At 35.3% G+C, this 57,671-nt stretch carries 54 protein-coding genes and 2 tRNA genes (1 of these 56 running past the window's edge); 32 read left to right on the top strand and 24 right to left on the bottom strand.

The window, feature by feature from the left end:
* From LBD46_06545 to LBD46_06520, 6 genes are all read left to right on the top strand, one after another.
* Nucleotides 1-472 carry the 3' portion of a hypothetical protein gene (locus tag LBD46_06545; GenBank protein ID MDR2426815.1) on the top strand. Its footprint begins 344 nt before the window's first position, so only the last 472 of its 816 coding nucleotides appear in the window; the start codon falls outside the window, past its left edge; the stop codon is at nt 470-472.
* 35 nt (nt 473-507) lie between these two features.
* Entirely contained in the window at nt 508-801 is a 294-nt protein-coding gene (locus tag LBD46_06540; protein MDR2426814.1) for a hypothetical protein, read from the top strand.
* Between the two features lie 8 nt (nt 802-809).
* Nucleotides 810-1,727 carry a hypothetical protein gene (locus LBD46_06535; protein ID MDR2426813.1) on the top strand — a complete coding sequence of 306 codons (918 nt, stop codon included), beginning with the start codon at nt 810-812 and terminating at the stop codon, nt 1,725-1,727.
* Nucleotides 1,728-2,034: 307 nt separating this feature from the next.
* A complete protein-coding gene (locus LBD46_06530) occupies nt 2,035-2,280 on the top strand; it encodes a hypothetical protein (GenBank protein MDR2426812.1) in 246 nt (81 codons plus the stop codon).
* Nucleotides 2,277-2,537 carry a hypothetical protein gene (locus LBD46_06525; GenBank protein ID MDR2426811.1) on the top strand — a complete coding sequence of 87 codons (261 nt, stop codon included), beginning with the start codon at nt 2,277-2,279 and terminating at the stop codon, nt 2,535-2,537. The genes LBD46_06530 and LBD46_06525 overlap by 4 nt, the downstream gene beginning before the upstream one ends.
* Nucleotides 2,530-2,898 (top strand): hypothetical protein, encoded by a 369-nt coding sequence (locus LBD46_06520; protein MDR2426810.1) that lies wholly within the window; start codon nt 2,530-2,532, stop codon nt 2,896-2,898. The genes LBD46_06525 and LBD46_06520 overlap by 8 nt, the downstream gene beginning before the upstream one ends.
* Before the next feature lie 74 nt (nt 2,899-2,972).
* Here LBD46_06520 and LBD46_06515 read toward each other — a convergent pair whose 3' ends face one another.
* Together LBD46_06515 and LBD46_06510 are read right to left on the bottom strand one after the other, a co-directional pair.
* Entirely contained in the window at nt 2,973-3,494 is a 522-nt protein-coding gene (locus LBD46_06515; protein MDR2426809.1) for a PIN domain-containing protein, read from the bottom strand.
* Nucleotides 3,484-3,648, bottom strand: coding sequence for a hypothetical protein (locus LBD46_06510; protein MDR2426808.1), 165 nt, complete (start codon nt 3,646-3,648; stop codon nt 3,484-3,486). The genes LBD46_06515 and LBD46_06510 overlap by 11 nt, the downstream gene beginning before the upstream one ends.
* A 121-nt stretch (nt 3,649-3,769) precedes the next feature.
* Between LBD46_06510 and LBD46_06505 the strand changes: the two genes are divergently transcribed.
* The gene (locus LBD46_06505) at nt 3,770-4,315 is read left to right on the top strand and encodes a glucosaminidase domain-containing protein (GenBank protein MDR2426807.1); all 546 of its coding nucleotides are present in this window, start codon (nt 3,770-3,772) and stop codon (nt 4,313-4,315) included.
* Between the two features lie 59 nt (nt 4,316-4,374).
* The gene (locus LBD46_06500; GenBank protein ID MDR2426806.1) at nt 4,375-4,743 is read left to right on the top strand and encodes a hypothetical protein; all 369 of its coding nucleotides are present in this window, start codon (nt 4,375-4,377) and stop codon (nt 4,741-4,743) included.
* A 63-nt stretch (nt 4,744-4,806) separates the two neighbouring features.
* On the opposite strand, the gene LBD46_06495 is transcribed toward LBD46_06500, so the two are convergent.
* The 11 genes from LBD46_06495 to LBD46_06445 form a co-directional block, all read right to left on the bottom strand.
* Nucleotides 4,807-4,893 (bottom strand) — tRNA-Ser (locus LBD46_06495).
* A 157-nt stretch (nt 4,894-5,050) separates the two neighbouring features.
* Nucleotides 5,051-5,527 carry a hypothetical protein gene (locus LBD46_06490; protein ID MDR2426805.1) on the bottom strand — a complete coding sequence of 159 codons (477 nt, stop codon included), beginning with the start codon at nt 5,525-5,527 and terminating at the stop codon, nt 5,051-5,053.
* Nucleotides 5,528-5,622: 95 nt separating this feature from the next.
* A complete protein-coding gene (locus tag LBD46_06485) occupies nt 5,623-7,638 on the bottom strand; it encodes a TonB-dependent receptor (GenBank protein MDR2426804.1) in 2,016 nt (671 codons plus the stop codon).
* 198 nt (nt 7,639-7,836) lie between these two features.
* Entirely contained in the window at nt 7,837-9,519 is a 1,683-nt protein-coding gene (locus LBD46_06480) for an ABC transporter ATP-binding protein/permease (GenBank protein MDR2426803.1), read from the bottom strand.
* Nucleotides 9,516-10,322, bottom strand: a complete 807-nt coding sequence (locus LBD46_06475; protein MDR2426802.1) for a ChaN family lipoprotein — start codon at nt 10,320-10,322, stop codon at nt 9,516-9,518. The genes LBD46_06480 and LBD46_06475 overlap by 4 nt, the downstream gene beginning before the upstream one ends.
* Before the next feature lie 18 nt (nt 10,323-10,340).
* Nucleotides 10,341-10,955 carry an energy transducer TonB gene (locus tag LBD46_06470; GenBank protein ID MDR2426801.1) on the bottom strand — a complete coding sequence of 205 codons (615 nt, stop codon included), beginning with the start codon at nt 10,953-10,955 and terminating at the stop codon, nt 10,341-10,343.
* A 1-nt stretch (nt 10,956) separates the two neighbouring features.
* Nucleotides 10,957-11,361, bottom strand: a complete 405-nt coding sequence (locus LBD46_06465) for a biopolymer transporter ExbD (GenBank protein MDR2426800.1) — start codon at nt 11,359-11,361, stop codon at nt 10,957-10,959.
* Nucleotides 11,351-12,016 carry a MotA/TolQ/ExbB proton channel family protein gene (locus tag LBD46_06460; protein ID MDR2426799.1) on the bottom strand — a complete coding sequence of 222 codons (666 nt, stop codon included), beginning with the start codon at nt 12,014-12,016 and terminating at the stop codon, nt 11,351-11,353. The genes LBD46_06465 and LBD46_06460 overlap by 11 nt, the downstream gene beginning before the upstream one ends.
* 3 nt (nt 12,017-12,019) lie before the next feature.
* A complete protein-coding gene (locus LBD46_06455; protein ID MDR2426798.1) occupies nt 12,020-12,526 on the bottom strand; it encodes a flavodoxin family protein in 507 nt (168 codons plus the stop codon).
* Nucleotide 12,527: 1 nt separating this feature from the next.
* The gene (hutW, locus tag LBD46_06450; GenBank protein ID MDR2426797.1) at nt 12,528-13,844 is read right to left on the bottom strand and encodes a heme anaerobic degradation radical SAM methyltransferase ChuW/HutW; all 1,317 of its coding nucleotides are present in this window, start codon (nt 13,842-13,844) and stop codon (nt 12,528-12,530) included.
* 427 nt (nt 13,845-14,271) lie between these two features.
* Nucleotides 14,272-15,723: a transglycosylase SLT domain-containing protein gene (locus LBD46_06445; protein ID MDR2426796.1), complete on the bottom strand. Its 1,452-nt coding sequence runs from the start codon at nt 15,721-15,723 to the stop codon at nt 14,272-14,274.
* A gap of 132 nt (nt 15,724-15,855) precedes the next feature.
* Here LBD46_06445 and gatC point away from each other — a divergent pair, with 132 nt between their 5' ends.
* The 6 genes from gatC (at nt 15,856) to LBD46_06415 (ending at nt 22,945) form a co-directional block, all read left to right on the top strand.
* Nucleotides 15,856-16,149, top strand: a complete 294-nt coding sequence (gene gatC / locus LBD46_06440; protein ID MDR2426795.1) for an Asp-tRNA(Asn)/Glu-tRNA(Gln) amidotransferase subunit GatC — start codon at nt 15,856-15,858, stop codon at nt 16,147-16,149.
* Between the two features lie 4 nt (nt 16,150-16,153).
* Nucleotides 16,154-17,146, top strand: coding sequence for a magnesium transporter CorA family protein (locus LBD46_06435; GenBank protein MDR2426794.1), 993 nt, complete (start codon nt 16,154-16,156; stop codon nt 17,144-17,146).
* A gap of 10 nt (nt 17,147-17,156) precedes the next feature.
* The gene (gene gatA, locus LBD46_06430; GenBank protein MDR2426793.1) at nt 17,157-18,614 is read left to right on the top strand and encodes an Asp-tRNA(Asn)/Glu-tRNA(Gln) amidotransferase subunit GatA; all 1,458 of its coding nucleotides are present in this window, start codon (nt 17,157-17,159) and stop codon (nt 18,612-18,614) included.
* 40 nt (nt 18,615-18,654) lie between these two features.
* Nucleotides 18,655-20,109, top strand: coding sequence for an Asp-tRNA(Asn)/Glu-tRNA(Gln) amidotransferase subunit GatB (gatB, locus tag LBD46_06425; protein ID MDR2426792.1), 1,455 nt, complete (start codon nt 18,655-18,657; stop codon nt 20,107-20,109).
* 401 nt (nt 20,110-20,510) lie between these two features.
* Complete coding sequence (gene proB / locus LBD46_06420) at nt 20,511-21,599, top strand: glutamate 5-kinase (protein ID MDR2426791.1); 1,089 nt, start codon at nt 20,511-20,513, stop codon at nt 21,597-21,599.
* Nucleotides 21,596-22,945: a toxin-antitoxin system YwqK family antitoxin gene (locus LBD46_06415; protein ID MDR2426790.1), complete on the top strand. Its 1,350-nt coding sequence runs from the start codon at nt 21,596-21,598 to the stop codon at nt 22,943-22,945. Before proB ends, LBD46_06415 begins: the two co-directional genes overlap by 4 nt.
* A 136-nt stretch (nt 22,946-23,081) precedes the next feature.
* Here the strand turns inward: LBD46_06415 and LBD46_06410 are convergent, their stop codons facing one another.
* Complete coding sequence (locus LBD46_06410; GenBank protein ID MDR2426789.1) at nt 23,082-24,401, bottom strand: hypothetical protein; 1,320 nt, start codon at nt 24,399-24,401, stop codon at nt 23,082-23,084.
* Nucleotides 24,391-25,071, bottom strand: coding sequence for a hypothetical protein (locus tag LBD46_06405; GenBank protein MDR2426788.1), 681 nt, complete (start codon nt 25,069-25,071; stop codon nt 24,391-24,393). The genes LBD46_06410 and LBD46_06405 overlap by 11 nt, the downstream gene beginning before the upstream one ends.
* Before the next feature lie 114 nt (nt 25,072-25,185).
* Between LBD46_06405 and LBD46_06400 the strand changes: the two genes are divergently transcribed.
* Nucleotides 25,186-25,461 (top strand): superinfection exclusion B family protein, encoded by a 276-nt coding sequence (locus LBD46_06400; GenBank protein MDR2426787.1) that lies wholly within the window; start codon nt 25,186-25,188, stop codon nt 25,459-25,461.
* On the opposite strand, the gene LBD46_06395 is transcribed toward LBD46_06400, so the two are convergent.
* Nucleotides 25,453-27,735, bottom strand: a complete 2,283-nt coding sequence (locus LBD46_06395; protein ID MDR2426786.1) for a UvrD-helicase domain-containing protein — start codon at nt 27,733-27,735, stop codon at nt 25,453-25,455. The two genes, LBD46_06400 and LBD46_06395, sit on opposite strands and share 9 nt — an antisense overlap.
* Nucleotides 27,736-27,925: 190 nt before the next feature.
* Here LBD46_06395 and LBD46_06390 point away from each other — a divergent pair, with 190 nt between their 5' ends.
* The 5 genes from LBD46_06390 to LBD46_06370 all read left to right on the top strand — a co-directional run bounded on the left by LBD46_06390 (nt 27,926) and on the right by LBD46_06370 (nt 32,687).
* Nucleotides 27,926-28,924 carry a phage tail protein gene (locus LBD46_06390; protein ID MDR2426785.1) on the top strand — a complete coding sequence of 333 codons (999 nt, stop codon included), beginning with the start codon at nt 27,926-27,928 and terminating at the stop codon, nt 28,922-28,924.
* Nucleotides 28,925-29,014: 90 nt separating this feature from the next.
* The gene (locus tag LBD46_06385; GenBank protein MDR2426784.1) at nt 29,015-30,235 is read left to right on the top strand and encodes a hypothetical protein; all 1,221 of its coding nucleotides are present in this window, start codon (nt 29,015-29,017) and stop codon (nt 30,233-30,235) included.
* A 6-nt stretch (nt 30,236-30,241) separates the two neighbouring features.
* Nucleotides 30,242-31,450 (top strand): glycosyltransferase family 61 protein, encoded by a 1,209-nt coding sequence (locus LBD46_06380; GenBank protein MDR2426783.1) that lies wholly within the window; start codon nt 30,242-30,244, stop codon nt 31,448-31,450.
* Nucleotides 31,451-31,467: 17 nt separating this feature from the next.
* Nucleotides 31,468-32,430 carry a hypothetical protein gene (locus LBD46_06375; protein ID MDR2426782.1) on the top strand — a complete coding sequence of 321 codons (963 nt, stop codon included), beginning with the start codon at nt 31,468-31,470 and terminating at the stop codon, nt 32,428-32,430.
* Entirely contained in the window at nt 32,409-32,687 is a 279-nt protein-coding gene (locus LBD46_06370) for a hypothetical protein (GenBank protein MDR2426781.1), read from the top strand. Before LBD46_06375 ends, LBD46_06370 begins: the two co-directional genes overlap by 22 nt.
* Nucleotides 32,688-32,717: 30 nt before the next feature.
* Here the strand turns inward: LBD46_06370 and LBD46_06365 are convergent, their stop codons facing one another.
* Both LBD46_06365 and LBD46_06360 read right to left on the bottom strand, forming a co-directional pair.
* A complete protein-coding gene (locus LBD46_06365) occupies nt 32,718-33,368 on the bottom strand; it encodes a hypothetical protein (protein ID MDR2426780.1) in 651 nt (216 codons plus the stop codon).
* Nucleotides 33,369-33,684: 316 nt separating this feature from the next.
* Entirely contained in the window at nt 33,685-33,852 is a 168-nt protein-coding gene (locus LBD46_06360) for a hypothetical protein (GenBank protein ID MDR2426779.1), read from the bottom strand.
* 102 nt (nt 33,853-33,954) lie between these two features.
* Here LBD46_06360 and LBD46_06355 point away from each other — a divergent pair.
* From LBD46_06355 to LBD46_06325, 7 genes are all read left to right on the top strand, one after another.
* A tRNA-Thr gene (locus LBD46_06355) sits at nt 33,955-34,027 on the top strand.
* A 203-nt stretch (nt 34,028-34,230) separates the two neighbouring features.
* Nucleotides 34,231-35,811, top strand: a complete 1,581-nt coding sequence (locus LBD46_06350; GenBank protein MDR2426778.1) for a HAMP domain-containing protein — start codon at nt 34,231-34,233, stop codon at nt 35,809-35,811.
* A 3-nt stretch (nt 35,812-35,814) separates the two neighbouring features.
* Nucleotides 35,815-36,858, top strand: a complete 1,044-nt coding sequence (locus tag LBD46_06345) for a response regulator (GenBank protein MDR2426777.1) — start codon at nt 35,815-35,817, stop codon at nt 36,856-36,858.
* 10 nt (nt 36,859-36,868) lie between these two features.
* Nucleotides 36,869-37,870, top strand: a complete 1,002-nt coding sequence (locus LBD46_06340; GenBank protein ID MDR2426776.1) for a HAMP domain-containing histidine kinase — start codon at nt 36,869-36,871, stop codon at nt 37,868-37,870.
* A gap of 2 nt (nt 37,871-37,872) precedes the next feature.
* The gene (smpB, locus tag LBD46_06335; protein ID MDR2426775.1) at nt 37,873-38,331 is read left to right on the top strand and encodes an SsrA-binding protein SmpB; all 459 of its coding nucleotides are present in this window, start codon (nt 37,873-37,875) and stop codon (nt 38,329-38,331) included.
* A gap of 69 nt (nt 38,332-38,400) precedes the next feature.
* A complete protein-coding gene (locus LBD46_06330) occupies nt 38,401-41,469 on the top strand; it encodes a UvrD-helicase domain-containing protein (GenBank protein ID MDR2426774.1) in 3,069 nt (1,022 codons plus the stop codon).
* Nucleotides 41,466-44,282, top strand: coding sequence for a PD-(D/E)XK nuclease family protein (locus tag LBD46_06325; GenBank protein ID MDR2426773.1), 2,817 nt, complete (start codon nt 41,466-41,468; stop codon nt 44,280-44,282). Before LBD46_06330 ends, LBD46_06325 begins: the two co-directional genes overlap by 4 nt.
* A 120-nt stretch (nt 44,283-44,402) precedes the next feature.
* On the opposite strand, the gene LBD46_06320 is transcribed toward LBD46_06325, so the two are convergent.
* Genes LBD46_06320 through LBD46_06300 form a run of 5 tightly spaced genes read right to left on the bottom strand, consistent with a single transcriptional unit; the run spans nt 44,403 to nt 47,377 of the window.
* Entirely contained in the window at nt 44,403-44,813 is a 411-nt protein-coding gene (locus LBD46_06320) for a hypothetical protein (GenBank protein MDR2426772.1), read from the bottom strand.
* Nucleotides 44,810-45,988 (bottom strand): HD domain-containing protein, encoded by a 1,179-nt coding sequence (locus LBD46_06315; protein ID MDR2426771.1) that lies wholly within the window; start codon nt 45,986-45,988, stop codon nt 44,810-44,812. The genes LBD46_06320 and LBD46_06315 overlap by 4 nt, the downstream gene beginning before the upstream one ends.
* A gap of 45 nt (nt 45,989-46,033) precedes the next feature.
* Nucleotides 46,034-46,390 (bottom strand): phage holin family protein, encoded by a 357-nt coding sequence (locus LBD46_06310; protein MDR2426770.1) that lies wholly within the window; start codon nt 46,388-46,390, stop codon nt 46,034-46,036.
* Nucleotides 46,381-46,665, bottom strand: coding sequence for a Smr/MutS family protein (locus tag LBD46_06305; protein ID MDR2426769.1), 285 nt, complete (start codon nt 46,663-46,665; stop codon nt 46,381-46,383). Before LBD46_06305 ends, LBD46_06310 begins: the two co-directional genes overlap by 10 nt.
* A 1-nt stretch (nt 46,666) precedes the next feature.
* On the bottom strand, nt 46,667-47,377 hold the full coding sequence (locus tag LBD46_06300; protein ID MDR2426768.1) for a DNA alkylation repair protein: 711 nt from the start codon (nt 47,375-47,377) through the stop codon (nt 46,667-46,669).
* Between the two features lie 349 nt (nt 47,378-47,726).
* Here LBD46_06300 and LBD46_06295 point away from each other — a divergent pair, with 349 nt between their 5' ends.
* The 5 genes from LBD46_06295 (at nt 47,727) to LBD46_06275 (ending at nt 55,846) form a co-directional block, all read left to right on the top strand.
* Entirely contained in the window at nt 47,727-49,061 is a 1,335-nt protein-coding gene (locus LBD46_06295; GenBank protein MDR2426767.1) for a hypothetical protein, read from the top strand.
* Between the two features lie 160 nt (nt 49,062-49,221).
* Nucleotides 49,222-49,860: a porin family protein gene (locus LBD46_06290; protein MDR2426766.1), complete on the top strand. Its 639-nt coding sequence runs from the start codon at nt 49,222-49,224 to the stop codon at nt 49,858-49,860.
* 783 nt (nt 49,861-50,643) lie between these two features.
* A complete protein-coding gene (locus LBD46_06285; GenBank protein ID MDR2426765.1) occupies nt 50,644-51,882 on the top strand; it encodes an ammonium transporter in 1,239 nt (412 codons plus the stop codon).
* A 25-nt stretch (nt 51,883-51,907) separates the two neighbouring features.
* Complete coding sequence (locus LBD46_06280) at nt 51,908-52,252, top strand: P-II family nitrogen regulator (protein ID MDR2426764.1); 345 nt, start codon at nt 51,908-51,910, stop codon at nt 52,250-52,252.
* A 369-nt stretch (nt 52,253-52,621) separates the two neighbouring features.
* A complete protein-coding gene (locus LBD46_06275; protein ID MDR2426763.1) occupies nt 52,622-55,846 on the top strand; it encodes an efflux RND transporter permease subunit in 3,225 nt (1,074 codons plus the stop codon).
* Between the two features lie 157 nt (nt 55,847-56,003).
* On the opposite strand, the gene LBD46_06270 is transcribed toward LBD46_06275, so the two are convergent.
* Nucleotides 56,004-57,671 (bottom strand): OmpA family protein (locus LBD46_06270; protein MDR2426762.1); only part of this gene is annotated, 1,668 nt, incomplete at its 5' end.

The following is a 57,671-nucleotide window of genomic DNA, read 5'->3' as shown; positions in this document are numbered from 1 at the left end:
TACGTTATCTGGAAACCAAAGAGAATGCTCTTGTATAGTTATTAACGGAAGCCGTACTCTTTCTATTCGTTCAGATACAGACCTAGTATTAGAATTTTACTACAGCAGTAATAAGTGGATGAACCGTGGCACCCCATTTGGCACATTTTCTCCGAACATAAACGTAACATTAAGTACGACTGAAGATTCAACTCTTTTTCCCACTCTTCCGGAAGACCATGCTTATTATTTTTTAAATTTAAGGTTATCTTACAACAACTCTAATTCTACAAATTGTACATACATATTTATGTCCGGTGGTTTTATATATACTTATTCTTTGCGTTCTGATGGCAGTTCTAGTGGAACGATATACGATTCACTGCAACTTATGTGTGGTGGTGGGTATGTTGATGTAATATTAAACTCTGGACAACGAAAAGCAGTCAATATTGTAGGTTATGATTCATTGTATTTTCGAAAACAACAGTAAGAGCGTGTAAAAAATAAATTTCAAGGAGCAAAAGAATGATTTTAAAAATCAAACAAGGATTGTTGGTGAGGGATTTTGGGGTGTTAAATCAGGTAGAGGGCGAGCAGGAAAAAGTATTGACAATAACAAACTTGACGTCTGGCAATATAACAATCAGAGCGTCTGATGGCGGTGGGTATTGGGAAGTATGCAAATTTGAAGACGGCAGCGATATGGTTTTTACGTCTGAAAGTGGGAGTTTTATTGCTCGTCTGCCTGTAATAAATTATCTAATCAAAGCCGAAGGTTCTGAAGACGTAAATCCAGACGTAGTAATAACATTATCATAGGGGATTATATGGCAATAAAAGCGTTAAAAGGGATAAAAGAAAATGGCAGTGGTGGGCTTTCGAAGAAATATCTTGAAGAGAATTATTTGACAATGCAGGAGACATATAATTCTTTTGCCTCGACCTATTATGAAGCTATTGGAGCGCCGTCTGAGGAAATTACAAATATTAAAGATTTAGCTGTAGGTGAAAATTTGACAGGCGCAATTATTGATGTAAGTCAATATGTAATCGGGAGTGTATTTCAGGGTACAAGAATAGAGCCTGATTTATTATATAACAAAATTATCGTGGGAACTCCAAATGCCGATGGTCATTATCTCCAGTTAAAATTGAGAGGATATAACAGCGCTAATACTTCGAATAGTACTATTTTTACAATATCTCTGGATTTAGAACATATGTCGCCTACTAATGAAATTATTAATTCGATTGAATTGCTTAATTGTATCTTTGGAGTTAGTTGGAATAGTTCCAGCTATGTAATATTTACTACCTCTGTGATTAATCAAAAGAAAAATACACAGATTATGAAGCTGGACAATATAGATTTTGGGATAATAACACAAATTATATTGACGAACCCTGGCTATCTCAGTGTTGCATTTGACGGTACTAATTTCTATTTATCGCCGACTGTGCCTGAAGAGCTTGTTAATTTACCTTATCTGCGCTCAAAAATCGGCTATGAAGTGGCAGCGGAAATAACGTTGGGAGAAGCTGGAGATTATACTAGTGATGAGTTGTGGCTGCGGGCTGATGCAGTTGTGCGTAATATTGAAGGCGTTATTGACAATGGAACTATTGTCAAACCGATTGCTGCTGCAGATTTGTCTTTTAATCCGTCAACAAAAATTATCACAGTCCATACTGATGAGGATTTAACAGGATACAGTGCAAGAGTAAGAGTTATTTATGACGTGTAATATTGGAGGTTTAGAAGTTTGACAGAGGCAGAGGCAACGACAAAGATAACGGCAACGGCAAAGACGAAATACCCCGTCAGAGAGCTTTGCTCTCAGCCACCCCTTTTTCTAAAAGGGGAATTAGCGGCGGCTACAAGCGGAAGCCTAGCAAGAAGGCAAGTTAGAAAAGGGGAATTGCCTTAGCAGCCGGCAGATTAGAACGACTACTACAACTACGACGGCTGCGGCAACTACGGCTACTACAACAGCTACAACGACTACGGCAGCTCAGCGGCAGAGATAACGCTGAATAAGAGAGGAAATAGCTATGACCGATGAAGAAATGAAAGAATGTTTGCTTGAGATTAAGGGAGATGTAAAGTATATCAAAGAAAAAATAGAAGACCATGATAATACGCTTTATGGGAATGGCAAAGAGGGGCTAAAGACAAGAACAGAGAGGCTTGAATCAAGAGTAAGCGCATTTATGTGGATAGGCACAATTGTAGGTGGAGCGGTTATTTTGGCGGCAGTTGATTTTTTTATAGGACTTTTTAGAGGAGTGAAAATATGAAAATCTTAGAGATGTTTGAATGCGATGACACAAATGACAAGCGAATAAGTTTTGGAAGGGTATGGACGGCAATAATGTTGTTAATAGCGTCAGGGTTGGCTTTTTATAGTGTTGAAAGGTTTGACAATGAGCATGCTAACTATCAAATATTTATAGCGTTGGCAATAATTGCTTTTATAGCGATTATACCGTATTTAATAACAAAATGGACGATGGTAAAAGAGATAATTGCGGTTGCAAGGGGAAAGAATGAATGATTTCAAAACTTTTCTGCTTATTTTTTTCATTGGCATTATTTTCGGCGCCGCTATGTGCGGAGGAGCTATCTACACTTTTTCAAATGCAGGCGGACAAATTGAACGAGATACGCAACGACTTGAAGTTCGTACACAACAGCAACTTGGAATTGTGCAGCGAGAACTCGACGCTCAAAGAATCGCTGAATCAGCAGACATTAGAGCGAGAGAAAGCACACAGCGAATTTCAGAACTTACAGATGCTATTTACGCAGGAGCAGACAGCGCATTCCGCCACATTGACGAGCTGGAAGAAATCAACCACAAAATACAAGACTGCGTTATGCGTAGCTCTGGGAGTAATAGCGGTAATGGCGATTGAAAGAAATTTGTAAATCTATCGGTATTGATAGATATTGATAGAAGCAATGGTGGCAGTAACCAATTAATCGGCAATTAACAATAAATTTCAGTTTTAATTTTTAATAATTTTGAAATTTCTGTAAGCCTGTTATCACAGCTAAGAATAGAAACATTATCGTTGCCATGTATAAGTTGAAGTTCTAAAGCCATTGCAATTATTAATATATCAAAAGTTGAGAGCTTCCCCTTTTTAGGCATACTGTGCGGCGTAGTGTGTTCTACAGGAAAGACTTTATCGCAGTTTAAATTATGGTAACGATGTAAATCGTAAGGATATATAACAAGTCTATCATGTATAAGAAATTTAAATATGCTACAAAGTTCTTTATATTTTTTTTCATTTATACGTTTCTCTGCATAATGCCATTTTGCAAAAGTATTAAAAACTTCAGCAATACAAAATTGAGGCATATAATAAAAATAACTTTCAAATACAGCTCTTTGAATTATATTATGAGATATACGAGCATTTGCGCTTATATACTCAATAAAGCGACAAAAAGCGGAAGCGTCTAAAAGGTAATAGTGTTTAGAAGCAACAGATTTATTTTCCATATTTTGCTTTTAGGTATTCTTTTGATGGAGAGAATCCGGCTTCCTTAAATATTTCCCTAGCTCTATCAACAGCCTTGGCAGCCTTTATATATTTTTTTGGCACTTTTACACCAAGCTCTTTGGCTTTTGATTTTAAGGCTTCTAGTTCGGTCATTTTAGTTTCCTTTTACTTGGGATACTTGATTTGTTTTGCAAAAGTATTATAACCAAGTTTAAAGCAAAATTCAATCAAAAAGTAGTAAAAATGAAGATTAATGATATAAACAGGGGGGCAAATGAACGAAAAAAGAATGAAGGAATATCTTGAGGCGGCCAAGTCGATATCCGAAACAACAGGCTTTGACTGGCTTATTCTTTTGACGCATGCATACCATGAGAGCGGCGGGTTTGATAGAGTTATCGGTTTAAATAACTTTTGGGGAATAAAAACACCTACGAAAAGCAATTGGACAGGATTATCAAAAACGGTATTAACGACAGAATATGAACAAGTAATTGAAGGAGAAAGCCTTAATGCAGCAGTAGAGCGGACCCAAAAGAAATATGGTCGGCTTGTTGAAAAAGTTGACAGGTCTTTGACTTATAAGGATAAGTGGAAAATATCGATTAAGCAGAATTTTAGAGACTGGGAGACAAGTGAAGAAGCGGTGAAGTGGTATGTTGATTTTATCAAAAATAATTATCCAGAGGCTTTTAGCTTTCGAACGGACTATCAAAATTATTTTAAAAGGCTTGTTGACGGTAAGCTGAAGTATGCCACTGACCCGATTTATGCAAAGAAGTGTGAGGATTTGTACATTGCTTTAAAACGGCGGGTTTAAAAGATTGAAAAATCAAGCAAAATGAGTGATCGCCTATCACTTTAACGGCAGGTATCCGAATGACGCCAAAGCAGCAATACAAAATCTTTTGGAATAAGTTTATTTATTTTTTTAACTTTTTTAATCTGGCACGGTGGGAACTGAGGGACAAAGGAATTTGCGCTAAAGCCGATGATAAAAAGTGTGCCGAAAATGGCGGCGCTTTAGTTTTATGTGATATTGAGCAGAGAACCTGCACGGTTAGCTTTTTTCCGCTGAAAAATATCAAAAATAAAAAGGAAAAGACTGAAGAGCTGGAAGCTCTGGCATTTCATGAAGCGTTACATGTTTTGCTTATGCCGCTAGGCCGCAACATAGCGTTTCAGCACGAAATTATAAATGTACTTGTCGCTTACCATAGAATATATTGTAAAAAAAACAGTGTCTAAGAGACTATTAAGAGAAATAAGTTTCAATTCTCAAAATCTCCGACGCTGATTGAAAATGAAGCACGGAAGGAGAGGGATTTGAACCCCCGATAGAGTTTCCCCTATACTAGTTTTCAAGACTAGCGCCTTAAACCGCTCGGCCATCCTTCCTTTGTTAAGAGTTAATTATCTCATAATATGCCGCTAAAAATTATGCAGCCTATAAAGTATATAATTATTTTTAATTGTATTCAATAACGGTTCTGTTGTGGACCGCAGTTGAGGATTTTTGTTTGTCGTTAATATTGGTTGGGCGACGGCAAAAGGTTTAAAAATTAAACCATTTTTCGAAAACTGATAATTGGTCTTTTAAAATTTCTTTATTTTCGTCTCTTTTTAGATATACTTTAAAAACAGGTTCTCCGTTTTCTCCGAGAAATACCCAGCTGCACGAACGCCTGCCGAACAAATTTTCCGATATTACGCCAATATTTGTTATTTTATCGGTATTTAAATGTCCTGAAAGAGCCGCACGTCCTAGATTATAGTATCCGTGAGATTCACATACGGGCAGAAAAATTGACGTGATTTCAAAAATTGAACCGCCGTGCTCTATGAGAATCAATAATTCTCCGAGTGAAGGAAGTTCTTCAATCAGCTTTTTTACAAACTCTTTTCCCAGCAGTCGCACATATTTGCCAGTCTCTAAAACTTTTATTACGTCAAGTTCAGATACGTTATGCTCTTTACTTATGGCTCTTATTGTTTTTTTATTTTCGCAAAAATCTGTTAAATATTCATGCATTTTGTTTCTCCGTTTAAAATCCATAAAATGTCGGTTCGTTTGCGAGAAAAATATGCCGCAAACGAACCGTACGTTTTTAAACTTATTGTTCTGGTTTAAAAATTAAATCCGCAGCTTAACACGACGTGAAGTCCGGGTTCGTAAAAGTCTGGCGACGAATCGGCTTTTATATATTTTTTATCCGCGATATTATTTATGTCCACAGTGACAAAATAAGCATTTTTCTGCAATCCTAACTGTAAATTGTAAATATTCCAGCCATCATCTTTTGTAATATCGCCCGTGGTAGATTCGGTTTCCGCTTCCGCAGCCCAGACCGTTTTTATATCAGAAAATAAGACAAAACCAGCAATGGTATATTGCCAGCGCACTCCGAGTGAACCGTGAAAAGGAGACGAGCCGGTCTTGTTAGTTTTAGATATCGCGCTTCCCGGAGCGTTCCAATATGTGCGATTTAAATATCCGGCGCTTACATAAGGAGTGAACGAACATATATCGTATCCCGCGTACAATTCCAAGCCGTAAGTTTCGGCTTCGTTTATGTTTTGCGGCTGCATTGTCATAGGTCCCGTTTGTTTCCACGCTATATAATTTTTAGCTTTTGTATAAAAAACTGAAGCGTCCAAATTTAATTTTCCAAGAGTTATAATCGTTCCTATGTCAAAATTATTTGATTCTTCTGGCTCTAAATCTGGATTTATAATAAGCGCAGTCGAACCCATCATCGTCTCATATATGGAAGGAGTTTTGAAACCTTGTGAAAACTGTGAACGCAGGCTTATCTCTTCATTTAAAGCGTAAACCGCACCTATACTTCCGATGAGTCTGTCAAGATTTTTGCTTTTTGAGCCGGAGCTGGAATGATACCAAGACTGTCTTAAGCCTAAAGTAACGACCAAAGGTTCGATTATATTCCATTCGTCCTGCAAGTATAAAGACGCGTCCCAGAGTCCTGCGTCTGTTTTAACTTTGGTCGAAAGCTGCGTGTTTTCGAAATCGTCATCGTTATATTGTCCTCCGACGATTACATAATGATTTCCAAACACCCAATCTGTCTGAGGAGTAATCGTTATGCCTTCAGTTTTTCTATGAAAGCTTGACGTATATCTTCTTATATCCTGCTGAGCGCCGCTTAAAGTCAATTTTGCAAAGTTATCGGTAATGTTCTTTAGCACGAAATTAACATCGTAGGACTGTCTTTTGAAATCCATCTGAACTACAGAAGGAGGATTTCCCATGCCGCTGCGTGATTTTATGTCATTGTCATGGCGCTGCACGCCAAATGAAATTTCGCCTTTGTCCCATGCGTATCCTAATTTTCCTGTATAGTTTTCTCTTTTATAGTCCGTGCCTACAAGTTTCCCCTCAGGCGTATCTCGAAGGTCGGATACTACAGAATCAAAACCGCCGTTATAGAAAAAGCCCTGATAACTTCCAGAAAAGCCTAAGAAAAAGTCATAGCGTTTTGACGACGAATCAAAAATTGCGCGTTGTGTAAAGCTTAAAGGCTTGTCAGCGCCTTTTTTTGTTATGATATTTATGACTCCTCCGATGGCGTCTGAGCCGTAAAGCACGGAAGAAGGTCCTTTTATTACTTCTATCCTTTCAATATCCGATGGAGAAATCATTATGGGCAGCGCTCCGGTAGTGGGTGCATGTTCGTTTTGTCTGATACCGTCTATGATTACCAAAGTGCGTTTGCTGGCTTCGCCTCTGATTTTTACTTTTAACACTCCTGCCGCTCCGTTGTCTTCAAGAGTTATGCCAGGAATTCTCGCGATAAGTTCCGCTACTGATGAAACCGGAGTTTTTTTGATGTCTTCCGCCGTTATTATGGTTACAGTCATGGGGATTTCTTTAAGACTGCGTTCGGTTCTTGTAGCAGTAACGACAAGCGCTTTTGTTTTTTTGATTTCGTCGCCTTCCGCATCAGTCTGTGCGGACTGCGAATTAACGCCGGTCAAACTTAAATTTATGTCATTGTCGGTTTTGGCTGGTTCGGCAATAACCTCATCCTGTGATTGCAAACCGTTTTCACTAGGCGTGCCGTCTTGAGCATAAATATTTACATTCATAAAAATTGCAATAAATAAAACAAAAATTTTCTTCATAATCTTCTCCTTTTAATTATTTAATATAGTTGAAAGCTGTCCATTGTGTGCTTTTGCACATTTTCATCTATCCAAAAAAATATTTATCATGAAGCCACCTCTCTTTACGCAAATTTATTTTTTACTTACCTTTATTTATCGGAATTTATTTCGGAATCCGTCATCATTAGACTTCCCTTGCCATTATCCATCTTCTCTTTAGCACTGCACCGCGTCAAGATTTAGTTGGTAATAATTTTTTGCGTATTCGTTGACGGCGTCCGAATGCGAGACTATTACATACGTGGAATCAGGCAGTTCGTTCTGCATCAATTCGATTAAGAATTTTTCCGATTCATAATCTAGCGCGTTTGTGCTTTCATCCATAAATATCCATTCGGGCTTGTTAAAAAGAATTCTTGCAACTACAAGCCTTTGCTGTTCTCCTCCGGAAAGCTGTGACATATCGTATTGCATAAGCCTTTTTTCCACATCTTTGTATGGAAAATTAACTTTTTGCAAAATTTCTTTTATTTCGGGAATTTTATCTTCAGAAAGTTTGTTGGGATAACTTACCGCATGCGCTAGACCTCCAAGCGGAAAGTACGCTTTTTGTGGAAGAAACATTGATTTGTTCTCCGGAACAGTCACTGTTCCAGTATAATTATGATGAAGACCAGCAAAAGTTTTAAACAACGTGGATTTTCCTTTTCCAGAACAACCTTTTACTAATACCGTATCTCCTTTGGAAATATTGGCATCATCTATGGAAAAAAGCAATTTGTTTTCTGGCGAGTATAAAGCTAAACTTTTAACTCCGAGAGCGTTTCTGCGTTTTGAAAGCTGTTTGTAATCGTATTTAAAACTTTCGGCGGCGTTGAGAAAAGAATCAAAACGTACGCTTGAAGCTGCAAGCGATGCCAAATCGCGATAAGAAAATATAAACCACGAAAGGCTTGTTGCGACGTTTTGAAATGCGGAACTCATCTGCATCATTGAACCTAAAGTCACTTTTCCAAACAGATATGCAGGAAGTGCAAGAAAAACCGGAATACGTAAAATTGTCGCCATATAAGGTCTGGTAAAACAGCCTAAAATAAAATCTCTTTTAATCAGCTTTCTCCAGTTTTTGATTATTTTCAAAAACCGTTCGTCCATTATTTCTCTTTCGACTTTTTCTCCGGATTGCAGCGCCACTGCTTCTTTAGATTCTCTAAAACGCGTAAGCGAAAAACGAAAATCGGCTTCGCGCCGTTTTTGTTCCACATTGATTTTTATAAGCGGCACACCTAAAAGATGCGTTACTATTGACGATATTGCGACATAAATTGGAGCAGCCCACACCATATAATGCGGAATCGTTATATGCATACCGAACAGAGTAAAAGAAAGAGCATAAGAAGCGATATTCCATAAAACTACCGTATATGTTACAAGCCCTATGCACCTGTTTAACAATTCCTGTGTAGTACCGGTAAGATGTTCTATAAACGTTTTGCAGTCTTCGGCTATACGCTGGTCGGGATTGTCCAGTTCAGATTTGTCGGACGAGCTTAAATACCAATAGTTTTTATCTTTAAGCCACATGTTAAGCGCTTTTTCAGTGAGAACTTTCCGCCATCTGATCTGCAGAAGTTTTTGAAGATATTGAGAAACAAGATAAATAAGCGAACTTATCGCCACAAGCAACGCAAACAGTTTTACCTGATGAAACGCCGCCTGTGTATCATATTTTTCCAAAGCGTTATAAAAATGTTTGTTCCAGTTTATAAGTTCAAGCGACACTTTGATTCCTACGATATTTAAAGCGAAAACTGCCGCGTAAAATATTATTCCGATTTTACCTTCTGTAGTAGATAAACAAATTTTGATAAGCCTGAAAATACTTCGTACAACTTTCATTTTTTATTTCTCTCTGCAGGTTTTTCGACTTTGTCTATTCTGTAAATTCCATCGGCAATATTTTCGATTTCTTTTAATTCGAACTCTTCTTTTTCCGATGGAAGAAGTATCGCAATGTCGTTTACTGAAAGCGACTTTAACTGGTACGGTGTGCCATACCCGTATTCAAGATGCCCTTTCCCAATAATCCCTATCATAAGATAATCGTCTCCAAACTTATCTAAAGCTTTTTTTATATTGCAGGCAAATGCCCTGTCCCATGTCTGCTGTGCTCTTATAAAACGTTCTTCCACTTCTCTGCCAGTAATTTTTGATAAATATTTTTTGTACTCTTCAAGAGGTGGCGCCGAAGGCGTAAGCCCGTCGCGCTCGTTTTCCGCAATTGCTGTCCAACCTTCTTTTCCGACTCTGGTTACAAGTTCTCTGTAACAGTTAAGAGCAATCATAGGTACGCAGTTCTGTCGGCAGAAATGAAAAAGCGGGAGATATATTTCGGGAGGAAAACCCCACACTTTTTCCCATTCACAAAGTCTAAGAAATTCGTCCGTTTCGAGTTCTCCTGCAACCCAGTTGTCAAGAACGCTTTGAAGTCTTACTGGAAACATTTCAAACCCCATAAGTATTTTCGGCCGAAAAGCGTGTAGATAAATTGCCGTGTGAAGCTGCCAGCGGTGAATCTCAGCAATGTCATGGCGTTCTCCCAAAAGAACAACCTGCTTTTTTGAGATATCTTCCATAAATTTAGCCCTGTCTAACTCGCGACCTTCAAAAGGTTCTATCCATGTATTGCGCTTGTGCTTCATAATTTACGTCTCCTGTTTTTATTTTAGTTCAAAGCTCACTGGTATGATTACGGATTGTTCCCTTCGTGGTTTTAAGATGGGCTGCCAATCTCTTTTGACGCGTTCGACAGTTTTTAATGAGGCTTCGCCCAATATCTTATGATGATTTTTTCCGGATATTGACGCGCTTTTTATTTCTCCGGAAGCGGAAAAGACAACTTTTATTTCAACGATCCCAGAAATTCCGGCTTTTCTGGCATTTTTAGGATAATATAGAGATGATTGTATCAGATGCAAAAAATAATTTAGAAATTCGTCATTTTTAGATAAATCAAAACCTTCTTGTGCAGCGTCATTTGGATTTTCTTGTACGTTTTTTTGTGGAGTTTGCTTGTCAACTGCACTGTTTTCCGTTAGATCTTTGTACGCTTTTTGCGAAATAACTTCTTCTTTAACGTCTTCCTGTTCTTTAGTGGTTTCGCTGTTCAAAGTTAATTCCTGCGCATATTCTATCGACATAGAAACAGTGGTGCCCGTACCGCTTAATACTATGGGTTTTTCTCCCTGCAAAACAACCATTGAAAATAGAAGTAATGCGATTACTGTAAAAACTCCGCCGGTATTTGAAATGGTTTCATATTGTGATAAATGCATTTTATTTTTCCTCAAGCTCGGCATTTATTAAGAATTTGCTGTATCCCAGTAATTTAACTTGGTCCATTAATCCGATAAAAGCGTTGAACGGAGCATTTTTGTCAACATTAAACACTATGGAAGTATCGGACAGTTTTCCAGAAAGTATTATGGGTATTTCTTCTTTATCTATCAGCTGTTTATCGTGATATATGCCACCGTAGGCATCTATGCTAAAAGTTACGCGCTCGACCTGGTTTGAAACCGTTTCTGCACTATTTGCTTTAGCCAGCATTACGTCAATGCTTGGTGACGTAAATGTTGCGGCAAGTATGAAAAAAATCAGCAGCAAAAACATTACGTCTATTAAAGATGTAAGGTCTATTGTTCCGTCGCCAATATCGTCAAAATCAAAATTAAATTTCATTTTTCGCTTCTGCAATTTTTTTACAGGATAAATCCCGTTTTTTATAACGGTATCTGCTCAAACAGTAATGCGAATTTCCCAAAAAGCGATGTCCGTACTCAATTATTTCTAGATTGAACGAACGCATATAAATGGAAAGCACGTGATAAACAATTAATGCGGGAATGGCAAGACTTAGCCCCATGACCGTAGTGTAAATCGCTTCCCATATCCCAGCGGCAAGAACGGTGCTTGTCGCCATAGAGGCAGAAGTTGAAAGCCTGCCGAAAACACCCAAAAGACCCAAAAGCGTTCCGAGAAGTCCAAGCAGAGGCGAAATTGCCGCCACGATTTTAATCAGCGTTATGTCTCTTATCGGACGGCTGAAATAATGATTGAACAAAAAAGCCGCTTCAGATTTGATATCATCGGAATGGTCTGCGTGGGTTTTAATTATATCGTTAAGAATGCAAATTAATGGATTTGCCAGATTTGCTTCAATAATGGCATCTCTATCCTGCGGTTTTGCATTTATTTCATGAATTATTCTGTGTAAATCGCGGCCTACTATGCACAAATAAATTATATTTTTTGCTGCAAGGTAGACACATATTACTCCGATGATAACAAGAGCAATTCCCGCCGCTCCTATTTTAGCGTATATATTTTCTATCATAAACTATACCTTCTTTAAAATATTTTCGGCGAAAAATCCCGCATTTACGCAATCGTCTGCGTTCGGATGTTTTTTTGCTTCTTCTATTCTTGCCGCTCTTTCAGGTGTTATAACGCCATGGGCTTTTGTAGAAAGTTCGAGTATTTTCGGGTCGATTTTTCCCATGCATTTAAAATGTCCCAAAACCGAGTTGTTTGCCGCAAGAATATTTTTTGCTCTTACAAAAATATTTTCTGCATGTTCGCTGTCGGGATATGCGCCCAAAGTAAAAAATAATGCGACCTTTTTATTATGAATTTTTTCCAGATATTGTTTTGTTTTAATGTCAGCGCCGCCTTTGTCTGCCCAAAAGCCTGAAAAAATAAGGTCATAATTGTCCGCCGATGGAGCAGTTTCCACTGGAAAGATGTCGGACTTGTGTTCATTTTTTGATGAAACTTTTCCGTAAATTGATTCGGCAATCATTTTCGTATTGCCCGTAAGAGACGAATAAACGATTAAAATGTGCATTTTATTTTTCCCCAGTAAGAATATCTGTTACAGCACGGGTAAGATTAACGCCCCAAAATTTTCCGGCCGTAGTAAGATTCATATATTTTCCGTCAAATTCCACAAGTTTTGCTTGCAGCCAATTTTCTAAATATGGCGCAAGCTTTGCTTTAAAATCCGCGTTTATCGCAAATATTTCTTCCGTATTCAAATATCCTTTCTCCATCTGCTCGGTAATTTTATTTGAAAGTGCTAAATGTGAGTTTGGCGTGCTGAGACTGTCCGGAGAAAAAATTCCAATATTTATATTTTCAATATATCTTTGCGCTGCTGGCATTCTGTAATAGCTCCATCCATTTATAGAACCTCCTGCGCCTGCACCTATGCCGAGACACCCTGCTTTTCTTTTTACCCATGGATTGTAAATATTTCTTTCTCTGGAAGTTTTGCCGTAATGATTTAAGCTAAGCTGATGCCAATGATTTTTCGTCAGATATTCATAAGCCGATTTATAAAATTCACCCTGATCACTGATTTTTGCAGCATCTGGCATTGAACCAGCCAAAATGGATTTTTTAAGCGGACTATTTTCAAAAACATTTAACTGGTACGTGTCAAGCCCGTCAACTCCGGCAAGTTCTGCAATTTTTAAATCTTCCAGAAACATTTCCACGCTTTGTGCGGGCAATCCGTATATAAGGTCTATAATTATTGCAGCTCTGTTATATGAAGCAAGGTTTGCAAGAATTTCCAGTACTTTTTTACTTTCGGAAACACGTCCCAAACTTTTTCTTATTTTAGTGTTAAAACTCTGTACACCTATGGATAAACGGTTAAAGCCAGCTTGTATAATATCTTTTCCGCGGGTACCTTCAAAATCATGTATACGTCCTTCAATAGTTATTTCACAGTCATTTGCTAAATTTAGATATTTATGAAAACTTTCGATTAGGAGGGACAAATATTGCGGCTCTATTGCCGAAGGCGTCCCGCCTCCAAGATATACCGCCTGCATTGGAGTTTCTTTAACATAAGCGTATTGCGAAACAAGTTCGATTTCTTTAATAAGCGCATTTACATATTTGCTGCCTTCTTCTTTTGTAACTTTTGAACCTGCAAATCCGCAAAAAGAACATCTATATTGACAATAAGGAATATGTATATATGTTACTGCTCCACTTGAAGGATTTTGAAGAAGTTCTTTATATTTTGTAAAAATTTCTTCTTTAGCAACGGCGGATCTTTGCGCCAAAGCCATTCCAATCAATCTGCCTTTGTATGCATATCGCAAAACATCTTTCGATACATCAACTAAATATACGTTTGAAGCAGAAACCATAAAATAACTCCATAAATTACAAATATTATAGAATTTTGAATTTGTTTTTATTGATTTATACTAATCTAATAAAATTTTAAGAATCTATATGTATCATAAATTAAAATTTTTGTCAATCTAAAATATTGAGATTTGAGTAAAATTAAAAAATGCACTTATAGCCATATGTCTGAGCTTATAATATATTTGGCATAGGCATGTAAAAATTGGGAAGCGAGATAAAAAGCATTTAAATGGTGTGTTGAAAACTGAAAAATAGAAAAAAGGCAAAGGATTATTTGTAATTATGCGTTTAGTTATGCAATTTTAATAAGAGCCTTTAAAAAGGATAAATGTTGGAAAGCAATATGTAAAAGATGGAAACAAGGTAATGGGCAAAGCCACAATGGAGCAGTCAACTGTAGCTGCAGTTGCCATAAAAATCAAATCATTTAAAATAATTTCTTCCAGGCCGTATGACTATTATTTGGCCTATCTGTAGATATTTTTTCTTTGAAAGTCCTTGATTGTCTTTGAAGATTTCTTTTGGAGTAGTTTTATATTCTAAAGCTATTTTTTCTATGTATTCACCTTTTTTGACTTTATGTTTTATAAATCCAGGAGATGGATTTAAATCTTTTATTTTAGCTATATTTTCAAGGAATTTAGCTTTTGTTCCATAAGGTATTTTGAGTTCAAAGCCCGGATATCCCTGAGGAGTGCACCATGCATTTAAAGCAGGATTTAGCATTTTTATTTCCTCAAGCGTCGTTTCAGCGCACTGTGCGGCAATTTTTAAATCTATAACGCGGTCTGTTTTTATTTTATCGTATTTTAAAGGTTCATGAAATTTTATGTTGTCAAAACCATATTTTTCAGGGTTATTGGCTAATGTAACTACTGCTATAAACTGCGGAACATATTGTTGCGTTTCTTTGGGAATAGCATTTCTGTCCGTCATTTCAGTAATATTTGAAGCGTTTGAAAATTTCATATCTCTTAAAAGTCCATATTCGCCTCTGTTATAGCTGGCAAGAACAAGATGCCAGTCGTTAAGCATTAAGTATAACTCTTTTAAATATAAGCATGCTGCTCTGGTAGCTTTTTCTGGATCTCTCCTTTCATCTATCCAATAATTTATTTTAAGATTTAAACCTCTTCCTCTGTGAGCCATAATCTGCCAAATTCCTACTGCACCCGCTTTGGACACCACTCTATTATTATATAGACTTTCGACAACCGGCAGATATATGAGTTCTTGCGGCAGATTGAAATCCTGAAGAGCTTTCAATACTATTTCCCTATAAGCGCCGCTTCTTTCAATAGCAGCTTTTATCCTTTCTTTAGGTTTGTCGGTAGAATAAAGCCCTATGTATTTTTCGACTAGAGAGTTATCTTTGCATTCCATCGGTATGGAATATTTTTCGGATTCAAGCACGGGAGACGGCATATCTATAGTATAAATTCTTTTGAGTTTTGTGATAATGTTGTCAAAATCATCAAACAAGAAAAAATAAATGCCAGGATCTATCTGCGCTGTTTCCAATTTCTTCATAAACAAACTGAAATATTTCTTTACATCTTCGGATTTTCCGTTTTTAAAAGCGGCTACAGCTCTTCTGTAGAGAGCTTCAGTTTCTAAAACTGCGCCTTTGGTTTCATTGCTTTCCGCCGCGGAGGAAATTGCACTCACAACAAGATTGATTACGGGATCGCTTTCCTCTTCCTGCATTAAAGGAATAGTAAACTCAATCGGGTAATTGATTTCTTTTTCGGTTATGTCACTTTTATTGGCTTTCTCAGGGAGAATGGGGATATTGGTTTTTCCCGCAGAATAAGAAAGTTGTACTGTAAAAAAGATAAAAATTGACAAAAACAATATCTTTTTGTTATATTTCATGATTTTATATTATACATAAATAAAAAAATTTTTGTAAAATCAAAAAGTTGTAGTTGCAAGCGTTCTAACGTTTTTTGTATAATTTCGCATTATTATTTTTATATGCTTTAATATGTTTTAAGAGGTATTTTTATGTTGAAAGAAGAACTTGAAACAACGGCTTTTTTGGCAAGAATCGAAGTAAAAGAAGAAGAGAAAGAAAAGTATCTTAAAGATTTGAATAAGATGCTGGAATTCGTTGAAATTCTTCAACAGCCCGATATTTCGGATTTAAAACCTACCACTCATGTAACTTCGCTTAGAAACGTTTGGAGAGAAGACGTTGTAAAGCCCTGTCCTAAAGAAACAATCGAACAAATGCTCAATGCCGCTCCCAAAAGAGAAGGAACATTTTATAAAGTGCAAAAGGTTATCGAGGCGGAATAATCAAATGATTAAAGCAATTTACACTTTTAACGGCGACTTTCATACTGAAAATGATGCAGCCGCGATAGCCAAAATTTTTAATAAAAACCCAAGACTTATATGGGTGGACATTATTTTGGAAAATCACGATTTAAGCCATGAAGAAACAGCTCTGCTTACAGAATCTTTTAAATTTCACGAACTGTCTTTGGAAGATTGTCTTTTCCCTCAGTATTATCCGAAAATGGAAGAGTTTGAAAATTATGTTTTCGGAGCCGTTCACGGCATACAGCTTAAACCCAATTATATTCAGGAGTTTGACGAAAGTATTTACGAGTTGAACATTTTCACTGGCAAAGGTTTTGTCGTAACCGTTCATAGCGAAGAACTTTTCTTTATAGAAACGATTTACGAAAAAGCGAAAGCCAGACCTCAAATAGAACTTAAAAGCCTTGCCAACCTTATGTACAATATTTTTAACAAGGTCGTTTCAAGTTATGAATTCACGCTTGAAAAAATAGATGATAAAATGGATTCTCTTGAAGATTCTATTCTTGAAGATCCGCAGCAAAAACATATGGAAGAGATTTTAAACATTAAAAAAGTTATTCTTGCCATAAGAAAAATAGCCGAATCGCAGCAGATGGCGTATGTTTATTTTACTCGTGCAAATAATAGCATAATTTCAAAAGAATATATCGCATATTTCAGAGATATTTTCTTTCAGTGTGCAAGAATTAATCAATCCATAGTAATACGAAGCCAAATGATAAGCGGGCTTCTAGAAGTTTATATGTCAAGCGTAACAGTAAAACTTAACGAAGTGATAAAACTCCTTACGATTATAGCGACGCTTCTTCTTCCTGTTCTTATTATATCGGGATATTTTGGCATGAATGTCACATTTCCAGAATATTTAATATTCGGAGAAAAAGGATCATGGTTTTTTGCGGTGGGCATAATGCTGGTATCTATTATAGTTTTGTTGATATATTTTAAGAAGAAAAAATGGCTTTAAGGATATAATTATGGATGAAATTTTAACTGTTTCAGTGAAGGATTTGAGAATAAAGATTTTATCGGGAGAAGTAAAAAGTGTCGATGCCGTAAAAGCGTGTTATAAACGCATAAAAGAAGTCGAGCCTAAAGTAAAAGCTTTTCTAAAGCTCAATGAAGAGCAGGCTTTAAAACACGCAGCAGCCTCCGACAAAAAAATAAAGTCAGGTGTGAAATGTGGAATTCTCGAAGGAATTCCGATAGCCATAAAAGATAATATAATGATAAAAGGCGAAAGCATGACTTCCGCTTCGAAATATCTTGAAAATTATGTTTCTCCTTATGATGCTGCCGTCATAGAAAAACTTAAAGAAGCAGGTGCTGTTTTTATCGGCAGAACAAATATGGACGAGTTTGCCATGGGTGGATCAACTGAAACTTCGGCTTATCAAAAGACGGCAAATCCATGGGATATCGAGCGCATTCCAGGAGGTTCTTCCGGCGGAAGCGCCGTTGCCGTCAGTTCTGCGATGGCTCCTTTCGCATTGGGTTCAGATACGGGCGGTTCAATAAGGCAGCCTGCCGGCTTTACAGGAATAGTAGGATACAAGCCTTCTTATGGACTTATAAGCAGGTATGGAGTTTGTGCTTTAGCTTCTTCTTTCGACCAGATAGGCAGTTTTTCAAAAAATGTTTACGATACAGCTTTGTTGGTAAGCGTGATAGCAGGAAAAGATTACAGGGATCCAGTTTGCGAACCTACCGAACAAACGGATTATACTGCTGGGCTTGAAAATCCCGATACATTAAAGAATTTAAAAATAGGAATACCAAAAGAACTTTCAGATTATGATACAGACGGCGAAATTTTAAAATCTTTTGAGGGAGTCATAAAAAATCTACAGCTTTACGGAGCAGAAATCGTCGAAATAAGCGCTCCATCTTACAAATATGTTCCGGCGCTTTATAAAGTTATTATGTGTGCAGAAGTTTCCGCAAATATCGCCACTTTTGACGGCATTCGTTATGGATACCGTTCTCCGAATGGCATAAGTTTAAATGACGAATACGCAAAAAGCAGGTCACAGTCTCTGGGATATGAAGTAAAAAAGAGAATACTGTTTGGAACTTACGTCCTTGGAGCCAAAAATTATTACAGATGCTATCATCAAGCGCAGAGAGTGCGTACGCTGCTTATTAATGATTTGAATAAAGCTCTTTCCGAATGCGATTTTATTTTTTCACCTGCGACTTTGCAAATGCCCGTAAAATTCGGAGAATATCTGCCGGAAGAATGCGACATATTTCTTATAGCCGCCAATCTCGGAGGATTTCCCGGAATTACAGTTCCGTGCAGTTTTGTGAAAAGTCATATGCCAATGGGCGTACATTTTATGGGAAAAAGATTTTCCGATGCAAAACTTTTTCAAGCGGCAAGCGCTTTCGAAAGAATTTCAGGTTTCGATATTTCAAAATATCCCAAAATATAAATGATAAAAAAATGTTATTAACATCATAAGAAGGTATACAATGTCAAATTATGAAACTGTCGTGGGACTTGAAGTACATATGCAGATTAACACCAAATCGAAGGTTTTTTGTGAATGTTCTACGGAATTTGGAGCGGAACCAAACTCTAATACATGTGTAATATGCACGTCGCAGCCGGGCGCTATCCCGATACTGAACAAAAAAGCTGTAGAGGCTATTATAAAAACAGGGCTTGCTTTAAATTTTACAGTAAATAAACAATGCACATTTGCGCGAAAACAATACTTTTATCCGGATGTTCCGAAGAATTATCAAATTACACAGTCGGAACCACCCTTGTGTTCGAATGGCAAACTTGCTATAGCGGTTGACGGCAAAGAAAAAGTCATAAATTTGACAAGAATACATCTTGAAGAAGATGCAGGAAAGCTTGTTCACGAAATAGGCAGCAGAAAACTGGATTATTCGCTTCTCGATTTAAACAGAGCAAGTGTAGGACTGATGGAGCTCGTTACAGAACCGGAACTGAGTTCCCCACAGGAAGCGTTGGAATTTCTTACTGAGCTTAGAACTATAGTACGTTATATTGGCGCTTCGGAATGCAGTATGGAAGAAGGAAAAATGCGCTGCGATGTAAATGTCAGCGTGCGTCCCAATGGACAGAAAGATCTCGGTACAAGGGTTGAAATCAAAAATATGAATTCAATATCAGGAGTAAGAGATGCTATTGCCTATGAAACCGAAAGGCAGATAGAAGTTCTTTCACGCGGTGGAAAACTTGTTCAGGAAACGCGGTTATGGGAAGCTGAAGAAGGTATTACAAAGTCAATGCGCTCTAAAGAAGGCGCTTTGGATTACAGATATTTCCCTGAACCTGATTTGGTTCCATTTAACTTACCTGATTCATTTATAGAAGAGCTGCGCGCACAGGTGCCGGAGCTGCCGAAAGCGAGAAAAGCTAGATTGATTAAAGAGTGTGCATTATCGGAGTATGATGCCGATTTTTTAACGTCTTCAAAACAAATTGCCGATTATTATGAAGAAGCGGTTAATGCGGCGAAAAATAAAGAGCTTGCGGCAAAACCTTTGGCAAATTGGATTTCTACCGAACTCAGCGGAAAACTAAACGCTTCAGGCAAAGAAATAAGCGAGTCGCCCGTTTCAAGCAAAGATCTTTCCAAACTCGTAAGCCTTATTTTAGACGGTACAATTTCGGGAAAAATAGCTAAAACCGTTTTTGAGGAAATGTATGAAAAGTCCGTTGATCCCGAATCCGTAATTAAAGAAAAAGGACTGGTACAAATTTCCGATGAATCTGCAATTATAAAAATATGCGAAGAAGCTATAGGCGAAAGCACCAAAGCTGTTGCGGAATTTAAAGCCGGAAAGGAAAGAGCAATCGGTGCGATTGTCGGTTTGGTAATGAAAAAATCAAAAGGACAGGCAAATCCGCAGATAGTAAACAAAATTTTAATTGAAAAATTAAAAGGATAAGCATACCTACCTGATTTAAACCCGTTCTCAAATCTCCTCCTTAGAACGCTTTTAACGTTTCTGCCGTTAATAAAGAGTCTAAAACGATAAGTAAACTTTTCAGGTTTCAAACGGCAGTCAAAATTTCTCCGAAAAATCATGACAAATAAAAAGCAGATGCAGGATAAAATGCCAATGCTCCTTTTATAGAAATATTTGTATCATCTGAAGAAGCCGAGAGTGAACAAATATGTTAAAGATGCGGTTAAAATATCAATAAATACTCTTGCGTTAAGCATGATGCTGATAGCGGCTTAAACTATGCCTTTTTGTACAATTCGCGAAATTTTATTTAATTGAAAAACATAGCCTAAATGTGTAAAATCTAATAATATTACATTAAAAATTTTTACGGAAAAAATATGAAGATTATAATAAAAATAGGTACGAGTACTCTTACCGATAAAAACGGCGGTTTAAACAAATCGTACATATCCTTGCTGGCAAAAAATATCTCTGATCTGCAAAAAGAAGGGAATGAAATTTTATTGGTCAGTTCTGGAGCCATAAGAGCTGGAATGGGACATTTAAAATTAAAAAATAAGCCTAAAACTTTAAGGGAAAAACAGGCTTTGGCGGCAATCGGGCAGCCTCTTATAATGAACGCTTATGGTGAAGCTTTCGGTGTTTGCGGTATAAGTGTCGCACAGCTTCTTCTCACCAGAGATGATTTTGAAAACAGAATGAAATATATAAATGCGAGGAATACTCTTTACGAACTTATGAAAAATGGGGTTATTCCCATAATAAATGAAAATGATACCATTGCTGTAGAAGAGATAAATTTTGGAGACAACGATACGCTGGCGGCTTTGGTGTCCGCAGCTGTTGACGCTGACAAACTTATTATTTTTACAGATGTCGACGGCCTTTACGAAGGACATCCTTCAAGAGGGCTGTTTATTTCAAGAGTTGAAAAAATAACCAAAGACATAGAATCTTTTGCTGATGCAAAATCAGGCAGCGGCAAAGGCAGCGGCGGAATGAAAACTAAAATTCTTGCCGCAAAAATAGCTACGTCATCGGGAGCGGACACTATTATCTCCAACGGCTCCAATCCTGGCATGTTAAAGCGGATAAGTGAAGAAAAAGCCAGATGTACGGTTTTTAAAGCAAAAACATGTCGACTGGAAGCGAAAAAATCGTGGATAGCGTTCGGCAAAAAGCCAAAAGGCTGTATTTTTGTTGATAAAAAAGCCGAGGAAGCACTGGTAAAAAAAGGAAAAAGTCTGCTTGCTGCCGGAATAAACAACATAAGTGGAAATTTTAAGAGAGGAGACACGGTAGCCGTGTCGGAAAAAGATTCAAAAAAAGAGTTTGCCAGAGGTCTGATAAATTATAGTTTTGAAGAAGTGCTTAAAATTAAAGGCAAAAATACAAAAGAAATGAAAAAGATTGTTTCGGCACAGGAAGATGAAGTAATACATAGGGATAATCTCGTAATATTATGATAAGAAAATTATTTATATTATATTTTGCAGTATTTTTCTTTTTTGTTACAGCCGACGCCGCCGTAACAAAAAAGAAATTTACCTACGATAAAGAACAATATTATGTTTACTATGATGCAAAAGGCAACGAAATAGCAAAAGAAAAACTCAAGAAAAACAATCCTTCAGAATTTTCTGACGGAGCGAAAATAAACGGAGAAGTAAAAGAAGTCGATGATAGCGGTAATCTGATTTATACGTGGAATTATAAGAATAATAAAAAAGATGGAAAAGCTTTCGGATTTTATCCGAGCGGCAAAGTAATGTATGAACTGTATTATGTTAACGATTTTCCACAGGGAATTGGCATAAAATATTTTGAAAATGGAAACGTATCTGAAAAAGTATTTTATATAAACGGCAAAGTTGAAGGACCGGCACACATATATTTTGAAAATGGAAATTATTACAAATACAATTATGTTGGTAACAAGTTAAACGGACACGCTCATCTTTATGACAAGGAGCACCGGCTTCTTGAAATGTCAACATATAAAGATAATGTGCTTGATGGAGAATATATAAAATATTATTTGTCGGGCGTGGTAAAATCCGAGATGACCTACAAGCAAGGCAAACTTGAAGGATATGCAAAATATTATGACGAAAAGGGCAGAGAAGTAAGCACTCTTTTTTACAAAGATGGAAAAAATATCAATAAGATACAGCATATTGACGAAGAAAACAGAGGTGTATCATCAAAAAAACAGGCGGGAGAAATCATAGTATGGCAGGGTCCCGCCATGACTCATCTATACGAGTCAAGAAAGATGATAAATGAAATAAAATTTTTTGAAAAAGGCAGTTTTAACGGCATACATAAAACTTATTATAAAAACGGACAAATCAGATATGAAGGTAGATTTGTCAACGGCATTCCTTCTGGAGTTTTTAAAACCTATTCTCCTGAAGGTAAAGTTATCTGTACGGACAATTACTCTTCCCGGGGCAGACTTAACGGCATATCCAGAATGTATTATGTCACAGGCGAAAAACTTGCCGAATACAGATACAAAAACGGCAAGCTTGAAGGCGTTTCTTCGGTTTACAGCAAAGATGGCAGCCTTATAACCGAAGCGAGCTATAAAAACAGCCTTCTCCATGGTTCGATAAAAAACTTTTATGAAAACGGCACGCTTTGTTTTGAAAGTTATTTTTCAAACGGTATTCCTGTAGGGCAGCTGAGATATTATTTTCCGACAAAGGAACATAAACTTTTATATCTTGTGGAATTCAAAAACGGAAAAATACACAAAAGCACAGCTTTTTCCGAAGACGAATTTATCGAGTTTGTAGCTGAATATTAAAAGACAGAAGAAACGGCAATGGAAACGGAAAAGACAAAGGTTTATTTGTAACTCTGTATGCATTAGCTGCACAATCTTAGCAGGAACTCAAGCCGGCAGTTCTTGTCTCGACAAGCTTCTTAATAAGCTTCCACTTTTAAATAATACCGCTTCTTTTCCATATCTGGATTTCTTCCATGCACAAATAAACGACCGCAGCTGACTTTTTAGATTTTATGATTCTGTTCATAAAGTTGTAAACTTCAATCCTTATATCTTCGTCATATCTTAATTTATAATCTTTTCCTAGCAGCAGTTCTCCATCTAAAATAGAGTTTTTCGGAAATCTATTTTCAATAATGGATTTTAGGGTTGCTGGCATGCGCAGGGTTCCCAAGCTTATCCATTTTATGCTCTCATTTGGAACAATGTCAAAAATCATATCTATTGCATCTTTATATCCGTTTTTCCACTGTTCGTAAGCGATAACAGGGTCAAAATGAAAAGCGGTGGTGAAACCTGCTTGTGCGCACTGTTTTGCCGCGTTTAATCTTTGCCGCAAATCAGTCGTTTTATATTCGTTTTCTGCACTTATTTGTTCAGAGTTTACACTCCATGCTGCAACGATATTTGAGACTCCTCCGCATTCAAGCATATTGTTTATATTTACACTTTTTGTTTTAAATTCAAAATAAATATCGGTTTTTTTCTTAAAAAATGGGATTATTTTTTTTGAAAAATTTGTTATATGATCAAAAATGAGAGAATCCGTAAATTCTCCGCTGCCTATCCTTTTGCAGCCGAAAAAGCCCTTGGTATTAGAAATTATTTTTTCATCCGACAAATAATCCAAAATATTGCAAGGCATAACTATTCCAGGAACATTTTGATAGCCTTGCAGAAAACAGTATGAGCATTCATATGGGCAGCCCATCCCAAGATTCATTATTGAATAACCGCAATTAAAAACTTTTGGAGTGCACGGGCATTTTTTAAAAAAGTTGTATTTTTCACGCACGATAAATAAATTGTCAATTCTTTTATTGTAATCTGCCGCAGAAAAAGTTTTTCCCGACAAAAAATTTTTAAGCGACTCTATTTCCGTAAAATCGGATTGTGGAAAAAAAGATTTTATTCTTGAAAACAATTCCGAATTCGCGGCGTCTTTCGTATAATAAACTTTTTTAGGATGGAAAAGCCGTCCTGAAATATCGGCTTTAAAATTGTCGTCTGTATCATATTTAGGCAGGTAAAAAGAGCTTAACTGCATTTTTTTGAATGTTTCTGGATACCTTCTTTCAAGCAAAACTTTTTTAACGGCTTCATAGAGATTGTCCGTAACAGAAACGATTACCACATCGGGAGAGAGGTTCTCTCTTTTTGAGATTTCAAAAACAAGCCTTTCGATTTCGCGGCTTTTATTAGTTCCAAACTTCGGAAAACGACCAGATATAAGTTTGCGAATATTATCTGCCATTTATAAAATCCAGAATCATTCGCGGCAGCTTTCTTCTCGCGCAAGAAACTGCCTTTCTTGTTTTTTCATCAAGTTCGAACCCGATGGGACTTTTCTCGATATGGTCGGCGACGTACATAAAACAAACGGCTTTCACGCCTATTTTTTTTGCGGCGGAAAATACTATTGAAGACTCCATGTCTATGGCACAAATACCATTGTTTTTAAACCAGTCTATGTATTCAGCTTCCAAAAGCAGTGAACTTACACAGGCGGAATTTGTTTTTATTAAATCTTCATAGTGGTTATTACTGTAAAAATCCTCAAGCAGCTCTTTTGAAGAAGTGAAAAAGTCCGGGTTTGTGTCGTGTGCAGCCATTTTTGAAAAACTTTCGAAATTGTACGCTTTGTCTATCATCAAAATATCTCCAGATTCAACGTCGGCACAGCCGCCGCAGTTTCCAAAAAGATAAATTTTTTTACAGCTGCTGTTTCTTAAGTGTAAAACTGCATCGCCGGCCAGAAAGTTATTTTTTAAGCCTATTATTGTAGCATTTTCGGCTTCTGCGGTTTTCACAAAAAAGCCGATTTCCGACTTTTTTGCAAATAAAGGAAGATCATAGAGCTGGCATATTATACAGTCCTCTTTTATTTCCTGCTTTTGTATTCCAAAAAAATCTTTAAATTCCATACGCATATTTTATAAAATAAAAACTAACGGAACAAAAAAAGCAAATATTTTCAGAAATTACATAGTATAATATTACATTGACAAACAGCCAAAAATAGCTTGGAAGGGGGAAAAATGCACGGCAGCCATAAACTTTGGATAACTATATCAATATTTTTGGTAGTTATTGCTTTTTTGCTCGGAATGTATTTTACTGCTACATCCGATAAAGTCGGCGCAGTAATAAAAAAGAAACAAGAAGAAAAACTACGGAAAACTACATCTCAGAAAAGAAATCCTGAAGAACTTGCGTATGAAGTTACCGCAGAGAAGGAAGAAATGCTCAAACAAAACGGGTTGGCAGCTTTAAATTCAAACAATGCCAAAACAGAAGAAGGTAATTCACGATAAAATTAAAGTCAGGTTTGAAACTCTTGCCAGAAGTTTTTTCCACTGCCCGTTTTCAAACAAAACGATAAGCTTTAAATCGTCCCCGGAACCGGACTTTTCAATAATTTTACCTTTGCCGAAAACCGGATGCAAAACGACAACGCCTATTTTAAAAGGGTTTGAATCCGAAGCAGGAACGTATAGCGGTTCATCATGTAGTATTTCATCTTCAGAAGGAATATAATCGTAAGTATCTTTGTCTTTATATTTGTACTGCGCTTTGTTTTTTAAATTTTCGCTATAATTGTCATGTCTGCTCCATTTTGTTTTGTTAAATCCGTGGTTAAAACTGCTAAGGCTGGGCTGTTTTTGCGCAAACTCTTCGTTAAATCCGGCTTCCATAATAAATCGCGAAGGTATATTCCATTTGGTTTTTCCATAAACGGGACGTTCCGATGCCCAGCACAAATATAAATGTTTTCTCGCTCTTGTCATTCCGACATACATCAATCTTCTTTCCTCTTCAAGCTCTTCTGGACTGAAAGCAGATTCTCCTATCGGAAATAATCCTTCTTCAAGTCCGCATAGAAAAACGTTTTCAAACTCAAGACCTTTTGCCAAATGAAGAGTCATAAGAGTGACTTTTCCCTGAGATTCATCTAAACCGTCAACATCGCTTACCAAAGCTATTTGAGTTAAATAGCCGGATAACGATTCGTCCGGCGAGCGTTTCTCAAAATCGTCGATAGCGGAAATTAATTCCTGAATATTTTCAATTTTTACTTTTGCTTCAGGGGTATCTTCGTTTTCAAGTTCTTTCATGTACCCCGAAAGCGTTATTACCTGTTTGGCTATGGTTTTTACGTTTTCACTTTCTTTCAAATTGATGAAACCTTTAATTAAATCCACAAAAGAATTAAGAGCTAAAACCGCTCCTCTGTTCAGCCCTGCTTCAGCGGCGTAAGGTATTGTCTGCCAAATGGATAAACCTCTTTTCAGAGCTTCTTTTTCAAGATTTTCCACAGATGTTTTACCTATGCCCCTTCTGGGTATATTTATAATTCTTTTCAAACTTATATTATCGTTTGGATTATGTATGAGCTTTAAATAAGCAGTTATGTCTTTAATTTCTGCCCTATCGTAAAACTTCAATGTTCCTATGACTGTGTAAGGCATGCCTGCCCTTCTGAATGCGTCTTCAAAAGCGCGCGATTGGGCGTTTGTGCGGTAAAAAACCGCAAAATCTGACAATCTGTATTTTTTGTTATGTATATTTAAATCTATTATGTCAACGATCTTTGCAGCTTCATCATTTGCGTCTGCTGTTTTGACCACAGAGACAGAACCGTTGTCGGGATTTTGCGTCCATAATTTTTTTTCTACTCTGCCGCCATTATGTTTAACCACCTGCCATGCCACAGATAAAATTTTTGGTGTAGAACGATAATTTTGTTCGAGTTTTACGGATTTTGCTTCGGGATAATCTTTTTCAAAATCCAAAATATTTTTTATATCAGCGCCGCGCCAGCTGTAAATACTTTGATCATCATCGCCTACGACACATATATTATGATGTTTTGCGGCAAGAAGTTTTGCAAATATGTACTGTGCGTGATTTGTGTCCTGATATTCGTCAACTAAAATATATTTGAATCTTTGCTGATAATGTTCAAGCATGGTGGGATATTGCTGCAGTGAGATAACCGTACGCATGATTAAGTCTCCAAAATCGAGAGCCTGCGACATCTCAAGTTTTTTCTGGTACAGCTGATAAACTTTAGCTATAACCATACTGAAAAAATCTCCTGCATGTTCGGCGTCAGCTGCCATATCCGATGGAAATTGTAAATCATCTTTTGCGCGGCTTATTTTATTGGTTATTGAAGAAGGCTTAAATTTCTTTTCATCAATATTTAACTCTTTGATACAATCCTTGATAACATTCTTTTGATCCACAAAGTCATATATCAAAAAATCGGGACTTAAATTTATTTTTGATGCTTCAACGCGCAAAAAGTAAGCGCAAAAAGAATGGAATGTTGAAACCCAAACATTTGCTCCCGTACCAGAGATCAAATCGTTTATGCGCTTTTTCATTTCTTCAGCGGCTTTATTGGTAAAAGTTACGGCAAGGATAGACCATGGTGGAACGCCCTGATCAAGCAGATAAGCTATTCTGTGAGTTATGACCCGTGTTTTACCAGTGCCGGCGCCGGCAAAAATGATCAAAGGACCTTCGGTACATAAAACAGCTTCTTTTTGCGATGAATTTAAATTTCGTAAAATATCGGTCATAATTTAGTCCGGTTATAAAATAAAACTTATTTATTATATCAAATAGAATCGAAACGGCAAAATAAAAGATTAACCGCCTTATATATCATTCATAATTTTTAAAATATGGAAATTAGTTTCATTTTATAATATAATAAGACATATTTATTTTATATATGACTATTTAATCAACGTTTTATGGAGAAATAAAATGAAAAAGATATTGCTGCTGTTGTTGATGTTTTTTATTTTTGCAGCTGTTGGTTTTGCCGAAGTACCAAATGAAATTCGTTACACAGGAAGATTAAAGTCATACCAGACGCTTGTAAACGATACGGTAAGCATGACATTTAAATTGTACTATAATGAAACAGGCGGGAATTCGGTGTGGTCATCAAATGCAGTAAATGTTTCAGTTTCCAGTGGGATTTTTACTTATGTTTTAAAGCCTACAGGAGTCGACTGGAGTAAAGGCGATATATGGCTTGAGTTAACAGTTGGGACAAATATTTTAACGCCAAGAGAAAAGCTGATGGCTCAGCCGTACTCGTTTCACTCTGCAACGGCGGAAAAGTTATATTCAAACAATGAAATATCAATTCAAATCGGCACAACTACCGCATATATAGGAGTAAGCAATAACAGAATGTACTTTAAGCTGCTATCTTCTTCAAATATTGAATACTTAGGTGTTCCTCCGGGAACTGTAATTGCTTACGCTGGAACAAATATCCCAGCCGGTTATTTACTTTGCGACGGCAGAGAAGTTGCTATTTCAGATTACCCGGATTTATTTGCTTCAATAGGTTCGCTTTACGGCACGGCGACAAGCGGCAAATTTAAACTTCCAAATTTACAAGGAATGTTTTTGAGGGGCTATGGAGAACAAACTCAGGTATATCCACAAAAAGACGGAGTTAATAGTACGGTATACAAAGCTGCTGAAATGGGACAATTCCAAGGTGATTCAATACGCAATATAACGGGATTGCATCCAGGAATGTATGGGAAAGCCGATGAATACTATTCAGGTGCAAACTATGTTGACGGACAATTTGCCAGCTCAAAAGATAGACAGAGGAAGTACACTACTTATGACGGTTGGGAATGGGGATTTGGGAAACAATATTTTGATGCTTCAAGAGTAGTTCCGACTACAACAGAAAACAGACCTGCTAATTATGCAGTATGCTATTGTATAAAGTATTGATTTATAGGTTTTATGATTTTACGAAATTATAGATACAAAAAATAGCAGCTTTATGAATTCGTGCTTAATCTTTACTATATGGAGTGCAAAATGCCATTTTACATGTGTCCAGATGTTAAGTCAAATGATATATTTGTTCAAAATCGAGTTAAAATAAATATTATGATGAATAAAGTTGATGTTGCCAAAGCTAAAAAAATTTCAAATAACAAAGCGTATAGATTACTGAAAAAAATAACATATACCATAAAAGATTTTTTTAGAAATTTTTTTATAATAATCAAAATAATTACAGTAAACAAAAATGAAGATAATGTTTATGTAGCTTTTATCTGTTATGGCGGTTTTGGCGATATAACAAGATATAAAAGTGTGATCCTTGAGTTGATTAAAATGTACCCAGAGATAGTTATTGATATTTATAATAAAAAGGCTCAACCGTTTTTCAAAGATATAAAAAATATAAGATTTTATTTGAATATAGATGCGGTAAATACGATAAAAAAGTATTATGATATTGTATATGAAGCTAGACATTGTAATGTTAAGTTATTATTTCTTAATAAAAATAAGCATTTCCCGTGTAAAATACTAAACAATTTGAACGAGTATAGAACTAAATATCCTTTTTGCTTTAATAAATCTCCTCTAAGATCACCTGAAAATTTTGTAAAAAATAATATCAATATTGTCAATTTATTAAAGTTGATGTCAGGAGTTGACAATGTTTATGACATTTCCTTTACAATCCTGGCCGAAAAACAACCACTTGATAAATTTCAAATAACAAATAAAACAGAGTACATAACTTTTCAATGCGGCTCAGGCACTAGCGGACATTTAAACGATATAAAATGTTGGGATGTCGAACAATGGAAAAAATTATTAATTATTTTAAAAAATAAATTAGATAAAAATATTAAATTCATTCAAATTGGTACAGGCGATTATCATTTTTCGGAAGCCGATATAAATCTTTTAGGTAAAACATCATTAAGCGAACTGTTTTATATATTGCAAAAATCACTGTTGCATATCGATATAGATGGAGCCTGCTCGCATTTTGCAAAAGCGGTCGGAACGAAATCTTTAGTAATATTCGGGACTACTGATGGACAGTTTAGCGGTTATCCTGAAAATATAAATATACTGTCATCTTTATGTAGTAGTTGTTGGACAACAAGCGAGATATGCCCGATAGGATATGCAAAACCAATGTGTATGCAGTCAATAACTCCAGAGTTTGTAGCTGAGAAAGTTATTGAATATTTTACCGAGAAAACATTATTGCATAAAATATTAACAGGATAATTTAAAGTGAATAAACTTTATTCATCAGATAATTTTAAAGAAAAATTTTGTAAATATGCTTCTGAAATAACTGAATACACCGGAGAATTGAAAGTTGAAACTTACAATAACGCCGTTGTGCTGCCGTATTACAATTCTTCGCATAGTTCAAGCCCAGGTGCTTTAAATGTAGGCGGCGTTTTTGATTATAAGGGTAATATAATAGAGTTATCAAAAACGAAAGTTTCTGAGCAAACGGTTCATGTTGGCGCTCCCGAGATTTATAATGTAGAGCAAAAATTCAGATATATTGACGATGATGTTATATTTTTAGGGAATTTTTCCACTCATTTTGGGCACTTTTTAATTGAATCTATGAGCCGTTTATGGATTTATTTAGATAATAATTTTTTCGGAAAAAAAGCGGTATATATCGGCAAATCAGACGTGTTTTTTATTGAACTGCTTGAAATATTTGGTTTGGATAAGAAAAATATTGCAAGGATAAAAGTTCCTACAAGATTTCGTTCTGTTATAATTCCTGAACAAGCAAATATGTTGTATGAGCGGACTTATCACAAAAAATACAAGGAAATATATAATAAAATACGCACTAATTCGAGAGGATATTTTTACGATAAAATATATTTATCCAGAAAAAAATTTCAAAAAGAGAAGAGTGCCGTATGCGGCGAATATGAAATTGAAAAGATTTTTGAGGACAACGGATTCAAAATAGTATATCCTGAAAAAGTATCTATAAAAAAACAAATAGAATTAATGAAAAACTGTAAACATTTGGCAGGAATTCAGGGATCGGCTATACATTTATCATTGTTTGCCGCAGATGGCATAGAGCTTACTGTTATTTATAGAAAACATGAAGATATTTTTCCGGCACAGATTAAAATTAATAAAATGAAAGACATAAAAAACACAAGCATTGAAGCTTCTTTGGATTTTTTACGACCTTTTCCGTCTAATATCGAATACGCAGTTTCAATAAGAAACAAGTATATGAGGGAATGGTTAAAAGACATGAAGTATAAAACCGACGAAATGGTGTATGATCCTGTAACTTTTGAAGATTATATCGGACGGGAAGAATATAAAAAATTAAATAATATTTGTTTATGGAAAAGAAAGCTGAAAGAAAAAATTATAATGCTGTTGACAAATTTCATTTTTATAAAATCATTAAGAAAAAAGATAAGATACAGGCTTATAAACAGGTAAAAAGTAGGAAACCAAATATGCCGTTATATAAATATCCACAAACGCAGGATTATACTGTTTTTAATGAAAATAGAAACAAAATACTGGAATATGCGCAAAAGCATAAAATAAACGCGGCATTGCATAAAAATACTGTATTTACTTTGATAAAAGACTGTTTAAAAAGTTTTTTGCGCATACCAATAATACTGTTTACAAATACGGGAAATAATATATATGCCGCTTTTGTTCCAAATGGAGGGCTGGGAGATATTCTCAGACAGAAAACCGTTCTTAAAGCATTGGTAGAGATGTATCCTGATATTGTTATCGACATTTATAATAAAAGCAAATATCCGCTTTTTAAAGAGATAAAAAATATAAGGTTTTTCTTAAATAAATATGCTGTTGACATCATGAAATATAAATATGACATAGTCATAGAATACGAATTTAATTTTGAGCTGTCCAAAGTTTTCGTTATTAACTCAAAAAAGCGCGCAACGGTAAAAATTCTGGAAAATCTTAAAAAATATAAAAAACAGTATCCGTATTGTTTTGATGGACAAAAATATTTTTTTATGCAGCAGGAAGCCGTAAAAAATAAACTGAATCTTATAAATGTGTTAAAAATTACTGCAGGAGTAGATAATATTGATAATATTTCTCTTTCAATTTCCTATACAGAAAAACCGCTGAGCAGGTTTGGAATTTTGCCGAAAGAAAAATATATTACCGTGCAGTGCGGTTTTGCAAATAAAGACAATTTTGGACATGCAAAATTGTGGTCTGATGAAAACTGGAAAAGATTGCTGGCAATAATCAAAAATAAAATTTCTCCAGATATAAAAATAGTACAGGTTGGAGTTAATTCCCCTGTTTTAAAGAATGCCGATATTAATGCCGTAAATAAGACGTCGTTAGATGGATTATGTTCCATATTGAAGACCTCTTTATTACATATTGATACGGATTGCGGATGCACATTGCAAAAGCTTTAGGTGTTAAATCTGTGGTGCTTTTCGGGCAGACAAATGCAGAATATATTTCTTATCCTGAAAATATAAATATAGTTTCATCATTGTGTGCAGGCTGTTATACGGCCAGAAGACTTGGATATGGAAAATGTGTCTGCGGATACGGGACAAAAGATGGGACTGTTCAGCTGAGTTTATATTCTGAATACGGAGATAAAGTATATGAATCCCCTAATTTGAGCTTTCAAGGTGGGAGCAATAATTCAAAATCTATTTTTTAAGGCTGTCTGCAAAAAGTATTATTGCCGTTATCACAGCAGGTATAACAATACAATATTTACCACAATATTTATAGGATAAAGAATAAAAAAAACTTTCATATTATTGTTTGAGAAAAGTTTGTTTACTATATAGTCGTCCATTTGTGAATATATGGATTCACTTACGGCTTGTGCATCTTTTCCATTTACCGCAGGCGATAAATTCTTAATAAAATCCACAAACGGCAGATGGTCAACAAAAAAACCGAGGGCTTTTCTTATAATCCATGTTGCATTTTTATCATAAATGTCTCTAAAATCGAGAGTATTATTGATTTTTTCTTGAAACTTCTCATCAGTTGTGTATTGTTCGGCCATAAACGCGCTTATGGTCTTAAAAAAAGGAGTAATATGTTTATATCCGGACTGCATTACAGTTATGAGAATGTACTTATGAATAAAAAAAATGGCTAAAGCCATAAAACCTATGCTAAAACTTAAAATAAATGCGAAACATAAAATATTGTATGCCGTATAATTATCTAACTGAATAAAAAAAATGATTCCAGCAATAACGGAAATAATGTTTGTAAAAAAAAATAAAACAATAGTAGCTATGCATCTGCCTAATTTAGGTGCCTCTTCTTTAGATAATTTAAATTTGAATTGATAATTTATCTCTATGCCTCTGTTGTCTTTCATTTAGATTTCTCCATATCATTTAAAGTAATTAAATGTATTTTTACAGCATTATCCCTTTGAAAATAGTTAAAGTTTAAAGGATTCAATGTTGTTAAAAGCAAAGAATTTACTATTGGACAAGGGATGTTACCTTTTCTTTGTTTAATTATTTATAAATAAAATTATAAGTTTTCTTTATAAAAAAAGCAAAGAACACAGAAGATTAAAATCTTGAAAACTTGGTAAGTTTTGTTAAGTCTTTCAACGACTAATACTTCTGATAAAAAAATAGCGGCATTATAGCTAGCAGCGCGTTCATAAATGTTTATATTTAGGGCTATAAGCTCAAAGTTGCCTGAGCTAAAAGACCTCTTAACCCGAGTTTTTTATCGTTAATGGTTCTGACTATTTCTAATATTTTGCTTAAAATCAGCCCTTTTGATTTTAATTTATCAGCTTGTTCCAAAATCTTTTGTCTTTGTTCTATTTCTTTGGAAGTGTTCATTGCTATCCCACTTTTCTATTATATTTAAAAAAATGACATATCTATTTTGAGCTTAACGAGTTATTTGACTTTAATGGGCATATTTTATATTATATCCGCCATGCCGACGTAGCTCAGCTGGTAGAGCAGCGGTTTTGTAAACCGCAGGTCGTAGGTTCAAACCCTATCGTCGGCTGTTTATAAAAGTTTAAAAGCCAGTCTTTGGGACGGCTTTTTTTATTGTATAACAAACTGCCATGAAGGTAATTTCATAGTTATAAAAGTTTGTTTTAAGGTTATTATCTCAAATATAATTCTTCCTGATAAAAATTAATAAATAATTGATTAATTAGTCGATTTTTAATATTATTAACTGGTAGTTTTATTTGATAAAAACAAATGAGAAAAATCCGCTTTAACCTTAAATTCAAATTCATATTAATGATAGCTTTTGTTATTGTGTTTACGGCAATAACGCTCACCGCATATTTTGTATATTCACAAAGAAATCTGCTTATAGGCGCAACAGAAAAAAAGGGCATGGATTTGGCTAAAAGGCTGGCAAACTCAAACGATTTAAACATTTCTCCACAGTTTATAGACATCTTAAAAAATTCTACTGAAAACGCTTTATATGAAGAAGACGTAATTTACTCTATTATATATGATAGAAATGGAGAAATACTGGCGGAATCTGGAATACTCGATCCAGAAGTCAAAGATTATTTATTATACACTAAACCTATAGGCTTCGACATTCTTTTGTACGATAAAAAACTTATGAAAAAAAATAGTTTCGAGACAAAAAAAATCGGAAAGATTTTTGAGGTGCTTTTTCCCATGGTTACTTATGACATACTTCGTGCGAATATAGGCGCTTCTCTTGCAAACGATTATATGAAAGAGAATGATGACAGCGGTGAAATCATAGGTATAGTAAGAGTGGGAGTTTCTCTTGAAAGAGTAAGTAAAGAAGTTGACAAAATAACTAAATCCGCTTTAGCCCTTACTGTGATAGTGATTATTGCAAGCATTCTGCTTTCTTTTTTCTTGATAAAAGTACTGCTCAATCCTATCAAAGAGCTTGCTCTGGGCACAAAGAAAATTGCCGAGGGCAATTTGTCATACAGAGTACCGTTGACTTCAAGCGACGAACTCAGTGATCTGGCTGAATCTTTCAATTCGATGGCTCAGGATTTAAAAAGTTACGTTGATGAGCTCAACAATGAAAAACAGGATTTGCTGAAACTTAAAATAATGCTTGAACAGCGCGGTAAAGAACTTGAAGAAACTCTGGACAAGGTACAAAATATTCAGCAGGAACTTTTAAGGTCGGAAAAATTTGCCACGATAGGTCGTCTAGCTGCTTCAGTGGCTCATGAATTGAGAAATCCGCTGGCAAGCCTTAAAAACATCTCTTATTATCTTTCAAAAATAGGCAGCTTTGAAGATGTTAAAGCCAAAAAAATGCTTGACATGCTCTCTTCGGATGTTTCGAGAGCAAATAAAATTATTACGGATCTTCTCGATTATTCAAGGGCAAAAAAGCTTAATAAACTTGAGATGTGGATAGATGAGTTCATCGATAAAGCAATTTCGAATGTAGTGCTTGCAGACAATATAGAAGTCGTTAAAAAACTTGAGCGTTTTAAAGCCATAGTTGATCCGGATAAGATGACGCAAGTTTTAATAAATCTCATTTCAAACGCTAAAGACGCGATGCCCAACGGCGGTTTGATAAAAATTTTCTGCGCGAAAAAAGAAAGTTCTTTTGAAATAAAAATTTCCGATGACGGCATAGGCATGAGCAAAGAAACCGTTTCGCATATTTTTGACCCGCTTTATACTACAAAACTTAAAGGCATAGGATTAGGCCTTTCGATAGTAAAAGAAATAGTCGATGCACACTTTGGCGATATGACTGTTGAAAGTGTCGAAGGCAAAGGTACTATTTTTACAATAACGCTTCCATTGGAGTAAACAATGAATCCTGGAAAAAAGTTGAACATTTTAATCGCAGATGACGAAGAAGGTTTAAGATTTTCGTTGGCAAGCATTTTGGAAATAGAGGGATATCCAGTTCAGACTGCCTGCGATGGTCTTGAAGCTTTGGAACTTGTTAAAAATAACGCTTTTGACATAGCTTTTTTTGACATAAGAATGCCCGGAATGAACGGCGTTGAAGTGTTTAAAAAAATTAAACAGATAAGTCCGGAGATGATAGTTGTCATGATGACCGCATATGCGATGAACGATACTATAAGAGAAGCGATAAAAGAAGGCGCTTTTGCATGTATAAGCAAACCATTTGAAATAGAAGACGTATTAAATACCGTAAAAGAAATAAATTCCAAAAAGTCCGGACTGATTATTTCCCATAACAGCGGCATTGAAGATTTATTAGATGACAATTTAAAATCCGCGGGCTTTATATCTGTGATTAAAAGCGATTTTAAATCCGCCGCCGATTTTATTAAAAGAAGAAAACCTGAAATCATTTTTGCAGTTGAACCTGTGCAAAATGATTATGAAATAATTAAAAAAACAGCTGAGAAAATGCCAGATTCAATTGTAGTCATTATAAGTTTATCGGAATGTAAAGAACTGAAAATGTTAAAAAATATAAAATATATGAGTATCCCTATCAACAAAAATATTCTTTCGGAACTGCTTTTGTATTCGGGCAAACAGCAAACCGTGATAATCAGCGGCGATCCGTTATGGTCGAATAATTTAAAGATTGCGGTTGTGGCAAAAGGTTATGAAGCCGTTTATTATGCCGCAGTGGAAAGTTTTTTGAAAGAACATGATATCGAAAAATGCAACTTTATAATTTGCGATGCCTGCGAAATTCACGACATTGACGTTTTTTACGGTAAAGTAAAAGAAAAGAACGGTTTCGCCAAGATTATTTTTGTTTTTGATTTTGAAAGCTCCGTAGTCGACAGTCTTAAAAAGCTTAACATTTCTTTTTTGTACAAACCTTTTGACTCGCATGAGCTTTTTGATATCATGGAAAAATCTTAAAGAGGGAAAAATGAATAATTTGTCCATAAAGATATTTATTTTGGCGGCGGCATTTTTTGCTGTTTTATCTGCGGTATCGAGTGGGACGCTGCATCAATTTTTTGGTTTGCTATCAGGCACCGTCTGTTTTGCGGCTTTTTTAATTTTATTTTTTTGCACAAACTCCGAAAAACAAGGTTCTTTCGAGAGCATATCCGCGGTAAAAAAACATAAAACTTACGATAATAAAGAAACTTTCTCACCTGAGTATGTTTCTAATGCTCAAGAAGCAAAACAAGAAGCTTCGCAGTTTAAAACAATGAACATAAGCGGCGATTTTCGGCAAAAAAGAGAGGAAGAGTTTGCCCGTGAAGAAATTATGAATGAAAAAATCAAACTTCTTAACAAATTCGCTTCAGTGGCATCGCACGATTTAAAAAACCCGCTTTCAAGTATGAAAAATATAGCTTATTATTTTACGAATTTGTTTAAAATCGAAGGAGAAACGCCTAATAAAATGTTAAAAATGCTTTCAAGCGAAGTAAACAGAATGAACGATATGATTACAGAACTTCTTGACTCCACAAGAGTAAAACAGCTAAATAAAGAAAAGAACGATTTGGATTCAATTATAAACGCAGCCGCAGAAAAACAAAAAGATGAAAAATATGTTTTTGACATAAATCTTCAAAAGATACAAATTTACGCGGACAATGAAAGAATGAAACAGGTATTTTCTGTCATAATACAAAATGCTAAAGAATCTATGTGTGACGGAGGAACAGTTACGATAAAATCTTATGAACACGCCAATGAGGCTTATGTCGAAATTTCAGATACTGGAACCGGTATGGATACGGAAACGCTTGCTCATTGTTTTGATCCGATGTTTTCGACAAAACAAGCGAGAGCGCTAGGTATGTCACTTACTGTTGCAAAACAAATAGTAACCATGCACGGAGGAATCATCAGGATCGAAAGCGTTCAGGAAAAAGGTTCTAAATTTACCGTTAGTCTGCCGCTTTGCACATAAATATGGATAAAAAAACTTTTACCACCAATAGAAAAGCCTTTCACGATTATGAAATACTTGAAAAAATGGAAGCGGGTATCATTTTATCGGGATATGAAGTGAAAGCAATTAGGCGTTCAAACGTTAGTCTGGCGGACAGCTTTGTACGCTTTTCTTCGGGAGAAGCTTTTGTGGACAATATGTTTATAGCTCCGTATGAGCAAATATCTACGCATATCGGAGATTATGATGTAAAAAGAAAAAGAAAACTTTTAATGCGAAAATCCGAAATAAATAAATTAAACGCCAAAGTCAAAGAGAAAGGGCTTACTGTGATACCGCTTGAAGTTTATCTTTCGCCGCGCGGAAAAATCAAAATTCTTATAGGTCTGGGCAAAGGCAAAAAATCTTATGATAAAAGGGAAAGCATTAAAAAGAAAGATATTGATAGAGAAATTGCCAGAGAGAGACTTTTCAAATAATTTTTATGCTGAATATTTTACGACAAACCTATCCTAAGGGAAGCAGTAAAAATACCGTTTCAAAAAATAATGATAAACAATAAAATAGCGCAAATTACTTCTGTACAGGCCTCGGCAGGTTCAGGAAAAACATATAATCTGGCCAAAAGATATATACGACTGCTTTTCGATTATGGCGGCAAAAACACAGCCGGACTAAAAAACGTCATTGCAGTTACTTTTGCCAATAAAGCTGCGGTAGAGATGAAATACAGGGTTATAGAATATCTAAAAAAAGCGGCATTGTCTGCAGATACCGAAGGCATTTTTGACGATACCGGGCTTTCAGCAGATAAAATACGCTTAAAGAGCCTTGAAGTTTTAGATGAGATTCTTAACAATTACGATAATTTTAACATAGGCACGATAGACAGTTTCATCAATTCCATATTGAAAGCCTGCGCGATAAATATGGATATTTCTCCCAACTTTCGCATAGAGAAAGATTACTCAGAAAATCTCGAATTTGCTTTGGATTCGTTTCTTCAGTCCGCTGGGACATCAAAAAATACGGAAAAAATTCTTTTGCAATATATATCGCAGTATCTCATATCTGACAAAAGCGGCTGGTTTCCAAAAAATGACATATACAATGAAGTTGAAAAAGTGTTTAAAAAAGCCGGAAATTTAGGAAAAAGCATAGCTATTGGCACTTTTGCTTTCGATGTTGAAATATTGAAAAGAGCTTTGCAAATAATTAAAAAAGCCGAGTTGTTCTGCGAGCTTTTTTCAGAGCATGACATTTATTCTTCTTGCCTTAGAGCCATAGAAAAAATTATTTTGACGGGCAAATTCATTTTCTATGCTCCTGACAAAATACCAAAACCTTTCGCTTCGCCGCTCAAATACAAAAAAAATGCTGTTGTTGATGATAAAGCTGTCGCATTATGGAATGAAATTGCAAAAGAAATAGCTGCTTTATGCGTGTTTTACGCCAATAATTATTATGGAGTTTATTCCGATATTTATTCGAGAATAGATAATGAATTCGAAATAAAAGCGAAGAAAGACGAACTTGTTTTTCTGCATGACATAAATAAAAAAGCAATGACACTTTTTAAAAATGGCAGTCCTGTAATGCCAGAAGTTTATTACAGGCTTTCGGAAAAATACAAACACTTTCTTATAGATGAATTTCAGGATACAAGCCCCGTGCAATGGGCTGGAATAAAAAGGTTTTTGGATGAAAGCATTGCAAATGGCGGCACTTTTTTTTATGTTGGAGATGCAAAACAGGCAATTTATGATTTCAGGGGGGGCAGCTGGGAAATTTTCTACAATGCTTTATCCGAGTTTACCGTCAATGAAAATGATATTACAGTTTTATCCCAAAATTACAGAAGCCATAAAGAAATAGTCGAATTTAACAATGAAATATTTTCAAGGGAAAATATTGAAAGATACCTTGCAGACTTGCAGAATGATGAAGATTTTATAGACGAATACAAAAATTTGACAGATGTTTATTCACAGTCGAAACAAAACTGGCATCCGCGAAAACAAAAAGGGTATGTCGAGATTGAAATTATAGATAAAAATATAGATGACCAACAGGAAGAAACCAAACGGATATTTATCGGCATGGTAAGCCAGTTGACGCAGCGTTTCAATCAAAACGACATAACTGTTTTATGCAGAAGCAATATGGAAGTTTTGCTTTCAGGACAATGGCTTTTGGAAAACGGTTTTGATGTCGAATCTGGACAGACTTTAAATATCAGAAACAATGACATTATCAAACAGTTGATTTCGCTTATTGCGTTTATTGATTCTCCTATGGACAGTCTTTCTTTTGCTTCGTTTATAACAGGAGAAATTTTTTGTAAAGCTGCCGATACGGACATTCCTCTAATGCGGGAATTTGTATTTGATTTTCATAATAAAAGAAACCCTGAAATTTTTTACAAGAAGTTCAGAGAAGAACATGAAAGTTTGTGGCAGGAATATTTTGAAAAGTTTTTTGTCCAAGCCGGCTTTACGCCAGTTTACGAGCTTACTCTTTCAATTTTGGAAAAATTTAAAGTTGTCGAAAATTTTAAGGATTCAAAACCTTTCGTAATACGCTTTCTTGATTTGATAAAAACATTTGAAGAAGATGACGGTGGCCTTGAAAATTTTTTGGATTATTTCAAAAAACTTGAAGATGGCAACGAAATTTTATACATAAAAACTTCTTCGGGAAACGGCATAAAGATAATGACCATTCATAAAGCTAAAGGATTACAATTTCCAGTTGTAATAATGCCGTTTTTAAAACTTGCGCATACAGACATAGACAGGCCGTTGTTTGCAGATAAAGGAGAGAAGATAAATCTCATTTATATAACTAAGAATCTGTCAGAACTATCGACGGAACTTAAAAATATTTATAATTGTGAAAAAGCTAAAACGCTGATGTCTGAAATGAATGTTCTATACGTTTCGATGACAAGAGCCGAATGTGAATTTTATGCTATAGTTCCTCCAAAAGCCGCAACATCGTACAACACGCTTCCTCTGCTTATAGGCAAGCAAAGCATTAAAAGGGGAACAAAAGAAAAATACGCTTTAAAATACAAACATATGCAAACCGTTTTCGATGCTTTAGATACGGGATATAAAGAAATAAAAAATTATTTTCAATCGCAGCCGCTTTCTCTGGATATAAACAATGCAAAACAGCGTGGCAGCATACTTCATTTTGCACTGTCAAAAATAAAAACGTTGAAAAATAAAAATAAAAACGTTGAAATAGAAACAGCTTGTGAATTTACAGAAAGAAAATTTCCGTATGATGATACGGTCTGGATTAAAGAAAAGCTTTTTAATTTTTTTAAAAATAAAGAAATCCTATCGCTTTTTGACATTGATGAAAAGGCAGTTTTTAACGAATTTGAGATAGTAAACTCTTCTGGAGAAACTTATAGAATAGATAAAACTATAATTAAAGAAAATGAAGTAATTGTCATTGATTTTAAAAGTTCGAACGCAGAAAATGAAGAAAACAGAATGCAGGTCATAAAGTATATAAACTGTTTGAAAGAGATATATGCTGCAAAGAATTTTTACGGATATATAATCGATACGGAATGCGGAAAAGTTGTTGGAGTGCAGCTATGAAATCCCGCATTGTCAACATTTCAATGTCCGAAAATATTATTGATTTTGTCTGCGATTACATAAAAGGCAGTGGTAAAAAAACAGCTTTTATAAGCGGCGGGAAAAGGCAGTTTTTATTTATAAAGAAAAAACTTGCCGTCATGAAAGACAGGTCGTTTACATCACCTTCTTTTTTTACAAATGACGATTTTATAGAAAATGCTATTTTTGAAAATACGAAACTTGTCAAAATACCCGATATAGAAGCCGCTTTTATAATTTATGAAATCATACGGCTTGAAGCGTCGGAACTTTTGAAAGGAAAGAAAAGTTTTTCGGAGTTTTTACAGTGGGCTATCGAAATAGTTTCTTTTATAAATCAGCTTGATTTGGAAAATGTTTCGCAGGACATGCTTAAAAACGTAAAAGCAAATGCCGATATAGGCTATGATGTTCCAGAAAGCATAAATAATCTTTTAAAAAATATATTTAGAATAAGAACTTTATTTCATGCTTCTCTTGAAAAAGCTTCAAAAACGGCAAAAGGACTTTCTTTTCTGAAAGTTTCCGAATTTGATTCAGAAAAAATTATCGGAGATTTTGAGGAAATTATACTCGCTGCGCCATTTTATCTTCATAAAACTGAAATACAAATTTATAAAAAAATATTCGATTCCGAAAAATTGACCATTATTGTTCAGGGAAATCCTTTAGAATATTCCTCTTTGAGAAAAATTTATGATGCTTTTGGAGTTCCTTTGCCTCCATATGCCGAAAAGAATAGAGATATGTCTTTAAACATTTATTGCGCATATGATGACCAGTCTCAATCTACGCTATTGAAAAATCTCATTTCGAGACTTCCAGAAAAAGAACATGATAAAACGGCAGTTATTTTGCCAGAAACTAAACTGTTGCAGTCGGTCGTATCGGAAATTTCAGTTATAACAGACAATTATAATGTATCTGCTGGATACCCTGCGGCAAAAACTGCAGTTTTCACTTTACTTAAATCCATAATAGATGCACAGATTTCAAGAAGAGGCAAAAATTATTATGTTAAAGACTTAATAAAAGTATTTTCTAATCCTCTTGTGAAAAATATGAGATTTTTTGGCGATGCGTCACTGTCGAGAATAATTGCGCACAAGCTTGAGCAGTCTTTTGACAAGAACTCAAAAAATCATCTTGCAGGGAAAGTATTTGTTTCTTTTGATGAAATTGTCAGTGCCAAAAATGTTTTAAAAGAAATTTCCAAATCTTCTGCCGGCGCATCCGGATATATAAATCCCGAAAAATTAAAAGGCATTTTAACCGATATTTTTAACACGCTTTTTACCGTCTGGGAAAAACCGCAAACGCTTGCGGATTTTGCCGCAGAAATGCAGTTGTTTACCGAGAAATTGTGCAATTTGAGCATAGTTTCATCTTACCCTTTAAATTCGCCGGCCATAGAAATAATTCTTTCTCTGTGTGCACAGATGAAATATGGAAGAGTTTCGCAGGTAAAATTTGCGCAAAGCGACATTTTGAACATTTTCGGCGATTTAATTAAAAATGAAAGAATTTCGCTGCTGGGTTCTCCTTTAAAAGGGTTGCAGATTCTTGGCCTTCTTGAATCGAGAAATTTGTCTTTTGAAAATATTTTTATTATAGGTATGACGGATTCTGCTATTCCTGCAGTAAAAAAAGACTCACCTCTTATCCCGAAAGACATAATGTTTGCTTTGGGAATAGAGATGGCAAAAAAAGACTATGAGATACAAAATTATCATTTTAATAGACTTACGTCGGCTGCTAAAAATATAAATTTGATATATCCTGATAATGAAAAAGAAGAAAGAAGCAGATTTATCGAACGTCTTATATGGGATAAACAACTTAAAAATAAAGATTTGGACACCGTGAAAACAAAAGGTTTTATTATTCCCGTTTTTATTGGAATAAACAAGGAAAAGAAAAAGTACGAAAAAACCGATAAAATAAAACAATATCTTAAAAAGATAAAATATTCATACAGTAAAATAGATACTTATTTGAGATGTCGTCTGGAATTTTATTTTAAATATGTTTTAGGGCTTGACAAAGCGGCTGAAATAGGCGAGGAAGCGGCCGAAAGTGAAATGGGCAGTTTCGTACATAAATTTTTGCAGACTGTATTTTACGAAGGTATGGAAAGTTCAAAGCTCAAAGAAAAAGATTTTGAGAAACATTTTCACGAAGAACTTGACAGACTTTTTGAAAACAGTTTTGAATTGAAATTCAGAGAAGATGCATTTTTAATCAAAAAAGTTCTTGATTACAGAATGGCAGAACTGTTAAATTTTGAGTCTGCTAGAGAATATGATGGAATTTGTTTCTGTGAAAAAAAATATGAAACCGTTTTGCAATCCGCAAATAACACATATGATATAGAATGCGTGATAGACAGGATCGATAAAAAAGGCACTGATTATGTAATTCTCGACTATAAAACAGGAAAGACAGATGCCCCGTTGATATCGAGCAATTTTAACAAACTTGTTGCAGACGGCTTAACCAGAAAAAATATAAAAAAAGCAGTAAAATCTTTACAGCTTCCTTTGTATAAATACGTTTTTGAACGCTGTGAAAAAGCTAAGGCAGCAGAATGTGGTATTTATGACATAAAAAAGAGTGAAATATTTAATTTTTTCTCAAATGCCAAAAATGCTGAAGAAACATATAATAGCTGTATAAAAATAATAGAAACCATTCTTGACGAGATATCTGCCGGCGAATATTTCGAATTTGATAAAGACGACGGAGTAAATTGTGAACGCTGCAAATTTTTTTATATATGCCGAACGCAATAATAGAATTAAAGATATCCCGAGGAATTAAGCCTGTTGAGGCTTTTTTGGTCTGTTGTTTAACTAATTTTCGGCCGCTGCAATTTCACAGCACAAATTATAGTATTGATTGGAGGATTGACTCTACAATCGCGCAAGAGGTATTTTGGTTTTTTCCTGTATTTCATAATAGGTTACGCCTTTCAGATTATTATATTTTACATATAACTGCGTGCCTTTAAAAAAACCTTTCGGACATTTTGCATACAGCATTAACGTGTTTCCCATAACTTCAATGCGCATTGATGTAAAATATTTGTTTTCTTTTAAATCAATTTTTAACACTTCACTATTTGAACGTTCTTCCAAAGCCGTAAATTCTCCATATAAATTAAAATATTGCTGCTGCCTGTCTATTATCGTGCCTGATACAAGACCTGCTTCCACAGTCATTTCAATTCTGAGCTGTTTTAAATAAACGAAACCCGACGCCACCGCAAACAAAATAAAAATAGCCGTAATTGCCGATATTTGTTTGATGTTTAATTTTCTCATTTAAAATAATCGAAAAGCTGCTTAAAATTTAAATTGTTTTTGTTTATTAGTGCATATTTATCATAAAGAGATTCTTTAGACTTCATAAGCGTGGCAGATTTTATTCCGTACTCTAGTGCCATCGATGCTTCTATATAAGCGCAAAGTTTATCGCAAGAAGAAGTGAGAGTGCCGTCAACGGCATTATATTGGTCGTAATTATAATCCGCGGCATTTTTTACTTCTTTCACTTCACCATTTTCAATTATCTTGTCGGCAAATTCATTTTTCACAAAATAAACCATTTCCCTATGCCAGCTTTCGGGGATTAAAGGCAGAATTCTTTCCTCAACCTGTTTCTCTTCGTACATTTTTATAATGTTTTCAAGACCAGATATAGAAGATTTTATCGGCCTGATGATGTCTTTGGTGAGAATTTCTGGCAGGTCATGAAATAACGCCGAATAAAAATTATTGTAGATTCTGGCTTTGCATGCGACCATCTCATTGGAAAATATGTACGCAAAAATTGCTACCGTAAGCATATGTCCTAAAACGGTAGTTTTAGGTATTCTGAAAGCCTGTGCCCATCTCTGCTGGAAACGCAGCTGTCCACAAAGATCAAGAAAACCGTAATATTTTTTATTTATCACAAGTTTTCTTATTCCCGACAAATCGTCAAAAGTTGCAATGCTTTCGTCTATCTCTTGTTTTGTTTTCTCTATCCCGTAAACCATGGCGTTCCAAGGATAAATAATACCGAACTCCCATTTTGTAGAAAGACTGTGTGCTGAACTTAAAATCCTTTTTTCATGTTTGGCATATTCGGGGTTTGAAAAATATTTTGCAAATCTTTCTTTAATTCCGTTCTGCAAAGCCTCTAAGTCTTTCTCAAGGTTCTCCATTACCCAGATATTGAGCTCTTTTTCTTTTTTTGACATTATTTCATGAAACACTTCGGGTTTTAAATCTGTCAGCATTATTCTTTGGAAAAACTCAAAAATGCCGCCCTCGATAAGTTTAATCCAATCAACTTTTTTGCCTTCTTCTTCCTCGAACTTTGCGACTATATAGGCTATTATCATCTTATGCGCCTGTTTATCAAGCTCAAAAAAATCAAAAGGCCTTATATGGTCGTTCCATCTCAAAATGTTAGCAGCAGAAAAAATTCTTAAAATCAACTCTTTTGTTATCATTTTTTATCCTATTATACGGTATTAAAAGTTATCCGAAAAAATTTATCATTTATCGGCTTTTTCTTTTTGTAATCCTGTTATTATGCGATTCAATAAAGCATTCACCATCGTAAATATCAAAGCGCCGAAAAACGCGTCCCAAAAACCGTCGATTCTGAAATCTTTTATAATTTCCGAAGCCAGATAAAATATAAAAGCATTTATAAAAAAAATAAATAACCCTAAAGTCAGAACATTTACAGGAAGCGTAAGCAGCACGAGAATAGGTTTCAAAACAGCATTAAGCAGGCTTATGAGTATAACGGTAACAATAAGAATTTTCCATGATGGAATATTAATTCCAGGTATAATATTTACCGACATCAGAAGTGCCGCAACACTTATAATAAATCTTACAAGCATAGGTTTAACTTTTTAAGTTTGTTCCAGTTAAAATACACAAATATTGTGCCGAAATTTTTATTGTCCACATCAAGTCGTGAATATTTTTGCCTTATGTCCTTTTTATTAAAAAATTTTAAAACTTTTTCTTTAAGCTGTCCGGTACCTTTTCCGGGAATAATTTCTATAAAATCAAGTTTTTTCATATGTGCGTTATTTAAAATTCTATTGAGTTCATTTTCTATCAGTGCACCTTTATTGTAAATCGGGTGAAGGTCAAGTTTCTCAAAAGACATATTACATTTCCATATAATATCTGCGCTTTTTTTCCTGCAGCTTTTCTATTGAATAGCGGAGCATTGTTCTGGGCATAATTTTACTATACTTATCCAAAAAAACATAAAGAGGCTTTTCATCCCTTTTTCCCATTTCTCTAAGCATCCATCCTGACGCTTTGTGCATTAAATCGTGTTTGTGATTTAAAAAAGTTTCACAAAGAGCGATAGTTTCGTCAAAACGGCCGCATTTTATAAAATAAAATGTGGAAATCATGGCTATTCTCTCATCCCATAGATTCCCGGATTTCGCATATTTCCATATTTGTTCAGGACAGTTGTGATACCAATAATCGCCTGATAAACGGTGCGCCGACAAATCGACTAAATCCCAATTATTTACGTATTTCGTATTTTTAAGATATAAAGATGCTATTTTAGCTTTCTCGACTTCGGAAGCTTTTTCATATTTTAATATCATAATCATTAAAGCCGTTAATCTTGCTTCGTGTATTTTATGTTTTAAAATATCTTCCGTATCTTTGAGTGGTATTTCTTTATAATACTTTTTTGCTATTTTCCTTTGTTGTGCTGCCCGAAGACCCCAAAATAAATCACCCTGCCCATAACCACCTTTATAAGTTTGAAAATAAGCCGCATGATAAAGAGCAACTTTTTTATCTCCTACAGATTTCAATTCATTTAAAACAATATTTTTTATTTTCCCTGCCATATTTATACTTCCCGTAAGTTAAATTTTTATCACCTGCCAATGAAACATCTTTTCAGATTTGAACATATTTGTTCATAAGAAGAGTCAAAATAAAATACAAACCTGCAGTAAAAAAGAACATGCCTGCAAAAGTGATTTTTAAAGCCTTGCTTTTTTGTAAAAATAAAAACAATAATGTATAAAAAATTCCGAAAATTATAGAATATACAGCTAAATTGAGATACATAGACATCTCCTATCGCTTCTATTTTTTTTATAAACTATTTTATTGATTTTACTAAATTTACAGCAAAAAAAACATTTTATTGACATTTATTTTTTAAAATGAAAAAATTTTTATGTATTTATTATGAAAAAACTGTTTTTATCAATAACATTAATACTTCTATGTTCTTTTGCGTTTTCAAGCGAAACCGCGGATTTTAACGGAAAAACGATAAGAGAAATCAATATAAAAACATCCCGCATTTCTCCAAAAATGGTAAGAAAAAAATTTCTAATGCAGGAAGGAGAAGTTTTTTTCAAAGACAGTTATGACTATGCCAGACAAGCTCTGCATGATATGAGAATTTTTAAGTCCATAGATTTTGACATAGCTGAAAATGAAGACAATACATTATCGATAAATATTGACGCAAAAGACGGATATTTCATTCTTCCTATGATTTTTGGCACCGGCGGCAACGAAAGCATGCTTGCTGTGGCTCTTATGGAAGCTAACATATTTAAAGCCGGCGAAATGTTTTCCATATTTGGAAGTTTCAGCTCTGACGGTTTTTTAACTATGGCACTTTTAGGTATAGAAAATAACCTTTTCAGCATAGGATACAATGGTATGGAATTTGAAGAATCGGTTTATAAAAACGGTTCGTACAGCACTTCGGGAATGTTTTCTTCAGATTCTAAGAGAGATAAATCCGGAAAACCACTAAACAGCTATGATATTAAAAGCGATGGCTTTGTTTTATCATGGAGCAGATTGTTTTATGAAAAAACGAGTATAAGTTTAGCCTTTAACACTTCATATATACAATACAAAGGCAATAACACTCCCGATGACGAAGGTAGACATAACAAAATGATTTTTTCAATAAAAAACTTTAAAAATGCAAAAGAAGGAGATAACGTGGATTGGGGCGCGCTTTTCGGCATCGGACAGTCGGGTATAGCTGATAAGCTTGCAGCTCTTCCGAAAAAAAAATTTGGCTACTCAGTCAGGCTGACATATGAAAATGGAGGAGACTATATCGGCTCGGATTATGATATATCAAGAATAAGCTTAAACTTCTCAGGAAACATAGAATTTAAAACAAGAAACACCCTTTTTCTGAATATAACAGCGGCAAAAGGTTTTGAATCAAAATTTAATGACAGGATAAAATCCATAGATACTTTAAGCGGAAAAGGAATCTATTCAAAAATGTTCAGATGCGATGAAGCTATAGGCGGGGGGTTGTCTTTTGCATGGTATCCGATAAAAAACAAGACCGGGGTTTTATCAATTGTTCCTTTCATAGAAAATGCGATTTTATGGGACAACAGTTCGATTCAAAATCACGGAGGTGCAGGAACAATCATTTCTTACCGAATGTGGCGCATCCCTTTCCCATTAGGCATAAATTTCACGCAAAACTTAAATGACAGAAGCAATGAAGTTTCTTTCGTTTTTGGTGGAGGGTTTTGATATTTTGTTCAAATTCTCTAATTTCTTCCCATATTTTTCACATTTCCATGAACCCTTGAAAGAAAGCATCATGACAGCCCTGCCGTTATTGACAAATAAGTGTAAAATAAATATAGTTTATTTGCAGTTTGGAGCAATAAATATGTTCAGGAGGAATATAATGAAAAAATTTTTATTAACAATTTTTTTCATGATTGCCGCAACAACTGTTTCTCTTGCCGATTCCTCAAAAGATAAAGTTTATATTGGCGCAAGCCTTTTGATGAGCTTCGAAGATTTTTCTTATAACGATTTTATAGACAATTTTAGCAAGTCTGAAGGTAATGAAAAGACTATGTCTGGGCCGAGATACGATTTTTTAGTTGGATACAGACTCAGCAATAAATTCAGGATTGAAGCACAATACTTAATTATAAGCCAAAATAGTTTTGAAACCGACAAAAGCAACAGCAATGTAGAATATAAGGCACAGGGGCTGTTTGCAAACGCCATTATTGATTTTTGGGATATGCAAGAACATTTCATTACTCCTTTTGCGGGAATTGGCATCGGCGCTGGATCTCCGAATTTAAATATTAGCTATAATGGAATAAAAGATGAAGTTGACAATAACGGTTTTTCATGGCAGCTTCAAGGAGGAGTAAACGTAAAACTCGTCACCTGGCTTATAGTAAGCGTGAAATATACTTATATTTCAATGCCAGATGCAAAAGTCGGTTCTTCATCAAAGGAAGAAATAAAAGCTGAGTTCAAAAGAGGAGTTCAGGCTATAGGCGCAGGGGTAACAATTTTGATTTAGCAGTAAAATGCACTTGACCTTATGGAATTCTCAGAAAGAAATGGTATAAGTTAAGCATTTTTGCCCTGCTACCGCAGGATTGCCTTCAGCCCATAATTGCGGCGAAAAGATTAAAAGCCATAAAAAAAGAAGAGAGGTGACAATTTTCTCTTCTTTTTTTATGGCAAAATTTACAAGGTGCTTGATAATTAAGCACTTTTCATAAATTTTATATAACATATACCTCACATTTTATGCAGGGAACAGCTTTGCTGTAGTTGTGGTGAAAGCCGTAGTTCAAGCTTGAAAAAAATTTTGTTTTCAACTTATTGCACTGTTTGCTGTGCAAGTTTATTGATATAACTGAAAAAAACGAATACACATATTATATATACAAATAAACTGATATCACGATAAATGCATAAAAGAAAAAAAGAGCCAGCCCTAGAAACACTATCTATTTTTTTCATCGTTTTGTGTGGAACACTATTATAAATTTGACATTTTTCTTAAAATTTTGATATATTCAACGTAAAGCAAAAAAATATAAAATAATATAAAAAATGGACAATGAGGTTCAGAAATTACTTATAATTGAAAAATTATAAAGATTTTTAGCCTCATTTTTTATTTTATTATTAAGTACACCTCAGAGATTATTAGAGTTAATATTATAAGTTTTCATTTCCGAAAAAGCAGGAAGTTATATTTTAAAATTGTTTTTTAGATGATACCGCACAGATTGATGTGCGGATGTTCATTGTACAGAAGAAGCTTGAAGCTTCAAAATAAAAAGGAGGCAGTATGATTAATGTAGGAGATACGGCTTTTATTTTGTTGTGTGCTGCACTTGTGTTTATCATGACGCCGGGATTGAGTTTTTTTTATGGCGGTTTGGGCCGCAGAAAAAATGTGGTAAGCAATATGATGAATTCGATATTTATTATGGGACTTGGAATTTTTCTATATGCTTTGGTTGGCTATTCTTTGTCTTTTGGCGGGGAAGGAAAAATTATAGGTTCACTTAAAAATTTTGCTCTTTTCGGAATAACCAAAGAAAGCATTTTTGGCGATAATCTACCGACTTTCGCTTTTGTGGCTTTTCAGATGATGTTTGCTTTGATAACGCCTGCAATCATAACTGGTTCGGTTGCCGGAAGAATGAAATTTAAAGCATTATTTATCTTTATAGGTCTGTGGTCGCTGCTTGTGTACTATCCTTTGGCGCATATGGTATGGGGCGGCGGATTTATAGGAGCGGATATTAAAGCTCTTGATTTTGCCGGAGGCGATGTCGTTCACATAAGTTCTGGTTTAACAGGCCTGATTCTTGCCATTTTGCTTGGCAAAAGGTATGGTTATGAACAGGTTTCTTATCGCATACACAATGTGCCTTTTGTAGTTTTGGGCATGGGACTTTTGTGGTTCGGCTGGTTCGGGTTTAATGCGGGAAGCGCTTTGGCGGCAAACGGTCTGGCAGCGCACGCTTTTATGACAACGGCGATTTCTGCCGCGTCGGCAATGATAATGTGGATGTTTATTGACGTTTTAAAGCAGGGCAAACCTACGTTGATAGGTGCGTGTACCGGCGTTATCGCGGGTTTGGTTGGCATTACACCGGCGGCCGGCTTTGTTTCAATAGGAGCATCTTTTATAATAGGAATAACCGTTGCTCCAGTATGCTATTTTGGTATAATTATTATTAAGAAAGCTTTGAAAATTGACGATTCGCTGGACGCTTTTGGCTGCCACGGAATAGGCGGCATTTGGGGCGGAATTCTCACCGGTTTATTTGTAACTCCAGAACTTAACCTTACGGAAGGGCTTGGCGGTTTGTTTTACGGCGGCGGATTAACTCAGCTTATATCACAAATCGAAGGAATTTTGCTTACGATTGTAATAGTTGTCGCAGGTACGCTTATAGCAGCTGTAATTACGAAAGTATTTACGCCTCTTCGCGTATCTAAACATGAAGAACTTAACGGTATGGATATATCCCAGCACGGCGAAATTGCATATCCTTCGTTTACCGGTTTGGATTAATTATAAAATATAAGGAGGAACTTGTATGATAAAAATAGAGGCTATAGTGCGTGAAGATAAATTCGAAGAAGTCAAAGAAGCTCTTAATAAAGTAGGGGTAAACGGAATAACAGTTTCTCAGGTTATGGGCTGCGGAAAACAAAAAGGTTACGTTGAATTTGTGCGCGGAAGTGAAGTTGATATCACACTGCATCCTAAAATTAAGTTTGAAATAGTAGTTTCTTCTGAAGAGTGGGAAGAAAAAACCATAAAGGCGATTTTGGAAACCGCTTATACCGGCAAGCCCGGCGACGGCAAAATATTCAGCTATGATATGAGAAGCGTAATAAGAATACGTACAAAAGAAACAGGTACTGCGGCGATAAACTAGCCTTAGCGGACGGCAAGTTAATAACGGCAAAGACAAAAATCAATAGCAATTATAAAGCGTCCTCATTAATATTAAGAGGGCGCTTTTATTTTGAATTTATTAATATTATCTTTTGGGCTTTTTAATTGTTATGTGTGAGAATCCATTACAATATTGCAGGGGTAACTTCTTCATATTTTTCCGTAAAACATTCCATAAATAAGCCATAGATTTTTTATATAAACTGTGCTGCAATAAAAAGCCGCTCTCTAGCGTTATTCTAATTTATCATTTATTATAAAAAAGATAAATGGTTTATAGAAATTTATACTATCTTAACAAAAATGATATATAATTTAAAAAAATTTATTTAAGTAAGGAGATGTTTTAATGAATTTAGCAAGTTTATCGATTAAACGTCCTACTTTTATTTTCTCAATTCTGATTGCAATGATAATAGTAGGACTTATTTTTATGACCAGAATGCAAATACGAATGTTTCCCGATGTGGAATATCCTTATGTTGTCGTAACGGTACAGTACGATGGAGCAGGACCTGAAGAAATTGAAAACAGAATAAGCAGAATGGTTGAAAACTCAATCAGCGCCATCTCCGGCATAAAACATATCAATTCTATAAGTCAAGACGGATACTCCACTACATATGTTGAGTTTGAACTGGATAAAAATCCAGAAGTTGCGCTGCAGGAAGTAAAAGATAAAATTTCTGAAATCAGAAGAAGATTTCCAGATGATATTGAAGAACCAGTCGTGTTAAAGCTAGATCCTGAACAAATGCCTATAATGACCATAAGCTTAAAAGCTGATTTAAATCCTAAAGACCTTTATGATTTCGGAGATGAATATTACAGAAAAGAGCTTTTAAGAGTGGACGGAATATCGAGAATCTGGATGGTCGGCGGACAGAGAAGAGAAATTCATGTATCTGTGGACAGAAAAAAGCTTGACGAATACGATACCACTTTAACCGAAGTTTCGCAAAACATAGCAAATAATAGTTTGAACATTCCGGTGGGCAGGGTTTCTATTGGCGATGACGATATTTCTTTCAGGTCAATGGGAGAATATAGGGATGTGAAAGATATAGGGCTTGTTGTCGTAAATTTCCACGGCAATGACGTTCCAGTTTCCGTAGGCCAGCTTGCCAAAGTAAACGATACTGTAATGGAACGTTTCACAAAAGGAAGAATTGATTTTAAAGAAGACGACAAAGTTGTCAGAGAACAATCGTTTCAGTTCAGGGTGTATAAACAATCTAAGGCTAACGAAGTTAAAATTTCAGATGGCGTAACGGCAAAAGTTAAAGAACTCAATGAAAGATATAAAGATTTTCCGGGAAAACCATACCTTACCATCGTTACTGATAACGCTCTTCCTATTAAGGCAAACATTAAAGATGTGCGCAATACCATTTTCGAAGGAATTTTTCTTGCCGTAGTAGTTGTTTATTTCTTCCTTGCAAGTTGGCGTTCGACTTTTATTACTGCACTGGCTCTTCCAAACAGCTTAATAGGCGCTTTCATTTTTATGTTTTTATTTGATTTCAGCATAAACATTATTTCGCTGATGTCTCTGTCTCTTGCGGTCGGACTTTTGATAGATGACGCGATAGTAGTACGCGAAAATATCTACAGGCATTATGAAGAAGGCGAAGAACCTGACGTCGCGGCGCAGAAAGGTACTGATGAAGTCGCTCTTGCGGTAATAGCTACGACTAGTTCGGTTATAGCGGTATTTTTACCAGTAGGTTTTTTAAGCGGAATAATAGGACAGTTTTTTAAAGAGTTTGGTTTGACTGTGGTTTTTGCCATGTTTATATCAGTGCTCGATGCTTTAACCATAGCTCCGATGCTGTCGGCATATATTATCCCATCAAGAAAAGAAGCAAAGATTAAAAAGCCAAATAAAATTGTAGCAGTTGTCAGCGGTTTTTTTAGAGCTATTACCGTCGTGTGGTTTGACAAGCTGTATTATCTTATAGTAAAAATTTACGAGAAAATGATACGCTTTATTCTCAGACACAAAATAGCTGTATTACTCTTTACCGTTATAATTTTTGGAGCTTCTCTCAGCCTTGTAAAAAAAATACCAACAAACTTTGTTCCTTCATCAGAAATCGGAGAGTTTAATATATCGGTTGAAACTGATCCTGGAGCTTCTCTGTCCAGAACCGACGCGGTTTGTTTGCAGATAGAAGACGTGCTTATGGCTATGGACGAAGTTGAATTTGCGGTAGTTTCCATTGGCAATAACAACAGAGAGCTTAATGTCGCGGATATTTACGTAAGACTTGTGGATTACAAACAAAGAGTGCATACCACTGATGAAGTTAAGCATGCCATAAGGCTAAAACTTGCTGAAGTTTTGGATAAAACCGTTATTTTTTCCATCAATGATTCAGGTGGTCCGGGAGGAGGAGAAAAACCTTTTTCGCTTCTTCTTTTCGGAAGAGAGACAAAACAATTGTCTTTGCTCGCAGAAGAACTTATCGAAAAATTCCGATTGATTCCAGGACTAGTGGATATTAATACGAACTACAGATCCGGAAAACCAGAACTTCAAATAGACATAGATCCTGTTAAAGCGAAACAGTTTGGAATTAATTCTGTAATTGCAGGTACGGAACTAAGGGCTATGGTTGAAGGAAATTTACCGGCGGTATTTAGAGCAAACGGGTTGGAGTATGATATCAGGGTACGTTTCGAAGATGATCAAAGAACTCTGATGGACTCATTTAATGATTTATATGTATTTAATAAAAACGGTAAACGCATTAAACTTTCAAGATTTGCAGCTTTAAAAAAAGCCGAAGGACCTACAAAAATATTCAGAAGAGACAGAAGTAGATACATACAAATATCCGGAAACTTAATGAAAGGTGCGTCGCTAGGTCCAGTACAAAGCGAAATTCAGAGAATAATGAATGAACATAAAAATAATCCAAAAAATAAAGCACTGTGGCAGGATGTCACTTTCGGTTATTCAGGCGATCTTGATGAAATGCAGGATTTGTTTAAGAGTATTATTATGGCGGCCTTACTTTCGGTAATATTTATTTATATGGTGCTTGCAAGTTTATACGAATCGATAATCACGCCGCTTACCATTATGGTTGCGCTTCCTCTTGCGGCTGTCGGAGGTCTTATTGCATTATATATTACAAAAGGTTCTCTTGACATGTTTACTCTGATAGGATTTATAATGTTGTTGGGTATTGTCGCAAAAAATTCGATTATTCTTGTAGACTACATACAACAGCTTATGAGGCGCGGAAAACATGTGGACGAAGCGATAGTCGAAGCAGGCAAAGTCAGGATGCGGCCTATACTTATGACATCTTTTGCTTTGGCGGCCGGCATGCTGCCTACGGCTCTTGCTTTAAGCGAAGTAGGAAAATTCAGACAGAGTATGGGAATTGTCATTATCGGCGGAATTGTAAGTTCCACTATTCTTACACTCCTGGTTATTCCCGCGATATTTGAATATATGGATTCATTCAGAATATGGACAAGGAAAATACTTGGCAGGCCTGTTAAGAGAAAAATCGATAAAGATTTTAATAAAGAAGCAAAAGTCACAAGATGCGAAGAATAAATAATAAAATAAAAAAAGAAGCGCGGATTAATATCTTTGCTCTTTTTTTATTTTGACCAGATGCCAGCATTGCCGGTAGAATTAGTAAAAAACGGGAATGCAAAAATAAAATGCTTTACACTATCCTCTTGACATTCCCGCCGGTATTACCTTGCCTTTACTCGACATAAATTTCTGTTCTCCTGTTTGCAGCTCTCCCCTCTTCCGCAGCGTTTGTCGCTATCGGCACCCGTGAACCGTAACCGATGAATCCTATTTTGCCTGCAGGTATTCCGTTTAATAAAAATTCTTTATATACGCTTTGCGCTCTTGATCTCGATATTTTTTCATTTATTTCTTCGCGGCCTGTCGAATCAGTATGGCCTTCTACGGTTATCAGCGTATAATCATATTTTCTTATTTCTTTAGCTTCCTGCGCTATTATCTGTTTTGCTTTATTTGTCAATGAATACTCGTTTAACCCAAAATTTGCCACATTTAATTTATATTTTTTTATCATCGGCTTTTGTCTTCTCTCTATCGCCCCTTCTACTTTTTCTTTTGTTATCTCTTCTTCTTTTGACCTCTTTTCTTCTTCAGCAACCGATTTTACTTCCGTTGTATTATCTTTCCCATAATGTTCGAATCTTATACCTTTGCTTAAATCGCCTATATCTTTTAACTCTTCCACATTTATCCCCACAACATCTTCATTTTTTACCTCTACTCCTTCTATCTCTCTTATATTTTCTTCATCTATATTTGCGCCGGCATCCATCAATTTCCATAAAAATTCCGCTGCTTCAACCCTATTCTTAAATAAAAATATTCTTCTGCCATAATTTAACAAGTATATGCTGCTCCCTTCTTTAATTCCCAATTTTCCTACTACTTCCTTACTTATTTTAACATTGTCGTTTTCTACTTCCATCTCCCATACCATGCTCGCCTGACTTTCTTCCAGCACGCTCTCTATTATGGTATTTCGCTGCGCTCTTCTTGCCTCTTCTGGTATGGCTTTTATCTCGTTTAATCCATTTTCATATTGCAATATTAGTACTCCTTCTCTCATATCGCCCAGCTCTTTCTCGTAGCCTTTAAACGATAACTTTCCTCCGTCTAAAACTCTCTTTACTTTTTTTCCACTTACTCTTCCTCCTGCTTCTTTTATTTTATTTTTAAATTTTTTGACATCTTCTTCCTCTTTAAAGAAAAATATATGTTTACTGTATTTTAGAACACTTACCTCTTTACCTTCTTCCAGCCCGAGCTTTTCTCTGATATTTTCTTTTATTTCCGCTGAAGCATTTTTTTCCCCTTTTGTTTCAAAAATGTTTATTATTTCTTTCTCCGTTATTATCTCTTGTATTATTTTATTTTCTATCTCCTCTCTCCTCTCTTTTTCTACCATCGCAAAACTATAATTTAAGCCTATATTCCCGTAATATTCTCTGCCGTTGTTATAATAATTTCCGTTCACATTTGTATATATGCTCAAACTGTCTGCTATCTCATATTCCGCTCCGATGCCTATTACTTTTATTGTTCCTTCAGATGACGTTCCCCATATTTCCATTTTTTCGCCGCTGTCTAAAAATTCTCCAGAGTATTCAGCTCTGTCTCCTGCCATTACATATCCACCCGACACCTTACAGTACAGCGACAGCCTGTTTATTACATAATTTATTCCTACTCCCAGTCTCCCTTCAGTTCTTAAATAATCATTTTCATATATCTCTATATTTGCTCCGGCTCTTCCTTTTTCTCTTGATGAATAATTCCTCACATATCCACTCTTTATATGTCCATATGGCGCTATGCTTATATTATCATTTACCCATATATT

Source organism: Candidatus Endomicrobium procryptotermitis, assembly GCA_031279415.1.
Taxonomy (GTDB): domain Bacteria; phylum Elusimicrobiota; class Endomicrobiia; order Endomicrobiales; family Endomicrobiaceae; genus Endomicrobium_B; species Endomicrobium_B procryptotermitis.
The sequence above is the reverse complement of the archived record's forward strand: the minus strand, read 5'-3'. Positions and strand labels throughout refer to the sequence as shown.

Excerpts from the sequence above, each read along its gene's own strand:
- LBD46_06370 (MDR2426781.1), top strand. The coding sequence starts at position 32,409 with ATGCACATTGCAAAAGCTTTAGGTGTTAAATCTGTGGTGCTTTTCGGG.
- LBD46_06350 (MDR2426778.1), top strand. The coding sequence starts at position 34,231 with ATGAGAAAAATCCGCTTTAACCTTAAATTCAAATTCATATTAATGATA.
- LBD46_06515 (MDR2426809.1), bottom strand. The coding sequence starts at position 3,494 with ATGGAAAATAAATCTGTTGCTTCTAAACACTATTACCTTTTAGACGCT.
- LBD46_06345 (MDR2426777.1), top strand. The coding sequence starts at position 35,815 with ATGAATCCTGGAAAAAAGTTGAACATTTTAATCGCAGATGACGAAGAA.
- LBD46_06390 (MDR2426785.1), top strand. The coding sequence starts at position 27,926 with ATGAAAAAGATATTGCTGCTGTTGTTGATGTTTTTTATTTTTGCAGCT.
- LBD46_06330 (MDR2426774.1), top strand. The coding sequence starts at position 38,401 with ATGATAAACAATAAAATAGCGCAAATTACTTCTGTACAGGCCTCGGCA.
- proB (MDR2426791.1), top strand. The coding sequence starts at position 20,511 with ATGAAGATTATAATAAAAATAGGTACGAGTACTCTTACCGATAAAAAC.
- LBD46_06415 (MDR2426790.1), top strand. The coding sequence starts at position 21,596 with ATGATAAGAAAATTATTTATATTATATTTTGCAGTATTTTTCTTTTTT.
- LBD46_06400 (MDR2426787.1), top strand. The coding sequence starts at position 25,186 with ATGCACGGCAGCCATAAACTTTGGATAACTATATCAATATTTTTGGTA.
- LBD46_06465 (MDR2426800.1), bottom strand. The coding sequence starts at position 11,361 with ATGAAATTTAATTTTGATTTTGACGATATTGGCGACGGAACAATAGAC.
- LBD46_06485 (MDR2426804.1), bottom strand. The coding sequence starts at position 7,638 with ATGAAGAAAATTTTTGTTTTATTTATTGCAATTTTTATGAATGTAAAT.
- LBD46_06505 (MDR2426807.1), top strand. The coding sequence starts at position 3,770 with ATGAACGAAAAAAGAATGAAGGAATATCTTGAGGCGGCCAAGTCGATA.
- LBD46_06280 (MDR2426764.1), top strand. The coding sequence starts at position 51,908 with ATGATAAAAATAGAGGCTATAGTGCGTGAAGATAAATTCGAAGAAGTC.
- LBD46_06285 (MDR2426765.1), top strand. The coding sequence starts at position 50,644 with ATGATTAATGTAGGAGATACGGCTTTTATTTTGTTGTGTGCTGCACTT.
- gatA (MDR2426793.1), top strand. The coding sequence starts at position 17,157 with ATGGATGAAATTTTAACTGTTTCAGTGAAGGATTTGAGAATAAAGATT.
- LBD46_06295 (MDR2426767.1), top strand. The coding sequence starts at position 47,727 with ATGAAAAAACTGTTTTTATCAATAACATTAATACTTCTATGTTCTTTT.
- LBD46_06540 (MDR2426814.1), top strand. The coding sequence starts at position 508 with ATGATTTTAAAAATCAAACAAGGATTGTTGGTGAGGGATTTTGGGGTG.
- LBD46_06470 (MDR2426801.1), bottom strand. The coding sequence starts at position 10,955 with ATGCATTTATCACAATATGAAACCATTTCAAATACCGGCGGAGTTTTT.
- hutW (MDR2426797.1), bottom strand. The coding sequence starts at position 13,844 with ATGGTTTCTGCTTCAAACGTATATTTAGTTGATGTATCGAAAGATGTT.
- LBD46_06525 (MDR2426811.1), top strand. The coding sequence starts at position 2,277 with ATGAAAATCTTAGAGATGTTTGAATGCGATGACACAAATGACAAGCGA.
- LBD46_06290 (MDR2426766.1), top strand. The coding sequence starts at position 49,222 with ATGAAAAAATTTTTATTAACAATTTTTTTCATGATTGCCGCAACAACT.
- LBD46_06375 (MDR2426782.1), top strand. The coding sequence starts at position 31,468 with ATGCCGTTATATAAATATCCACAAACGCAGGATTATACTGTTTTTAAT.
- LBD46_06405 (MDR2426788.1), bottom strand. The coding sequence starts at position 25,071 with ATGGAATTTAAAGATTTTTTTGGAATACAAAAGCAGGAAATAAAAGAG.
- LBD46_06305 (MDR2426769.1), bottom strand. The coding sequence starts at position 46,665 with ATGTCTTTTGAGAAACTTGACCTTCACCCGATTTACAATAAAGGTGCA.
- LBD46_06435 (MDR2426794.1), top strand. The coding sequence starts at position 16,154 with ATGATTAAAGCAATTTACACTTTTAACGGCGACTTTCATACTGAAAAT.
- LBD46_06325 (MDR2426773.1), top strand. The coding sequence starts at position 41,466 with ATGAAATCCCGCATTGTCAACATTTCAATGTCCGAAAATATTATTGAT.
- LBD46_06275 (MDR2426763.1), top strand. The coding sequence starts at position 52,622 with ATGAATTTAGCAAGTTTATCGATTAAACGTCCTACTTTTATTTTCTCA.
- LBD46_06445 (MDR2426796.1), bottom strand. The coding sequence starts at position 15,723 with ATGAAATATAACAAAAAGATATTGTTTTTGTCAATTTTTATCTTTTTT.
- LBD46_06500 (MDR2426806.1), top strand. The coding sequence starts at position 4,375 with ATGACGCCAAAGCAGCAATACAAAATCTTTTGGAATAAGTTTATTTAT.
- LBD46_06340 (MDR2426776.1), top strand. The coding sequence starts at position 36,869 with ATGAATAATTTGTCCATAAAGATATTTATTTTGGCGGCGGCATTTTTT.
- LBD46_06530 (MDR2426812.1), top strand. The coding sequence starts at position 2,035 with ATGACCGATGAAGAAATGAAAGAATGTTTGCTTGAGATTAAGGGAGAT.
- LBD46_06360 (MDR2426779.1), bottom strand. The coding sequence starts at position 33,852 with ATGAACACTTCCAAAGAAATAGAACAAAGACAAAAGATTTTGGAACAA.
- LBD46_06535 (MDR2426813.1), top strand. The coding sequence starts at position 810 with ATGGCAATAAAAGCGTTAAAAGGGATAAAAGAAAATGGCAGTGGTGGG.
- LBD46_06410 (MDR2426789.1), bottom strand. The coding sequence starts at position 24,401 with ATGGCAGATAATATTCGCAAACTTATATCTGGTCGTTTTCCGAAGTTT.
- LBD46_06455 (MDR2426798.1), bottom strand. The coding sequence starts at position 12,526 with ATGCACATTTTAATCGTTTATTCGTCTCTTACGGGCAATACGAAAATG.
- LBD46_06460 (MDR2426799.1), bottom strand. The coding sequence starts at position 12,016 with ATGATAGAAAATATATACGCTAAAATAGGAGCGGCGGGAATTGCTCTT.
- LBD46_06310 (MDR2426770.1), bottom strand. The coding sequence starts at position 46,390 with ATGCTTGTAAGATTTATTATAAGTGTTGCGGCACTTCTGATGTCGGTA.
- LBD46_06395 (MDR2426786.1), bottom strand. The coding sequence starts at position 27,735 with ATGACCGATATTTTACGAAATTTAAATTCATCGCAAAAAGAAGCTGTT.
- LBD46_06520 (MDR2426810.1), top strand. The coding sequence starts at position 2,530 with ATGAATGATTTCAAAACTTTTCTGCTTATTTTTTTCATTGGCATTATT.
- LBD46_06320 (MDR2426772.1), bottom strand. The coding sequence starts at position 44,813 with ATGAGAAAATTAAACATCAAACAAATATCGGCAATTACGGCTATTTTT.
- LBD46_06510 (MDR2426808.1), bottom strand. The coding sequence starts at position 3,648 with ATGACCGAACTAGAAGCCTTAAAATCAAAAGCCAAAGAGCTTGGTGTA.
- LBD46_06385 (MDR2426784.1), top strand. The coding sequence starts at position 29,015 with ATGCCATTTTACATGTGTCCAGATGTTAAGTCAAATGATATATTTGTT.
- LBD46_06300 (MDR2426768.1), bottom strand. The coding sequence starts at position 47,377 with ATGGCAGGGAAAATAAAAAATATTGTTTTAAATGAATTGAAATCTGTA.
- smpB (MDR2426775.1), top strand. The coding sequence starts at position 37,873 with ATGGATAAAAAAACTTTTACCACCAATAGAAAAGCCTTTCACGATTAT.
- LBD46_06480 (MDR2426803.1), bottom strand. The coding sequence starts at position 9,519 with ATGAAAGTTGTACGAAGTATTTTCAGGCTTATCAAAATTTGTTTATCT.
- LBD46_06315 (MDR2426771.1), bottom strand. The coding sequence starts at position 45,988 with ATGATAACAAAAGAGTTGATTTTAAGAATTTTTTCTGCTGCTAACATT.
- LBD46_06490 (MDR2426805.1), bottom strand. The coding sequence starts at position 5,527 with ATGCATGAATATTTAACAGATTTTTGCGAAAATAAAAAAACAATAAGA.
- gatB (MDR2426792.1), top strand. The coding sequence starts at position 18,655 with ATGTCAAATTATGAAACTGTCGTGGGACTTGAAGTACATATGCAGATT.
- LBD46_06475 (MDR2426802.1), bottom strand. The coding sequence starts at position 10,322 with ATGAAGCACAAGCGCAATACATGGATAGAACCTTTTGAAGGTCGCGAG.
- LBD46_06365 (MDR2426780.1), bottom strand. The coding sequence starts at position 33,368 with ATGAAAGACAACAGAGGCATAGAGATAAATTATCAATTCAAATTTAAA.
- gatC (MDR2426795.1), top strand. The coding sequence starts at position 15,856 with ATGTTGAAAGAAGAACTTGAAACAACGGCTTTTTTGGCAAGAATCGAA.